The 42,139-nt window shown below is 67.4% G+C and carries 38 protein-coding genes and 1 pseudogene; 21 read left to right on the forward strand and 18 right to left on the reverse strand.

The genetic code is table 11. From position 1 onward, the window contains the following. From IMZ29_RS18100 to rfbC, 4 genes and pseudogenes are all read left to right on the forward strand, one after another. A partial coding sequence (locus IMZ29_RS18100) for an NAD(P)-dependent oxidoreductase (protein ID WP_216186695.1) occupies window positions 1-536 on the forward strand: 536 nt, incomplete at its 5' end. Window positions 537-546: 10 nt separating this feature from the next. Beyond that, a pseudogene (locus tag IMZ29_RS22920) lies at window positions 547-1,316 on the forward strand (SDR family NAD(P)-dependent oxidoreductase). 66 nt (window positions 1,317-1,382) lie between these two features. Continuing rightward, complete coding sequence (gene rsuA / locus IMZ29_RS18115; protein WP_216186701.1) at window positions 1,383-2,099, forward strand: 16S rRNA pseudouridine(516) synthase RsuA; 717 nt, start codon at window positions 1,383-1,385, stop codon at window positions 2,097-2,099. Further along, window positions 2,099-2,635, forward strand: coding sequence for a dTDP-4-dehydrorhamnose 3,5-epimerase (gene rfbC, locus IMZ29_RS18120; protein ID WP_216186703.1), 537 nt, complete (start codon window positions 2,099-2,101; stop codon window positions 2,633-2,635). The genes rsuA and rfbC overlap by 1 nt, the downstream gene beginning before the upstream one ends. Before the next feature lie 74 nt (window positions 2,636-2,709). Here the strand turns inward: rfbC and IMZ29_RS18125 are convergent, their stop codons facing one another. The 6 genes from IMZ29_RS18125 to IMZ29_RS18150 all read right to left on the reverse strand — a co-directional run bounded on the left by IMZ29_RS18125 (window position 2,710) and on the right by IMZ29_RS18150 (window position 9,659). Further along, a complete protein-coding gene (locus tag IMZ29_RS18125) occupies window positions 2,710-3,834 on the reverse strand; it encodes an FUSC family protein (protein WP_216186705.1) in 1,125 nt (374 codons plus the stop codon). A 64-nt stretch (window positions 3,835-3,898) separates the two neighbouring features. Continuing rightward, window positions 3,899-5,380, reverse strand: coding sequence for a PepSY domain-containing protein (locus IMZ29_RS18130; RefSeq protein ID WP_216186707.1), 1,482 nt, complete (start codon window positions 5,378-5,380; stop codon window positions 3,899-3,901). Between the two features lie 15 nt (window positions 5,381-5,395). Then, complete coding sequence (locus IMZ29_RS18135) at window positions 5,396-7,567, reverse strand: TonB-dependent receptor (protein ID WP_216186709.1); 2,172 nt, start codon at window positions 7,565-7,567, stop codon at window positions 5,396-5,398. Between the two features lie 68 nt (window positions 7,568-7,635). Continuing rightward, window positions 7,636-8,061 (reverse strand): DUF2946 family protein, encoded by a 426-nt coding sequence (locus IMZ29_RS18140; protein ID WP_216186711.1) that lies wholly within the window; start codon window positions 8,059-8,061, stop codon window positions 7,636-7,638. A gap of 14 nt (window positions 8,062-8,075) precedes the next feature. After that, window positions 8,076-8,672, reverse strand: coding sequence for a hypothetical protein (locus IMZ29_RS18145; protein WP_216186713.1), 597 nt, complete (start codon window positions 8,670-8,672; stop codon window positions 8,076-8,078). A gap of 327 nt (window positions 8,673-8,999) precedes the next feature. Then, window positions 9,000-9,659, reverse strand: a complete 660-nt coding sequence (locus IMZ29_RS18150; protein ID WP_256445197.1) for an ATPase — start codon at window positions 9,657-9,659, stop codon at window positions 9,000-9,002. Between the two features lie 24 nt (window positions 9,660-9,683). On the opposite strand from IMZ29_RS18150, the gene IMZ29_RS18155 reads away from it, so the two are divergent. Then, window positions 9,684-10,073, forward strand: a complete 390-nt coding sequence (locus IMZ29_RS18155) for a hypothetical protein (protein WP_216186717.1) — start codon at window positions 9,684-9,686, stop codon at window positions 10,071-10,073. 25 nt (window positions 10,074-10,098) lie between these two features. Here the strand turns inward: IMZ29_RS18155 and IMZ29_RS18160 are convergent, their stop codons facing one another. Continuing rightward, complete coding sequence (locus IMZ29_RS18160; RefSeq protein WP_371820345.1) at window positions 10,099-11,631, reverse strand: MFS transporter; 1,533 nt, start codon at window positions 11,629-11,631, stop codon at window positions 10,099-10,101. Window positions 11,632-12,063: 432 nt separating this feature from the next. Between IMZ29_RS18160 and IMZ29_RS18165 the strand changes: the two genes are divergently transcribed. The 5 genes from IMZ29_RS18165 (at window position 12,064) to IMZ29_RS18185 (ending at window position 16,745) form a co-directional block, all read left to right on the forward strand. Next, window positions 12,064-12,657 (forward strand): PRC-barrel domain-containing protein, encoded by a 594-nt coding sequence (locus tag IMZ29_RS18165; RefSeq protein ID WP_216186721.1) that lies wholly within the window; start codon window positions 12,064-12,066, stop codon window positions 12,655-12,657. A 157-nt stretch (window positions 12,658-12,814) separates the two neighbouring features. Beyond that, window positions 12,815-13,918 (forward strand): catalase family protein, encoded by a 1,104-nt coding sequence (locus IMZ29_RS18170; protein WP_216186723.1) that lies wholly within the window; start codon window positions 12,815-12,817, stop codon window positions 13,916-13,918. A 61-nt stretch (window positions 13,919-13,979) separates the two neighbouring features. Next, window positions 13,980-15,125, forward strand: a complete 1,146-nt coding sequence (locus tag IMZ29_RS18175) for a DUF3182 family protein (RefSeq protein WP_216186725.1) — start codon at window positions 13,980-13,982, stop codon at window positions 15,123-15,125. Beyond that, the gene (locus IMZ29_RS18180) at window positions 15,122-15,907 is read left to right on the forward strand and encodes an alpha/beta hydrolase family protein (RefSeq protein ID WP_216186727.1); all 786 of its coding nucleotides are present in this window, start codon (window positions 15,122-15,124) and stop codon (window positions 15,905-15,907) included. Before IMZ29_RS18175 ends, IMZ29_RS18180 begins: the two co-directional genes overlap by 4 nt. A gap of 52 nt (window positions 15,908-15,959) precedes the next feature. Further along, a complete protein-coding gene (locus IMZ29_RS18185; RefSeq protein ID WP_216186729.1) occupies window positions 15,960-16,745 on the forward strand; it encodes a hypothetical protein in 786 nt (261 codons plus the stop codon). A 28-nt stretch (window positions 16,746-16,773) separates the two neighbouring features. On the opposite strand, the gene IMZ29_RS18190 is transcribed toward IMZ29_RS18185, so the two are convergent. After that, window positions 16,774-16,959: a hypothetical protein gene (locus IMZ29_RS18190; protein WP_216186730.1), complete on the reverse strand. Its 186-nt coding sequence runs from the start codon at window positions 16,957-16,959 to the stop codon at window positions 16,774-16,776. Window positions 16,960-17,103: 144 nt separating this feature from the next. Here IMZ29_RS18190 and IMZ29_RS18195 point away from each other — a divergent pair, with 144 nt between their 5' ends. The 4 genes from IMZ29_RS18195 (at window position 17,104) to IMZ29_RS18210 (ending at window position 24,716) form a co-directional block, all read left to right on the forward strand. Next, window positions 17,104-18,273 (forward strand): MFS transporter, encoded by a 1,170-nt coding sequence (locus IMZ29_RS18195; RefSeq protein WP_371820342.1) that lies wholly within the window; start codon window positions 17,104-17,106, stop codon window positions 18,271-18,273. Between the two features lie 145 nt (window positions 18,274-18,418). Then, window positions 18,419-22,966: an EAL domain-containing protein gene (locus tag IMZ29_RS18200; RefSeq protein ID WP_216186734.1), complete on the forward strand. Its 4,548-nt coding sequence runs from the start codon at window positions 18,419-18,421 to the stop codon at window positions 22,964-22,966. A gap of 151 nt (window positions 22,967-23,117) precedes the next feature. After that, on the forward strand, window positions 23,118-23,654 hold the full coding sequence (locus IMZ29_RS18205; protein WP_216186737.1) for a copper chaperone PCu(A)C: 537 nt from the start codon (window positions 23,118-23,120) through the stop codon (window positions 23,652-23,654). A gap of 9 nt (window positions 23,655-23,663) precedes the next feature. Further along, complete coding sequence (locus tag IMZ29_RS18210; RefSeq protein ID WP_216186739.1) at window positions 23,664-24,716, forward strand: NADP(H)-dependent aldo-keto reductase; 1,053 nt, start codon at window positions 23,664-23,666, stop codon at window positions 24,714-24,716. A 99-nt stretch (window positions 24,717-24,815) separates the two neighbouring features. On the opposite strand, the gene IMZ29_RS18215 is transcribed toward IMZ29_RS18210, so the two are convergent. The 3 genes from IMZ29_RS18215 to IMZ29_RS18225 form a co-directional block, all read right to left on the reverse strand. Next, window positions 24,816-26,492: a TRAP transporter large permease gene (locus IMZ29_RS18215; protein WP_216186741.1), complete on the reverse strand. Its 1,677-nt coding sequence runs from the start codon at window positions 26,490-26,492 to the stop codon at window positions 24,816-24,818. Continuing rightward, window positions 26,492-27,145, reverse strand: coding sequence for a TRAP transporter small permease subunit (locus IMZ29_RS18220; RefSeq protein WP_216186743.1), 654 nt, complete (start codon window positions 27,143-27,145; stop codon window positions 26,492-26,494). Before IMZ29_RS18220 ends, IMZ29_RS18215 begins: the two co-directional genes overlap by 1 nt. Window positions 27,146-27,503: 358 nt before the next feature. Next, window positions 27,504-28,601 carry a TRAP transporter substrate-binding protein gene (locus IMZ29_RS18225; protein ID WP_216186745.1) on the reverse strand — a complete coding sequence of 366 codons (1,098 nt, stop codon included), beginning with the start codon at window positions 28,599-28,601 and terminating at the stop codon, window positions 27,504-27,506. Window positions 28,602-28,892: 291 nt separating this feature from the next. Here IMZ29_RS18225 and IMZ29_RS18230 point away from each other — a divergent pair, with 291 nt between their 5' ends. Further along, the gene (locus IMZ29_RS18230) at window positions 28,893-30,494 is read left to right on the forward strand and encodes an argininosuccinate lyase (RefSeq protein WP_216186747.1); all 1,602 of its coding nucleotides are present in this window, start codon (window positions 28,893-28,895) and stop codon (window positions 30,492-30,494) included. 80 nt (window positions 30,495-30,574) lie between these two features. On the opposite strand, the gene IMZ29_RS22925 is transcribed toward IMZ29_RS18230, so the two are convergent. The 6 genes from IMZ29_RS22925 to IMZ29_RS18255 all read right to left on the reverse strand — a co-directional run bounded on the left by IMZ29_RS22925 (window position 30,575) and on the right by IMZ29_RS18255 (window position 35,167). Further along, window positions 30,575-31,132, reverse strand: coding sequence for a ferredoxin reductase domain-containing protein (locus tag IMZ29_RS22925; RefSeq protein ID WP_253207246.1), 558 nt, complete (start codon window positions 31,130-31,132; stop codon window positions 30,575-30,577). Further along, window positions 31,099-31,578, reverse strand: a complete 480-nt coding sequence (locus IMZ29_RS22930; RefSeq protein ID WP_253207247.1) for a 2Fe-2S iron-sulfur cluster-binding protein — start codon at window positions 31,576-31,578, stop codon at window positions 31,099-31,101. Before IMZ29_RS22930 ends, IMZ29_RS22925 begins: the two co-directional genes overlap by 34 nt. After that, window positions 31,575-32,540 carry a PdxA family dehydrogenase gene (locus IMZ29_RS18240; RefSeq protein WP_216186750.1) on the reverse strand — a complete coding sequence of 322 codons (966 nt, stop codon included), beginning with the start codon at window positions 32,538-32,540 and terminating at the stop codon, window positions 31,575-31,577. The genes IMZ29_RS22930 and IMZ29_RS18240 overlap by 4 nt, the downstream gene beginning before the upstream one ends. Window positions 32,541-32,548: 8 nt before the next feature. Next, the gene (locus tag IMZ29_RS18245; RefSeq protein WP_216186752.1) at window positions 32,549-33,013 is read right to left on the reverse strand and encodes an aromatic-ring-hydroxylating dioxygenase subunit beta; all 465 of its coding nucleotides are present in this window, start codon (window positions 33,011-33,013) and stop codon (window positions 32,549-32,551) included. Between the two features lie 18 nt (window positions 33,014-33,031). After that, window positions 33,032-34,276 carry an aromatic ring-hydroxylating dioxygenase subunit alpha gene (locus IMZ29_RS18250; protein ID WP_253207248.1) on the reverse strand — a complete coding sequence of 415 codons (1,245 nt, stop codon included), beginning with the start codon at window positions 34,274-34,276 and terminating at the stop codon, window positions 33,032-33,034. 123 nt (window positions 34,277-34,399) lie between these two features. After that, window positions 34,400-35,167 carry an IclR family transcriptional regulator domain-containing protein gene (locus tag IMZ29_RS18255; RefSeq protein WP_253207250.1) on the reverse strand — a complete coding sequence of 256 codons (768 nt, stop codon included), beginning with the start codon at window positions 35,165-35,167 and terminating at the stop codon, window positions 34,400-34,402. Between the two features lie 207 nt (window positions 35,168-35,374). Between IMZ29_RS18255 and IMZ29_RS18260 the strand changes: the two genes are divergently transcribed. The 6 genes from IMZ29_RS18260 to IMZ29_RS18285 all read left to right on the forward strand — a co-directional run bounded on the left by IMZ29_RS18260 (window position 35,375) and on the right by IMZ29_RS18285 (window position 41,094). Beyond that, window positions 35,375-36,253, forward strand: coding sequence for a Bug family tripartite tricarboxylate transporter substrate binding protein (locus IMZ29_RS18260; RefSeq protein ID WP_216186756.1), 879 nt, complete (start codon window positions 35,375-35,377; stop codon window positions 36,251-36,253). 93 nt (window positions 36,254-36,346) lie between these two features. Further along, on the forward strand, window positions 36,347-36,946 hold the full coding sequence (locus IMZ29_RS18265; RefSeq protein ID WP_216186757.1) for an RBBP9/YdeN family alpha/beta hydrolase: 600 nt from the start codon (window positions 36,347-36,349) through the stop codon (window positions 36,944-36,946). Window positions 36,947-36,990: 44 nt separating this feature from the next. Continuing rightward, entirely contained in the window at window positions 36,991-38,007 is a 1,017-nt protein-coding gene (cysP, locus tag IMZ29_RS18270; RefSeq protein WP_216186759.1) for a thiosulfate ABC transporter substrate-binding protein CysP, read from the forward strand. Window positions 38,008-38,139: 132 nt separating this feature from the next. Continuing rightward, window positions 38,140-39,015: a sulfate ABC transporter permease subunit CysT gene (cysT, locus tag IMZ29_RS18275; protein ID WP_253207251.1), complete on the forward strand. Its 876-nt coding sequence runs from the start codon at window positions 38,140-38,142 to the stop codon at window positions 39,013-39,015. Between the two features lie 4 nt (window positions 39,016-39,019). Further along, a complete protein-coding gene (cysW, locus tag IMZ29_RS18280) occupies window positions 39,020-39,883 on the forward strand; it encodes a sulfate ABC transporter permease subunit CysW (protein ID WP_216186762.1) in 864 nt (287 codons plus the stop codon). Further along, entirely contained in the window at window positions 39,880-41,094 is a 1,215-nt protein-coding gene (locus tag IMZ29_RS18285) for a benzoate/H(+) symporter BenE family transporter (RefSeq protein WP_216186764.1), read from the forward strand. Before cysW ends, IMZ29_RS18285 begins: the two co-directional genes overlap by 4 nt. A gap of 41 nt (window positions 41,095-41,135) precedes the next feature. Here the strand turns inward: IMZ29_RS18285 and ftsY are convergent. Beyond that, a partial coding sequence (gene ftsY, locus IMZ29_RS18290; RefSeq protein ID WP_253207252.1) for a signal recognition particle-docking protein FtsY occupies window positions 41,136-42,139 on the reverse strand: 1,004 nt, incomplete at its 5' end.

The following is a 42,139-nucleotide window of genomic DNA, read 5'->3' on the forward strand; positions in this document are numbered from 1 at the left end:
CTGGGCGAGTGGGTGGACGCGCCGTCGAGCGGCGGCCGCCCGCCGCTGCCGCCGGCACGCTGACGATCCTGGCCGGGGGCACCCCGGAGGCTGTCGCCGCTGCGCAGACGCTGCTGCAGGGCGTGGCGAGCCACGTCACGCACCTGGGCCCGAGCGGCGCAGGCCAGATGACCAAGCTTTGCAACCAGCTCATCGTGGCCGCCAACGTGATGGCGATTGCGGAGGCCACCGCGCTCGCACGCCGCGCCGGGGTCGATGCCGCCCGGCTGGCACCCGCACTGGCAGGCGGCTTCGCGGATTCCCGTCCCCTGCAGCTCTTCGGCCCGCGCATGGCCTCGCACACGTTCACCCCGCGCCTGGGTGCCGTCGAACTCATGGAGAAGGACGTCAACCTCGTCCATGCGCTGGCCCAGTCCGCGGGCGCCAACACACCCCTGCTCGGCCAGGTGGCCGCCCTCTTCGCCCAGGCGCGCGCAGGCACCGTCATCGATCCGCAGGGCGATCTGTCCCAGGTGATCCGACTCTTCGAAGCATGAGACCCCTCGCATGACATCCCCCACGCCCACGGACAAAGTCGTCGTCGTCACCGGCGGCGCCTCCGGCATCGGCGCCGCGTGCGTGCGCCACTTCGCCCAGCAAGGCTGGCGCGTCGTCGTCAATTACTTCCTCGAGAGCGAACGCGACACCGCGCACGAGCTGGCGGCGCTGGGCCGCGGCATGGCGGTGCAAGGCGACGTCAGCCAGGACGCCGACTGCAGGCGCATCGCCGCCGAGGCACAGACGGCCTTCGGCCGCATCGACGCGCTGGTGAGCAGTGCCGGCACGACGCGCCTCGTACCGCACACCAACCTGGATGCGCTCACGCTGGAGGATTTCCTCACCACCACGCCGTGAACACGGCCGGCCCCTTCCAGATCGCCCGCGCGTGCGCCCCGCTGCTGACGGCCTCTGGCGACGGCGCCATCGTGATCGTGTCGTCCTACGGCGCCATGTATGGCACGGGATCGTCGATGGCCTATGCCGCATCCAAGGGCGCGACCAATACGTTGACGATGTCGCTGGCTCGCGTGCTGGCGCCGCACGTACGCGTGAACGCCGTGTGTCCGGCCTTGATCGCCGACGGCTTCGTGCAGCGCCTGGATCCCGTGCTTTTCGATCAGCGCGCCGCGCATCAGGTCTCGCGCGCACCGCTGCGCAAGGTGGGCAAGCCGTCCGATGTCGCAGCCGACATCTATTGGCTCGCCGCCGGCGCCTCGCTCATCACTGGCACGGTGATCTCGCTGGATGCGGGGCTGCATTTGAACGGCGACGGCTGAGGCGCGCCGGGGACGGCGGGACGATGCGCTACCATCTGCGTCTTCGTACCCCCCGCCCTGCCCCGCATGCGCCTCGACAAATTCCTCTGCGAAAGCACCGACTTCACCCGCTCCATGGCCCGCTCCGCGCTCGCGCGCGGCGAGATCACGGTCAATGGCGAGGTCGTCAAACGCGCGACCTACGTGGTGCAGGACACCGATGCCGTCGCCTGGGAGGGTGAGCCGCTCGCCATCATCGGGCTGCGTCACCTGATGCTCAACAAGCCCGCCGGCTACGAGTGCACCAACAAGACCAGCCAGCATCCGTCCGTCATGGATCTGCTGGACGTGGAAAAGCGCGAGCGCCTGCACACGGTGGGCCGGCTGGACGTGGACACAACCGGCCTGCTGCTGATCACGGACGACGGCCAGTGGACGCACCGCGTCATCTCGCCGCGCCACCAGACGGACAAGGTCTACCTGGCGACGCTGGCCGAGCCGTTGCCCGACGACGCAGTGCAGCGCTTTGCCGATGGCATGCTGCTCAAGCACGAGGACGAAGCCGTGCTGCCCGCCCATCTGGAGGTGGTCGACCCCACCACGGCGCGCGTGACGGTGCAGGAAGGCAAGTATCACCAGATCAAGCGCATGTTCGGCGCGCTCGGCAACCGCGTCGTGACGCTGCACCGCGAACGCATCGGCAGCGTCGTGCTGGATCCGGATCTCGCTCCGGGCGAGTCGCGCTACCTCACGGATGCCGAAGTGCAATCGCTGGGCGGCATGGAGCCTGGGGAGACGGCCTGATGCGTGCCACGCCGACGGCGTTGCCCGACGTCATCATCATCGAACCGCAGTTCTTCGGCGACGCGCGCGGCTTCTTCTTCGAGAGCTTCAATGCACGGCGCTTTGCCCAGGCCACAGGCTCGGAGGCGGGCTTCGTGCAGGACACGCATGCCCGCGCGCCCCAGGGCGTGCTGCGTGGCCTGCATGCGGTGGGCGGCCAGGGCTGTCTGATGCGCGCGACGGCAGGCGAAATCTGGGCCGTGGCCGTCGATCTGCGTCGGCCATCCGCCACCTGCGGCCACTGGGTCGGGGTGACCTTGTCGGTCAACAACCGCCGACAGCTCTGGATCCCGCCGGGCTTCGCGCACGGCCACGTCGTGTTATCGGAATTCGCCGAGGTCGTCGAGCAGATGACCGCGGCCGAGGCGCCTCTGGATGTGCGCTGCATTCGCTGGGACGATCCCACGCTCGCCATCGACTGGCCTTTCGACGGGCAGCCGCTGCAATCGGCCGAGGACGCAGCGGGCCTGGACCTGGCGCAGGCCCTGCGCGACTGAGTCCGTCGCGGATGAGGCTTGCTGAAACGGGGCGTCACGCCAGGGGCACGTGCAGTCGTCCGTCGCCTCTCACGTCAGCGGCTGGCCGCCGTGTCCTGCGCCGCATCACCGCCCACGGCGTCCTCACCACCCAGCTCGCGCACCAGCGCCTGCGTCTGCTCGATGATCACTCGCCATGCCCAATGCGCGACCAGGGTCGCATCATGGTCGCGACGCTCGAGATCGCCCTGCGTGAGCGCATCCTGCAGCGCGTCGCCCAATGCCGCGAAGTGCGCGACGCTGTCCAGCGGCTGGGGCTTGTCCATCGCCTTGGCGCGGATCGCCTGCGCCAGCCGCCGGGTATCCTCGCAGTAGGCGTGCGCCAGATCATCGAACAACGGCGCCAGGCGCTGGCAGGCATTGGCCGTCAGGGGCGTGTTCGTCGCGCGGTCCAGCACCGGCACGGCCCGCCACAGCTCATCGACGCGACGCAGGATGTCTTCGCCCAATCGCGCACGCCGCAGGCCGCGCAACGGGCTCGACGACGCCTGCATGAGCAGATCGCGCGCAGCCTCCGAGGCCGGATCCACGGTGCTCCGTGAATCCAGGCGCGGGCTCGCCTCGCAATTGGTGAAGGTGGCGGCGCAATCCTTCAAGACCGTACCGAGCTGCTCGACCGATTCCGCCAGCTTGTGCCGGGCACGCCGCCGCGCCGAGCTGGGCAGCACGATCACCGACGCCAGCACGCCAGAGACGGATCCCGTGATGATCGCCAGCACCTTGTCCCACGCGCCACCCAGCGCATCCGGTTCGGGTGCCACCGTGAGGATGGCCACGGTGACGAGGCCATAGCTGAGGCTCGGCCAGCGGATCACCAGAAGGCTCATGAGCCCGACGCCCAGCGCCATGATGGCCACCTGTGGCCACATCGTGCCGAGCCCGGCGAGCAGCGCAACGCCAAGCAATGCACCCGCGACGGCACCCGTGACCCGACTGGCGGCTTCCCATAGCGTGCCATCGAGGGTGCCCCGGACGACGAACAGGGCGGAGAACGCCGCCCAGCTCAGGTCGGGAAGACGGAGGGCCACCGTCAGGACATAGGCGAGCACCACGGCGACCACAGTCTGCAGCGACAGCCGATAGCTGTCGCGCCATACCCACTGGCGCACGGCCTGCCACCGGCCGCGCCAATCACCCTGAAACCATGAAGAAAGAGCCACGATTGGTCCTGCATCCTGCGCGTGCCATGAAGATGCACGCACCGGATGCAAACACCGGACCTGGCTAGTGCCAGCGGCGGCGCAGGCGGCGCCAGCCAATCACGATACCGGTACTGCTGAGCACGAGCCCGCCCAGGCTGAGCAGGATCAACACGACGTCCCAGGCCGGACGCCGACTCAGCAACGGCAGCCAATCCCAGCTATGCAGCAGGGAGAACAGCCAGCGGCTCGCCCGATTGCTGCGATCGAGCTTGCCGATGACCTGGGCCGTGTCCGGATCGATATGCACCCAGGTGGCATGCGCGTCATCGAAGACGGCCCGCCACACCGGCAAGGGGCGCTCCCGTCCCCCGGTCATGGTGTGCGCATCGCGGCTGTAATAGTAGAAATCCTCCTGCGTCAGCACATCGATGCGTACCGGCACATCCGGAATCAAGCGCGCCGCGGCCTGCCGGACCGTCGCGTCATCCAGCGCCACCGGCGTGGCATCGCGCATGGCCAACAACGTCGGCGCTCCCGTCGCACGCTGGGCTTCGACGACGTCCTCGCCCACGGCACGCCGCCAGCGCAGCTCCCGTACGTCGCCCCTGGCCGCGGCCAGCAGCGTGGCCGGGCTGGCTTCGTCGCCACCGATGAGCAACGGGCCTCCCTGCATGCGTTCCACCTGCAACGCCGGCGCGCCCGAGCTGAAGATGCGCCAGGGATTCATGGACATGAGTCCACTGAAGATCCAGGTGAGTGTGATGCCGGCAAAGAGCAGGCCGGTGATGTGGTGCCAGCGCATCATGCGCCCGAGGTAAGGCGAGCGCGAGCCGCTACGGTAGGGCCGGGCAAAGCGCCAGCGCTGGATGCCGACGTACGTGCCCGTCAGGGTGAGCGCGATCCCGAGGATCGACAGCCCGTTCACAATGTCGGTCCAATAGGCATCGAAAAGGTTGCCGCGGAAGGGGTACAGCCAGTGGATCCAGGCGCCGAGATAGTTCCAGCCTCGCTCGGTGCGCGTGGCCTGGCGCACCACTTCACCCGTCAGGCTGGAGATGTACAGGCGGGTATCTGCGCCGTCATCGGCGTGGATCCGGTGCAACGGCCGGTGGGCGTCGAGCGCACGCGAATGCGTGAAGGCGTCCTCGTCCACCGTGTCACGGTAGGCGAGTGCCACCCCCTCGCCGGCGAAGGCCTGCGCACTCGCCAGCGCCTGCGCGCGATCCACGGTCTCCAGCCGTGCACCGGTGACAGCATCGATCACCCAGGTGCCCTGGGCGTGATTCGCCACATACACCGGCACGCCACCACTGGCTGCGGCCAGGCGCAAGGACGCGAGCGTGCCCGCCAGGCCCGCCGCATCGAGCGCGTCGCGCGGCGCGAGCCAGTCCGGCGCGGCCTGCGCCGACAACACAGGCAGGTGCTGCAGGCGTTGCGTCTCCGTGAGCTTGGGATAGCCCACGTACATCATCACCACGCCGGAGACGAACCACATCGCGAATAGGACGCACAGGCCGATGCCCAGCCACCGATGCGTGAGAAACAGCCATCGCTTCACGGACACGCGTCGGGCCTCCCGTCAGAACGCCACGCGCAGGGCGAGATCCGCCGTGCGGGGCGCGCCCAGATAGACCTGACCGGTACTCGCGTTCGCTGCATACACCGTGTCCGTGACGTTGCGCACCCGGGCCGTGAGCGACACGTCGCGGTTCACCTGCCAGCGCAGGCCCACGTCGAGCAGCGTGTAACTCGGCCAGCGCAGGGTGTTGGCCGCATCTGCATACACCGAGCCCACGTGTCGCACGCCGGCGCTCGCCTGCCACTGCGGCGTGATGTCATAGGCTGCCCACAGATTGGCCACCACGGCGGGCGTGTTGGTGGGCCGGTTGCCCGCGACGGACACGCCGCCCTGCTGGAAGGTCTCGTATTGCGCGTCCACGTAGGCCACGTTGCCCTGCACGCTCCAGCGCGCCGCCGGTTTGACGCCCACGCTCAGCTCGACGCCCTTGGCCGATTGCTCGCCCACGAGCACGGTCAGGGCCGAGTTCACCGGATCCTGCGTGGCGATGTTGCGGCGGGTGATATGGTACGCCGCCACGGTGGCCGTGCCCTTGCCGTCCCAGAAGTCGAGCTTGCTGCCGACTTCCACCTGGCGCCCCGTGGAGAGCTCAGTGTTGTCGCGGATGTTCGCGAACGTGGCCGTGGACAGCACGCCGCCGGGAGGATCGGCCGCGGTGGCGATCTGTGCGTACACGTTGGCTGTCGGTGTCACGTCCCAGATCAGGCCGACACGCCCGGTCGTGGGCCGGTAGGTGCGTGCAAGATGGCTCGGGCTTGCCGCCGAGATCTCCCGATGGTTGGTGGCGTCGAGCCGGATGCGCTCGTGGCGCAGCGCCGTCACGAGATGCACGTTCGGTACCAGCGCGGTTCGGTTCTCCAGATAAACTGCCGTGGTCGTGATGGCATTGGTGCGGTCCGCCCGAAAGCCCGGCGTCATGCCCGGGATGTTAAAGAAATCTTCCACCGCGAAGTCGAAGGGATCGACCGTGCTAACCGTGCCGGACAGGCTGTTGGGATAGCGCGTCTGCAGGTTGCGGCTCACATCCACCCCGAACGCCCAGGTGCTGCGATGGCCTGCCAGCGAGCCGTCGTACACCCCTTCCAGCCGGTTGCCCACAACGCGCTGCCAGTGGCGCTGCAAGAGCGCCGCGCTGCGGATGACGGCTGCGTTGTCGGCCGAGAGCCGGTAGGTCTCGACGTTGCGGTAATCGCGCACGGCGCGATAGCCATAGGCGGTGTTCGTCAACGTGAGCGCATCGCTCGCCTGCCAGCGCGTGACGGAGCGCAGCCACTGCACGCGCTGGCCGTAGACGCCGTCGGCGCTGTTGTAGTTCTTGAAGCGCAAGCCGCGATCGACGCGCAAGGTGCCGTCCGCGGGCTGGTTGACCGGCGTGCCCCAGTAGGGGCGGTCCACGCGCTCATGCTGGTACTCGTAGGCCAGCGTATGTCGCAGCCGTGGTGTCAGGTCCGCGCGCCATGACGCCGCAAGCTGGGTGGCGCGGGCATCCGTGCCATCCGTCCAGCGCCCACCCTTGCGGTGGTTCACATCCAGGCGCAGGTAGTGATCGCCTGAGCCCGTGCCATCGCCCGCCACGCGCCGGTTGAACCCGGCCGACGTCTCGACCAGGCCATGGGTGCCGAGGCGGAGCTGCGCCTCCTCACGATCCCCGGGCTCGGCCAGCTTGCTGATGACGTTGATCGAGCCGCCCACGCCCCCCGCACCGAAGAGAAAGCTCGACGGCCCCCCCACGGCCTCCACGCGCTCGACGATCCAGCTGTCCACAGGGCGCGCGGCAATGCCGTACTTCACGTCGATGCCATTGAAAGCTTGGCTGATGGAAGTGCCGGAGAAGCCCCGATAGGTGACGCCGACGTTGCCCGGTGCATCGTGGGCCGTCACGCCGGGAATGGCGCGCAGGGCTTCCTGCGTGTCCTGGGCGCCGCGCGCCTCGATCACCTCACGCTCGACCACGGTGACGGTGGCGGGCGTCTCACGGGGCGTGAGGCCCAGCCGACTCGCGCCGGCGGTGACCGCGTCCAGCGGCAGGCGGCCATTGGGTTCGACAGGCTCGGGCGCGGCCGTGACTTCAACGGGCTCGAGGGTGGGGACGACAGCAGTCTGGGCGTGCGCCAGCGGCACGCAGGCCTGCGCGGCCACGAGGCCGGCGGGCAGGAGGAAACGGCAAGGCATGAAAAAACCCCGGGAGCGATATCGGAGGAATCCGGTGCGCGCTCAGGCGCGGCACCGGGCGATGATCATCAGCCGAGGTGGGAAGGTGGAGCGCGCGGGCCCAGCGGCGGGCCGTGCGCTGGCAACGGAGGACGAGACGTCGGCGCGGCGAACGCCAGGACGACACGGCTGGCCAGTGGCAGCGACACCGCGGGAGCGACATCCGGCAAGATGGCCTGGGCCGCGAGGATGCCGAATGGGCACTCCGCCATGGCGGCATCTTCGCCCGCGGCCGCGTGGTCCGCGTGGCTGTCGAGCACGGCCAGCGAGAGCGTCTGCATGCCCCCGCCCGCCGTACAGAAGGTGATCTCCAGCTTGCCCGCGCGCATGGCCTCGAATGCCGGCATGTAGCCCGTGGGCACGAAAGCCCGGGCAACCAGTGCCAGCAAGGTGAGGCAGGCCCACAGGTGCCAGGATGACACCCGCAGACGCGGCGAGGGACGGGAGAACGACATGGGCGAGGATTCTATCAGCGGCTCGAGCCCGCGGCCCCCGCGCGTGCGCGCAGGCGTCGCGCCTGGCGCAACAGCAACCGATAGGTGACGAAGCCGCTGAACGGCGTGCTGTTGACCAGGCGCCAGGCGGCGATGGCGCCCATCAACCCGAGGGCCGGTGGGACGACGCTGATCTCGGCCACGCCCAGGCCGACGGCGGCGGCCTGTGCCGCGCAGGCTGCGCCGCCGATCAGGGGCAGCCACTTGGCCAGCCGCAAGCCCAGCGTCAGCCCTTGGGCCACCAGCAATCCCGTCAGTGCGCCGACCAGACCGCTGGCCAGACAGGCCGCCAGCATCCGAAGCGTCTGCGTGTTCCGGGATAGGCCCATGGAACCGGTCGTGAACCCCAGCAGCAGCCCGCCCAGGACCGTACCCAACAGCAGGATGAGCAAGGGCTCGGTCCAGATGGACGGCGTGGCGGCACTGGCCGACGGACGCGAGAACTGGGCGATGAGGGGCGCGGGCATGCTCGCACCGGTGTCAGCACGACATTGGACGTCCACATGACGTCCGCGTGCGATCAGCGTGTCGATGCGCCACGCGCGCCACACGCCATTGTCCCCAGGAGCCATAGCCGCACGCCTCTTTCCGAGTGTCAGGAGCCAGTCAACGCACGCCGATCAAGTCGCTGCGGCACGGTAGGGGCGCGGCGCCATCGGTACGACCGCCCCGAACAGCTCAGTCTCAGCGCGATGGCAGACTGTGCAGTTGAGCAGTCGCAGCAGGCAAAGCGCCACCCAGAGCGGGAGCGTCCGTCCCCTCAATGCGGGTGATGCCCGCGCTCCAGACCACCGAATACTGGCCAAGATGACGCTTTCTCTCCAGTGCGCCAGCGATGGCCCGCTCGAGTGAGGTAAGAATTGCCTGACCAGTGGCTGAGGACGGAACGACGGGAGAGGTCATGTCGGGCTCTGCGATGCCGCGAGCAGGAGTTGGTAGAAGGCCGGCTGCAGGATGTGCCGGTTCTCGCCCTGCTGCTCGAACACCGGCTCGGGGTGTTCGCCACCATTGAAAATGCAATGGCACTGGGTCACAGCATAACTGAAATGCTCGAGAAGATTGACCAGACTTCGGCTGAACCGGCGCTCGATGTCGTGCTGTGGAACATCGTGCCCACCATGGGCCACGCGCTCGGCCACTCGCAACCGCGACATCTCGCGGCTCGGCAGCGCGAGATACACCATCTCCACACGCCAGCCCGCTTCACGAAGGCGCTGGACCAGGCGCAGATAGCCACGTCCGGCGAGCGTGGTTTCAAAGGCGAAATCCTCGCGCCCAGCAACGCACCTCGCGAGCGCATGCAGAAACACCCGGCTGGCGCTGTGCTGAGCGCGTGCGGGAGCGAGTGGAGACAGACCCGCGGCGATGAGATCGGCGTTCAGGTATTGATGGCACTTTGCCACCTCAGGCAGGAAATCCAACGCAAACGTCGTTTTTCCTGCCCCGTTCGGGCCGGCGATGATCCAGCAGGTCGGCATGCGACAGCGTGGGTGGGTCAGAGGAAGATCGAGCCTAGCACACGCCACCCATGGGCATGCCCCTTGCGCGCATGGAGCCATCTGCCACCAGACGATGGAACGCCCATGAAGACGACCACACCTTGGCGCGCGCTGCTTGCCGCCGCCCTGATGACGCTCGGTGCCGCCGCCACGGCCGGTGAGGCGCCGGACGGTAGTGCTGCCACCCCCGGCCCGGGCGAATCGCGTCAGGCCAATCCCGGCGGCACCACGGAAGGCGTGAATCCTGCCGCCGCGCCGGCTGGCAAGGGGATGGGCGGTAGCGCAGGCAGCACCGGCGGCGCAGGCGAGCGCGCCCAGGGCGCCCTCGGCAGCACGCGGGAGTCGCCCAGTGGCGGCAGTACCGGCATCACCCCGCGCGAGGCCGAAGCCATGGCCGAAGGCGCCCAGAAGACGCCCACGCCTCCCCCGGGTGCGACCCAGGGCGCTGGCGCAGACGCCGCCCCCAAGCGCTGAAGCTCAACCCAGACCGCGGGCGGCGTCAGTGCCCGCCACCGCCCACGGGCAGATGACGCAGCAGCACACGCGCGCCGAGGGCGGTGGCAAGGGCAATGGCAGCACCCACCGCTGCGTTGGCGTGCAGGGCCACGGTGAACGCGTGCCGGGCAGAAGCCAACACCGTATCGCCACCCGTGCCCAGCGTGGAAGCCAGCGCGAGGGCTCCACTGAGCGTTTCTGCAGCCTGCGCTGCGGCAGCCGGCGGCAATGACGCCAGGACATCGCCCATCTGCCAGCGATACACAGCCGCCCCCAGGCTGCCGAGAAGCGCGATCCCCAGCGCCATGCCGAGCTCGGCGGCCGTTTCGGAAATAGCCGCCGCGGCGCCGGCGCGTTCGGGCGGCGCACTGCCCACGACGAGGTCGGTGCCCATGATCATCATCGGCATCACGCCCACGCCCATCACCACACTGCCCAGCACCGCAGGCCAGGGTGAGATCTCGCCCGCAATCGCCATGATGCCGAAACCGGCCACCGCCACGAAGAGACCGCGGGAGACCAACACCGCCGGGCGCAGGCGGCGGGCCAGCACCGGCACGACTGCCGCCCCGGCCACCTGAACCAACGCCGCCGGCAGCATGACGACGCCGGCGCGCAAGGGGGTGAGCCCGATCACGCCCTGCAGATACTGATAGATCATGAGCCAGGTGCCCGACAGGGCGACCAGCGTCAGCAGCACGGCGCAGACGGACGCCGTGAAGGCGCGGTTGGCGAACAGATCGAGATCGAGCATCGGATCGGCCAGGCGGCGTTGACGACGCACGAACACCCAGCCCAGCAGCAACGCGGCCACAAGCGCCACCAACGCGGCGAGCGATCCTCCATGGCGGGCCGCATCCTTCAGGGCGTAGATCCCGCTCAACATCACCGCCACGGACAGCAAGGCGCTGCGCACGTCTAGCCGGCCCGCCTGCGTATCGCGGAACTCGGGCAGCACGATCGGGCCTGCGATCAGCAGCAGCACCATGACCGGCACGCCCAGCAAGAACACGGCGCCCCACGAGAACACGGCCAGAATGGCCCCACCCACCAGCGGCCCGATGGCACTGCCCACGATGAAGCCCGTCATCCACACCGTGATGGCGAGCGTACGTTCGTCATCGCGCCGGAACATGTTGCGGATGAGCGATAACGTGGATGGCATCAACGTGGCCCCTGCCACGCCGAGCAACGCACGCGCGACGATCAGGGCCGTTGCGCTGTGGGCATACGCGGCAAGGATCGAGGCAAGGCCGAATGCCACGGCCCCGGTCAACAGCAGACGCCGACGACCGATGCGGTCGCCCAGCGTCCCCATGGTGACCAGGAACCCGGCAATCATGAACCCGTAGATGTCGAGGATCCACAGCAGCTGCGCGCTGGTGGGTTTGAGATCGGCCGCCAGCAGCGGTACGGCCAGATGCAGGACGGTCATGTCCAGTGCCAACAGGATCGTGGGCAACACGAGGACAGCCAGACCCCACCACTCACGACGTGTTGCTCGAGGGATCGGGGTTTCAGACATGACAGACTCCAGACAGCGCATTCGGGCAGTGCCCGCGGGAGGGCGATTGTAGGGCCAAGTGCCGACCGGTCCGTGACAGCGGGGCGTCCCGGGTCGAGAGCGCCTCATTCTCGCCAGGCCTGCAATTCCTGCCATCGGGTGTTCCCGCCAGCCGGCCCGTTGCGTCACCTGCGGAACACGAAACGCCCCCCGACAACATTCGTAGCGTCTCTTACCTCTCGGTACGCCACCGTGGAGCAAACGCTGCGCAAAACCCCCACACGCTTCAAGGCGGTTACAACATCCCGTTGCATGAACCTTTCATTTCGCTTGCAATGGCTGCGAATGACGGAAGATGCGAACACATTCACCGGAGATCACGGCGAACGTGGAACACCCTTTGCGGAAGCTCTCCCCGACGGATGCCACTTCAGGTTCCCGCACTGCTGACAGGAGATCTGCCCTATGCAACGTACCGCCCTCGCCTTCGTGCTCTCCGCCGCTTTCGCCGCTCCGGTGGCCCTCGCGCAGACCGCAGACCCGGCCATGAATGCCCCCGCCGGCCAAGCCGCACCGGCCGCCACCACCAATGCCGCGGGCACGCCCGCCGCCAATCAGGCTGCTAATCAAGCCGGTGAGTGGAGCGCCGAAGAGCGCCAGCAAGCCACGACCCGTCTGGGCGTTGGCAGCGATGCCCCGGACCGTGATGCCGCGCAAAAGCGCCAGGTGGCCGTGAGCGACCTGAACGGCATGGACGTCTACAACACCCAAGGTGAAGAGATCGGCTCGGTGAGCGACGTTGTCGCTGACGCCAGCGATTCGCACTTCATCGTGATCGGTCAAGGCGGGTTCTTCGGCATCGGTGAAGACCGCGCCGCCCTGCCGCTGGACCGCTTCTGGATTCAGGATGACCGCCTCGTCGTGGCTGGTGTGACCGAAGACGACATCGGCAACCTGGGCGACGTGCGCACGGGCGACGATGAAGCCTACTCGTCGGTCGACAACGACACACAAGCCGAAGTGGCCGTCTGGGAAGGCGAACTGCCCGACGCGGCCTGAAACGCAGATCGCGAGCGTCCTGACGCTCGCGAGCTATGAGCAGATCGGCGTAGCCTGGGGGGCGCCGTCTGCATCATCGGAAAGGCCGGACAATGTCCGGCCTTTTTTGCATGACGGCATGGCGATTGCTCAACGGTGGCACCTCACGGAGCCCGCCATGCCCACCCTATCCATCCAGCCCCTGGCCTTTCGTCCCGAGTTCGAACAGATCCCAGAGGACGAGGGCAAGACCACCGAAGAATTGATCGCTGCCCTGCGCCGCATCCTCGAGACCACGGCCTCTGACGAAGGGCGTGGCCTGCGCGCCGTGCATGCCAAGAGCCATGGCGTGGTGACAGGCGAACTCGAACCCTTGCCCGGGCTGCCCGAGGCTTTGGCCCAAGGAATCTTTGCCCAGCCCGGTCCGCATCCGGTCATCCTGCGCTTTTCCACCAACCCCGGCGATCTGCTGCCGGATACGGTGTCCACCCCACGCGGGCTGGCGATCAAGATTCTCGGCGTCGCGGGTGAGCGTCTGCCCGGCAGCGAGGGCGACACCACGCAGGATTTCGTGCTCGTCAACGCGCCAGCCTTCGCGGCACCGACACCGAAGAAGTTCCTGGGCAACCTCAAGCTCCTGGCGGGCACCACGGATAAGGCGCCGCGCGCCAAGGCGGTGCTGTCGGCCGTCCTGCGTGGCGTCGAATCTGCCGTGGAAGCGGTGGGCGGCGAAAGCGCCACCCTGAAGAACCTCGGCGGCCATCCGCCCACGCACATCCTCGGCGAGACCTTCTACTCCGCCGTGCCGATGCGTCACGGCCCTTACTACGCCAAGCTCAGCATCGCCCCCGTGGATCCGGCGTTGGTGGCACTGACCGACCAGAAGATCGACCTGGCCGGACGGCCCGATGCGTTGCGTGAAGAGGTCGATGCGCACATGGCCCGCCACGGCGGGGTATGGGAAGTGCGCGTGCAGCTTGCGACCGACATCGAACGCATGCCCATCGAGGATGCCTCCGTGGTCTGGCCCGAGGACGTGAGTCCGTACGTGGCAGTGGCGCGCATCACGGTGCCGTCCCAGCCGAGCTGGACGCCGGCCCGTGCCAAGGCACTGGACGAAGGCCTGGCGTTCAGCCCGTGGCATGGCGTGGCCGAGCATCGCCCCCTGGGCGGCATCATGCGCACGCGCAAGCCTGCCTACGCGATGTCCTCGGCCTTCCGTGGCCAACGCAACGGCTGTCCGATGCACGAGCCGCGCGATCAGGTGCCTCTGTCGGAATGAGCGGCCTGGGACCGAATCTCGCTGAGGCCTTTCGCTCGCCCGTTCACGCCTGAGGCCCGCCATGATGACGCCGCCCGTGTCCATCGGCAGTACCGTCCTGCATTCCCTGCGGCCCCGAGAGTCTGCCCACGAACGGGCCACGCATGCGAGCGTGGCCCAGCGTCTGGGCGCCTTGCTCGGCCTCGCGTGGGCCGGTGATTTCACGCCTGGGGCCATCTACGCCGCCCCTCGTTACCTCGTGCCGAGCGACACTCTCGTCGGTGCAGAACAGGCGCACGCACTGGGCGTGCGCAGCGAATCGGACTTCTTCGGCGGGCTCGTGCCCCATCCCTTTGTCGCGACCAAAGCCATCACGCATCCCCTCCTGCATGCCGAGGCCCAGGCGCCGGAGGGATGGAATCCCGCTTTTGCCGAAGCGGTACAGGAGAGCGTTCTGCGCGGATTCACGGCCTTCAGCCTGGCGGATGCTCGACAGGCTGGACAGCGTCTGCTGGCACTGGGTCCGGTGCGCCTCAAACCTGTCCGTGCCACGGCCGGCCGCGGTCAGGTGCGGATCGAGAACGCGCAGGGACTCGACGCCGCCCTCGCGCAGCTCGATGCCGCCGAGCTCGCCGTGTTTGGGGTCGTGCTGGAAGAGAACCTCGAGGCGGTGGCTACCTATAGCGTCGGCCAGGTGCGCGTTGGCGGTCAGATCGCGAGCTACTACGGCACGCAGCGCCTCACGCGCGACAACCGTGGCGAGGAAGTCTATGGCGGCTCCACGCTCACCGTGGCGCGAGGCGGATTTGCCGAACTGTGCCGCCTGATGCTGCCAGTCCATGCCCGAGAAGCCATTGCCCAGGCCCAACGGTACGACGCCGCGGCGGACGCCGCCTATCCTGGTCTTCTCGCCTCGCGGCGCAACTACGACACGGTGGTCGGCCAGGACGCCGCAGGCCGGCGCCGCAGCGGCGTGCTCGAGCAGTCCTGGCGGATCGGCGGGGCGAGCGGCGCGGAGGCCCTGGCTTTGCAGACGCTGGCCCAGCATCCGGACGTGCGCAGCGTGCGCGCCGCCACGGTCGAGGTCTACGGCACCGACGCACGGCCTCCTGAGGGTGCCAGTGTCCACTATCACGGCGACGACGACGAGGTGGGCCCCATCCTCAAGTACGCCTGCCTCGATCCCTCCGGCCCCGGGGACAGCCCCCTTTCCGACGCACGCCCATGACGACCCGCAGCGAATCTGTCCGCATCGCCGTCGACGACGAAGTCATCGCCGGCACCTTTCTCGAACCCAGCGCCCGCGTACCGGGCATCCTCTTCGTCCACGGCTGGGGAGGCAGTCAGCGCAACGACGTGGCCCGGGCAAAGGGCATCGCGGCACTCGGCTGCGTCTGCCTCACGTTCGATCTGCGCGGCCACGAGCGCACGGTCGAGCAGCAGCAGGCCATCACGCGCGAACACAGCCTGCAGGATCTGCTCGCTGCCTACGACCAGCTCGTGGCCCATCCCGGCACTGACCCCAACGCGATTGCGGTGGTGGGCAGCAGCTACGGCGGCTATCTGGCCGCCATTCTCACCACGCTGCGCCCCGTGCGCTGGCTCGGCCTGCACGTGCCTGCGCTCTACCGCGACGAGGATTGGCATACGCCCAAGCGCCAGCTGGGCCGGGCCGATCTGAACGCGTATCGCCGCATGCGTCTGAACCCGGACGAGAACCGCGCGCTCGCGGCCTGCGCGGCCTTCCATGGCGACGTGCTCATCGTCGAATCCGAACACGATGACTTCGTGCCGCACACCACCATCATGAGCTACCGCACGGCCTTTCTGAATTCGCACTCCATGACCCATCGCATCATGGATGGCGCAGATCACGCGCTCAGCACCCCGGCCATGCAGCAGCTGTATGCCGATATCCTCGTGAACTGGATCACCGAGATGATCGTGGGCGTGCGCGTGAACCAGAGTGCGATGCGCGAACTCTTCGAGCGCGACGCGAGCCGCAGCTAGGGCGGCGTGGGACGGTAGAATGCGCCGTCGACTTGCCCCCGGGAATCTCACCATGTTCGCTGCGCGTCCCCTTCTCTGCGCTTCGCTTCTGGCTGCTCTGACCGCTTGCGGTGGCGGTGACGTGGACGTCCTGCCGGATCCGCCACCCGCACCGCGGCCGCAAGGCCTGTGGAATGGCTCGACCGGGGCCGGCTCCGATCTGCGGCTCCTCGTCACGGACGAGCACGTGGTATGGGGCATCTATCAGCCGGTGGGCAGCACCCAAGTTGGCTTCGTGCATGCGCCTCGCCTTACCCTGCAGGACCAGCGCATGATCGTGCCGATCCGCGACTTCGCCCCCGGCAACACGGTGGGCAACGGCGAACTGTCGGCGGTGGTGGCCAATCGCGCGACGTTGCGCGGACAAACGTACGACACGGGGCGCATCGTCCCGTTCCAGGCAGACTACGACGCGAGCTTCGAGACCCAGGCAAGCGACGCGGCCCTGGCGGGTAACTGGGCCGGCACGGATCGGGACGGCAATCCGGTGACCCTCACGGTCACGAGCACAGGCGCCTTCGCTGGCTCGACAACGCCCCGGGGCGGCACGGCCGCCTGCACGTTCCGTGGCAACGCACGGCACCGCGACGGGCGGGGATATTACGTCGTCAGCGTGAGCTTCGACAACACGAATGCCTGCCTGCTGCCGGGCCAGATCGTCACGGGGATCGGCCTGCGGTGGCAGACGGGAGCCGATGCCTTCCTCGGGACGGCCCTGCTGACTGGCGGGGGGGATCAGGGCGTGGCAAGTATTCTCACGCGGCAGCCGACGCCGCCTGCACCGGCGCCGGCTTCCTGATGCGTCAGAACGCGTTCGCGGGTGTTGCTCAGCCTCGGCGCTGACCCGCGCCGCGTTGCCGCTGGCTCGTCTGGTCCTGGCCCGTGCCGAGCTGATCGGCGTGCCCATCCTTCTTGCTGCGGTTCTGCGTACTGCCGTGACTTTGCTGTTCCTCGCGCGTCGTATCGTCGTCCTGGCGACTCGTGCCTTCCTGCGGCTGCGTCTTCGTGCTCATGGCTGGCTCCTTGTGAAGTAGGCTAGCCAGCCTGGCGGCGCAACGTGCATGCCTGCACCCCCAGGACTCGCCCGGCGTAGAATCGCCTTCGCCTCGTCTTTCCTTGTTGCGATGTCCTCGCCAGCCGGCTCTTTCTCGTCCCGCGTGCCTTGCATCCTGGTTCTGGTGGCCGGCGTCGTCGCCGCATTGCATGCCGGCAAGATCCCGCCCGCCGTGCCAGCCCTGCGCACGGCGCTGGGCCTGTCGCTGGTCGAGGCCGGCTTTCTGATCTCACTCATGCAGATCGCCGGCGCCACGGTGGGGCTCGCAATCGGACTGGCCACCGGCAGTGTCGGGTTGCGACGCAGCCTCATCGCCGGTCTGTTGCTTCTGGCACTCGCGGGCTTCGCGGGCGGCTTTGCCGACGGCGCCCTGGCCCTGCTGGCGCTGCGTGCGCTCGAGGGCGCCGGGTTCCTGCTGGTCGCCATGCCGGCGCCCGCGCTGCTTCGCCAACTCGTTGCACCCGATCGGCTCAGTGCCGTGCTGGGCCTCTGGGGCGCGTACATGCCGGTGGGGACAGCGCTCGCGCTGCTGACGGGCCCTGCCGTGCTGGCGAGCACAGGCTGGCGCGGATGGTGGTGGTGGCTCGCCGCATTGGCGCTGGTGACGGCATTCTTTGCCTGGCGGCTGATTCCTGCCGATACGAGCCTGCCCAGCCGCACATCAGGCCGCCCTTGGCAGCAGCGCCTGCGCGACACCTTGCAGCACCGCGGGCCATGGCTCGTCGCCCTGAGCTTTGCCTGCTATTCCAGCCAATGGCTCGCGGTCGTGGGCTTTCTTCCCGAGATCTACGCTGCCGCCCGGGTGTCGGCGACGTGGATCGCCCCGCTCACCGCCCTTGCCGCGGCCGTCAACATGATCGGCAACATCGCTGCCGGCCGCTGTCTGGCGCGCGGCATGGCCGCACATCACCTGCTCTGGATGGGCTTCGGCGCCATGGGCCTGGGGGCCGTGCTCGCCTTCGTCCCGGCGACTCCCCTGGGGCCCGAAGCCCGGTATCTGGCGATTCTGGTGTTCTCTGCCGTGGGCGGACTGGTACCCGGCACCTTGTTCACGCTGGCGGTGCGCCTCGCCCCCAGCACGGACACGATCGCCACGACCGTCGGGTGGACGCAGCAACTGTCAGCCCTCGGCCAGCTGATCGGGCCGCCGCTGGTGGCCTGGATTGCCGCGCAGGCCGGCGGCTGGCAGTGGACGGGCGTGCTGGCTGCGTTGGCCAGCGCAGCAGGCGTAGTGATCGCCATTCGCCTGGCGCAAGTCCGCCCCATTCGATGATGGTTTGCGTGCAAGGAAAGCGTCGCCCCGAATGACGCCCCATGCACTGCGCACAATCGATACAATTGGTCGGATATGTGATGCGCTGTGAGGGTCCGCCTTCGCGATCTTCAGCGTGGTGCAACAGGAAGACTTCCGGTCACTCATGAATACCCGCCACGTGGCGCTCCAGTCGTTCGTCCACGTCGTCGGCCTCGCCCTCTTGATCCTGGGTTCGACGCTACTGGTCACGCATCTGCTGCCGAGCGGCCCCGGACGCTCGCCGTTGGCGATGTCGGCAGGCGATGCCGCATTGCTGGTAGGCGTAGGTATCACGCTGCTTGCCGGCATTCGCGGTAATCGAGCGGTCCAGAGCGCCATGGGCGCCATTCTCCTGGCCGTGGCGGCGCAGCAGGGGTTAGGGCGTGGCTGGCCACCGCCAGCGGGTGCCCTGACGGCCCTGCCATTCGGCATGGCCGGCCTGGCTGCCGTCATTGGCGTACAACATCGCGTAGCGCGCCGGCTCACAGCCCTTCTGGGACTGGCCATCGTGCTGACAGGTGCGGTGTCGCTGTGCGGACTCTGGCACGTGGCGCTCGGCGAATGGCGACTGAGTCACGCGCTGCCCTCGGGCACGATCGACCTCGCCCTGCTCCTTGCCGGGGCAGCCATCCTGTCCCTGGCGGCCGCACCTGCGGGCCGCCGCGACATTCTCCCGCGCCGATTGCTCGCTGCCGCGACACTTGGCGCAACGGTGTGCTGCGCCGGCTGGTTGGGCCTTTGGCTTCAAGAGCATCGACTCACCACCGAGAAGAGCGACGCCCTGCTCCAGGAAATCGGCTCGCGGCTGGTGAACACGATGGACCATCACGTGTCCTTGCTGCGCCGCATGGCCGATCGCTGGAACGCCGCCGGTGCGTTGCCTGACGACGCGCTATGGGCAGCCGAAGCCGGCAGCTATCTGCGCGACTTCCCCAGCATCGAAGTCGTCGCCATCCTGAGTCCCGAAGGCCAGATCCATGCCCTGCGCGAGAAGGGCTCAGTGTCCTCCGCCTGGCTGGCTGGCGTGCTCGACGGCGAGGAGGTGCAGCGCTGGCTCGACAAGCTGCCACCGCAGAGTCCGCGACTGAGTCCCATCGGCCGTCCGGACGACAAGGCCCACAGCCTGATCGCCGCGCCTCTGAACGCGCCGGCGCTGCAGCAGTGGAAGCTGCTCGCCGTGCTGGATGCCACCACGTTGCTGCGCAACAACCTGGGCGACATGCCCGATGGCTTTGCCATCCATGTGCAACGCGACGGCACCACCCTCTACGCCGGCACGCGCGCCGAGCGTCCCGAGCCGGCCCACCACATCGGCAGCACCGATGTCTTCGTGCACCGCAACGTGGTGTGGGAGATCGCCACCTACCGCGAACCCTACCGCGGTTTACCGCGAGGGCTGCTGGCCGATGCGGCCTTTCTCACGGGGCTCGCCTTCGTGGTGGTGCTGTTGGTGAGCCTGCGCCTGGGCATGCTCGCGCGGCGCGACGCCGAACACGTGGCCGTCCAGCGCGACACCATGACGCTCATCGCGCAGAGCGACGATCTCGGCACCGTCCTGCGCGCGATCTGCGCCATGGCCGAGCAACGCGAGCCGCAAGCGGTGTGCGCCGTGCATGCCCTGTCACCTGACGGCGCATGGCTGGACCTGGTGAGCGCGCCATCGCTGGATGTTCAATCGACGGCTGCGCTGCGCCGTCTGCCGGCCCCCGAGCACAGCAGCGAGGCGGCGCACGCCGGGGTCGGGGCCGACGTGCTGCCCGGGCTGGACGCAGGCTGGCGGGCCTGGGGCAAGGAAGCGATCACGGCGCGCGATGGCAAGCCGTTCGGCGCGGTGACGCTGTACGTGCGCGGCCAGGACGCCTTCGGCCTGGAACAACGTCAGCTGTTGGCGAGTGTCGCCCAGTTCGCCGCACTGGCCTTCGAGCGCGTGCGCAATCGCACGCAGCTGCGGGCGAGCGAACAACGGTATCGCTCGCTCTTCACCTTCAATCCGGATGCCGCCTTCTCGCTGGATTTGCAAGGACGCTTCACCACGGCGAACCCGGCAGGGCAACGTCTGCTGGAAACCCCCGAGACAGCGCTGGTCGGCCGGCACTTTGGCGATTACGTACCCGCGCAGGACATGCCCGACGTGCAGGCGCTCTTTGCGCGCACGAGCGAGGGCGATCCACAGCACTTCGCCGTGCGGGGGCCGAACCGGGCGGGCGAGCAGATCGAAGTCGACGTCACGACCGTGCCCATCGCCGTGGACAACGCGTTCGTGGGCGTCTTCGCCATCGTGAAGGACATGACAGAGCGCCGCTCGATCGAGCGCGCGCTGCAGGAGCGCAATCAGTTCTTCCTGCTGTCGCCCGAGATGTTCAGCACGCTGGACGCCGATGGCCGTCTGCTCCAGGTCAACCCGGCCTTCACCCGTGTCACCGGCTACCCCTCTGCCGACCTGGTGGGACGCCCCTTCTCCGAACTGATCCACGAAGACGACCAGGCCACCGTGCAGGCAGCTGGCCGCCGGCTGCGCAACGGCACGCCCATCTATGACCTGGACATCCGTGGCCGGCACCGGGACGGCCACGTCATCTGGTTGCGCTTTCGCGCCGCCATCGGCAGCGATCGCGCGATCTACCTGGCATCGCGCGAGATCACCGAAGAAGTGCGAGTGAGCCGCGACCTTGCACGCAAGGAGCGCTCGTTCCGGCAATTGCTCGACGACAACCGGGACGCATTGCTCGTCGTGAGTCCGGAAGGCGAAGCCACCTATGCCAATCCCGCGGCTCGCGAACTGCTTGGCGCCTCGCTCGCCGGCCCGGCAGCGACGCTGGCCAGCATGGTCGAGCGACGAGGCACGAGCGGTGGTCTCTTCGAATGGACGTTGCAGAGCGCCGATGGCACCCCGCTCGAAGTCGAGGTGCTCAGCGCCAAGACGGATTGGGATGGCCGCACCATGCATCTGCTGTCCTTGCGTGACGTGCGCCTGCGCAAGGCCTCGGAGAAGGAACTGCGTCTGCTCAAGCGGGCCCTGCAAGCCAGCCACAACGCGGTGATGATCATCGACGCACGCGATCCGGCAGGCCCCCTCACCTATGTCAACGCGGCCTTCGAACGCATCACGGGCTACCCCGCCAGCGAAAGCCTGGGACGCGGCATCGAATTCCTCTATGGCCCGCTCACCGAGCAGGAGGCCGTGCTCGACATCCGCCAGAAGCTGCGCGCGCACCGCGAGGTACACGTCGTGATGCGCAACTACCGCAAGGACGGCTCGATCTTCTGGTCCGACCTGTACGTGGCGCCCGTGCGCGACAGCCATGGGCGCGTGACGCACTACATCGGTATCCAGCGCGACGTCTCCGATGCCAAGGAAGCCGAGGCCCGGCTTGCCCACACGGCCAATCACGACATGCTCACCGGCCTGCCGAACCGGCGCCTGCTCGAGCAACGCCTTGCCGAAGGCGTGAGGAGCCCCACCCAGATCGGGGTGGGCCTGGCCCTGGTGTTCTTCGACCTGGACGGCTTCAAGCCCATCAACGACTCCATGGGTCATGCCGTGGGCGACATGATCCTGATCGAGGTGGCCAAGCGCATGCGCGATCACGTGCGCCCGCACGACATGGTGGCTCGCCTGAGCGGTGATGAATTCGTGATGGTGCTCTTCGATCTCACGGCCGAGCATGCCGAGCGCATCACGCAGCGGGTGATCACGTCCATCTCGCAGCCCTTCGAGCTCCAGGAGGGCTGGCAGCACATCACGACCAGCGCCGGGATCACCTTCACCGAGCGCCCGGTGGAGGATCCGATGTCGCTCGTGCAGCAGGCCGACCTGGCCATGTACAAGGCCAAGGACGAAGGCCGCAACAACTTCCAGTGGCACACCGAGGACATGAGCCTGAAGGTGCGCGAGCGCGTGCGCATGCGTAACGACCTGCAGACGGCGCTGGAGACGAGTGGGCTGCGGCTGCACTACCAGCCCAAGTTCGACCGCATCAGCGGTCAGGTGGTGGGCATCGAAGCGCTTGCCCGCTGGCACCACCCGGTTCGCGGTGAAGTGCCGCCCGGGGAATTCATCTCCGTGGCCGAGGAGACCGGGCAGATCATCGCGCTCGGGGCCTGGGCCCTGGAGACGGCTTGCGCCCACAACCAGTGGTTGCGCGACCAGAACCTGTCGGACTTTCGCGTGGCGGTGAACATCTCGCCGATGCAGTTCCACCGTCGGCACTTCGTGCGCGACCTGCAGGCCACGCTGGCGCGCACGGGGCTGCCCGCCGAATGCCTCGAGCTGGAGATCACCGAAGGCGTCCTGCTCGGCACCGCCGAGCAGGCCATCGCCACCCTGCACCAACTGAAGAGCCTGGGCGTGGGCGTGTCGATCGACGACTTCGGCACCGGCTTCTCCAGCCTGTCCTACCTGAAGAGCCTGCCTATCGACAGCGTGAAGATCGACCGCTCGTTCGTGCGCGACGTCAACGACGACACCAACGATGCGGCCATCGCCAAGGCCATCATCTCGATGGCGCACAACCTGGGTTTGCGCGTGGTGGCCGAGGGCGTGGAGACGGCCGAGCAGATGGAATTCCTGAGCCGCAACCGCTGCGATGAATTCCAGGGCTTCCTGCTCGCTCGCCCCATGCCGCTGGAAGCGCTCGTGCGCTTCCTGGAACGCATGGGCAGCCTGAACTGAGACGTTTGCGCGGGGCGCACTGCGTGGCGCCCGTGCAGGTGCGGGGCAGACCGTGGTTTAGAATCGACCGGGTCTTTCCCTCGATCGGCCCCCATCCCGATGCGCTGCGGCGACGGGCTGGATGGCGCCGACGCTTTCGTTGAGCCTGCCCATGACGATTCGCTTTCTTGCCGGCCTGGCCCTGGCCGCCGGCCTTCCACTCGCCCAAGCCCACCATGCTCCCGGTCACGAGACCACGGGTGGTGACGCCGCCGCGGGGGCTCACGCCCATCACGGCGCGCCTACTACGGTGACCGACAAGCCTGCCACCGGCGTGCACGTGAAGGGTTGCTGGATTCGCGCCATGCCCGAGAATCTCCCGTCGGCCGGCTACTTCACCATCCACAACGGCAGCCAGGCCCCGGTGGCCCTGACCGGCATCGCCAGCGAGGACTTCGGCAGCACCATGCTGCATCGCACGGAAACGCGCGACGGCACGGCGCGCATGCTGCACGTGGACAAGGTAGAGATCCCCGTGGATGGCGAGCAGGAATTCGCCCCGTCTGGCTACCACGCGATGCTCGAGAAGCCCCGCGCCAAGCTGACCGTGGGCGAGACGCGCATCCTCACGTTGCAGTTCGGCGAGGCCGGCACCGTGGCTGCCCGTTGCGACATCCAGCCGCCCTCGGCGCTCGGCCCCAAATCCTGAGGATCTCCCATGCAATATCGCAAGCTCGGCACGAGCGACATCGACGTCAGCGTGATCGGCCTGGGCACCATGACCTGGGGCGAGCAGAACACCGAGGCCGATGCGCACGCGCAACTCGACCTGGCGCTGGACCTGGGCGTGACGCTTGTGGATACGGCCGAGATGTACCCGGTGCCGCCCAAGCCCGAAACACAGGGTCGCACCGAAGCCTACATCGGCACCTGGCTCGCGAGCCGCAAGTCGCGTGATCGCATCGTGCTGGCCACGAAGATGGCCGGCCCGGCGCGCCAGCCGCACAATCCGAAGCACATCCGGGGCGAGGGCAATCAGTTCGACCGGGCCAACCTCACTCAGGCCCTGCATGACAGCCTGCGCCGCCTGCAGACGGATCATGTGGACCTCTACCAGCTGCACTGGCCCGACCGCAACACCGCCACCTTCGGCCGCCTGTCCTATCCCTGGATCGACGATGCGGGCGTGACCGTGCCGATCGAGGAGACCCTGCAGGTGCTGAGCGACTTCGTGCGCGAGGGCAAGGTCCGTCACATCGGCATCTCCAACGAGACGCCCTGGGGCCTGTCGCGCTTTCTGCGTGCGGCCGAGACGCTGGGTCTGCCCAAGGTGGTCACGGTGCAGAACCCGTACAGCCTGCTCAACCGCACGTTCGAGACGGGCCTCTCGGAGTTCAGCCACCGGGATGGCGTGGGCCTCCTGGCCTATTCGCCACTGGCCTTCGGCTGGCTCTCCGGCAAGTACGAGGGCGGCGCTCGCCCGCCCGGGGCCCGCATCACCGAGTTCGCGCGTTTTGCGCGCTACACGAAGCCCGCGGCCATCGAGGCCACGACGGCCTACGTGAGCCTCGCGCGCGCGCATGGACTGTCGCCTGCGCAGATGGCGCTCGCCTTCGTGAACAGCCGTCCCTTCACCAGCAGCAACCTGATTGGCGCGACGAACCTGGATCAGCTGCGCGAGAACATCGGCAGCGTGGACGTGGTGCTGTCGGCCGAGGTGCTCGAGGCCATCGAGAAGATCCACGACGCACACCCCAACCCGGCGCCCTGAGCTCGGACAGCGCGGGCCGTCAGGCCAGCGCTGGCACCGGAAACGACATCGGCCGGCCCCTTGCGGGAGCCGGCCGATGTCATTGGGGCTAGCAGGAGATCAGCGGAAGCTGTTCATCAGATCGCCGCCACCATTGTTGCCGCCATAACCGTAGTCGTTGCCGTAGGTCGTGCCGATGTCGATCTGCACGGTGTCCGGGTCCACCGTCGACATGTCGTCCTTGTAGTGCGTGACCATGCGAGGGAACAGCATGACGAGCGCGACCATGCACAGCTGGATGCAGATGAACGGCACCGAACCCCAGTAGATCTGACCGGTCGTGACCTTGGCCACGCGCTTGCCCGTAACACGATCGGTGTAATCCGCCTTGGGCGCCACCGAGCGCAGGTAGAAGAGCGCGAAGCCGAAGGGCGGGTGCATGAAGGAGGTCTGCATGTTGACCGCCAGCAGCACGCCGAACCAGATCAGATCGATGCCCATCTTGTCCGCCACCGGGCCCAGCAACGGCACGATGATGAAGGCGAGCTCGAAGAAATCCAGGAAGAACGCCAGCAGGAAGGTCATGATGCTGACGACGATGAGAAAGCCCCATTCGCCGCCGGGCAGGTCGATCAGCAGGTGTTCAACCCACAGATCGCCATCCACCGCGCGGAAGGTAAGACCGAACACCGTCGAGCCGACCAGGATGAACACCACGAAGCAGGTGAGCTTGGTGGTCGTGTCCATAGCCTGGATCAAGAGCCGCAGCGTCATGCGCCGACGCACCATCGCCATCAGCAGCGCGCCCACGGCACCCATGGCCCCGCCTTCCGTGGGCGTCGCGACGCCCACGAAGATGGTCCCCAGCACGAGAAAAATCAGGAACAGCGGCGGGATCATCACGAAGGTGACCCGCTCGGCGATCTGCGAGAGCAAGCCCAGCTTGAAGATGCGGTTGATGATGGCGACGAAGAATGCCGTCAAGCCCCAGGCGAGCAGGCCGAACACGATCTTCTCGTCGACGGCCGCATCCGGACTCATGACCGCGAGGTCCACGCCCCAGGCCACCACCGCCGCGAACAGCATCAGCACGACCAACGAACGATTGCCGCTCGCGCCGTTGGGCTCGCGAAAGGCGCGCGCCTCGGGCGGCATGGCCGGCGCGGTGTTCGGCTTCAGGTAGGACAGGATGATGACGTAGGCGATGTAAGAGCCCGCCAGCAGGAAGCCCGGAATGATGGCGCCGCGGTACATGTCGCCGATCGAGCGGCCGAGCTGGTCGGCCAGGATGATCAGCACGAGCGAGGGCGGAATGATTTGGGACAACGTGCCGGAGGCCGCGATCACCCCAGTCGCGAGCTTTCGGTCATAGCCGTAGCGCAACATGATGGGCAGCGAGATCAGACCCATTGAGATGACCGAGGCGCTGACCACGCCGGTCGTGGCCGCGAGCATCGCGCCCACCAGCACGACGGCGATCGCCAGGCCGCCACGCAGTGGACCGAAGAGTTGGCCGATCGTCTCGAGCAAATCCTCGGCCATGCCGGATCGCTCGAGTATCAGCCCCATCAGGGTGAAGAAGGGCACCGCGAGCAGCGTGTCGTTAGTGATGATGCCGAACACGCGTTGCGGCAAGGCCTGAAAGAGCGCTGGCGTGAGCAGGCCGAGCTCGATCCCGACCAAGCCGAAGAGAATGCCGTTGGCCGCGAGGGCGAACGCTACCGGGAAGCCCAGCAACAGGAAACAGATGAGCACCCCGAACATCACCGGGGCGAGATTTGCGGCGAGGAATTCCATCAGCGAGTGCCTTGGCGGGTGGAGTCTTGAACGGGGGCGGGGCCACCGGCGGCACGAAGGGCTGCCTCACGGGCTATGGCTTCCTGGGCGATCTCTTCGGCCAGACGCTCTTCGGCAGATTTCTCTTCCGGCTTGTCGCGCGGATCCGGGCCTTTGCCCATGAGGAACGCGACGCACTTGATGAGGTGGGAGACGCCCGCCAGCACCAGCAACAGGAAGCCGGCCGGAATCAGGAGCTTGACCGGCCAGCGCACGAGGCCGCCCGAATTGGACGACTGCTCGTTGGTGACGTACGAATCCATGAACATCGGCCAGGACAGCCACAGGATCACCACGGCCATAGGCAGCAGGAAGAACAGGGTCCCGAAGAGCTCGAGGTAGATCTGGCGGCGCTGCGTGAAACGCGAGGCGAGGATGTCCACACGGACGTGCTCGTTGCGCAGCAGGGTATAGCCCGCGGTAAGCAGGAACATGGCGCCGAACATGTACCACTGGACTTCCAGCCATGCGTTCGAACTGGTGTGGAACACCTTGCGAACGACGGCGTTGCCGGCACTGATGAAGACGACGATGAGCGTGATCCACATGACCACCTGGCCGACACGCTGGTTGATGGCGTCGATCAGGCGCGATAAAGCGAGCAGGATACGCATCGAGACTCCTGGGATGGGGCCATCATGCGAAGCGGCGGTCGGATCGCGACCACAGCCCGGCGAGCACGAGGGCCAGGGATAGCACAATAGGTTACTGATTTCGTCGAGCAGGCGCGCCTAGGGTATGCCCGCATGTGGCAGAAATGCACGCAAAGACTGGACATCGGCCGCGCCTGGGGCAGACGAGGCCGGAATTATATCGTCACACACCGGGGCTCACGGGCGACCCATCAAGCCAGACGGCCCGAGGACTCACACGCGGCACGGGCCGGCGGGGCGAACGGATTCGCCCCGCCGGCCCGGCCCGCCGCTGTCGAGCGACAGCCTTCAGCCGGCAGGCAGACCAAGCTCGCAGCCTTCAGCTGCGACGACCCAGAGCCGCGGACATGAACTGGTCGAAGTTGTTCTCCGCCACCCGGAACCACGGCACCTGGCTATCCCGAAAGGCCATGTAGTCGTCGTGCACCTTCTTGAACCGCGGATTGCTCGCAGACAATTCCTTGTAGAGATCGTTGGAGGCTGCAAAGCAGGCTTCCATGACCTCACGGGGGAAGGAGCGCAACTGCGCGCCGTTGGCGATCAGCCGGCGCAGGGCGTTCGGGTTCTCGGCGTCGTACTTGCCGATCATGTCGTTGGTGGCCGCTGCCGACGCATTCGACAGCGCCGCCTGGTAGTGCTTGGGCAGCGATTCGAACGACTTGTCGTTCACGTAAAGCGACACCTGCAGCGTGCCTTCCCACCAGCCCGGCGCGTAGTAGAAGCGCGCCACCTTGTTGAAGCCGAGCTTCTCGTCGTCATACGGGCCGATCCATTCGGCGGCATCGATGGTGCCCTTCTCCAGCGCGGGGTAGATGTCACCCCCGGCGATCTGCTGGGGCACCACGCCCAGGCGCGACAGCACCGCGCCTGCGAAGGCGCTCACGCGGAACTTCAGCCCCTTCAGGTCTTCGACGCTCTTGATCTCGTTGCGGAACCAGCCCCCCATCTGGGTGCCGGTGTAGCCGCACGGGAAATTCACGATGTTGTAGGTCTTGAAGAATTCACGCATCAACGACATGCCGTTGCCGTGCGTCATCCACGCATTCATCTGCCGTGTGTTGAGCCCGAAGGGCACGGCGGCGTCGAAGCTGAACGTGGGATCCTTGCCGTAGTAGTAGTAGGACGCGGAGTGGCCGCATTCGACCGTGCCGTTCTGCACGGCATCGAGCACCTGCAGGGCAGGGACGATCTCGCCTGCCGGGAAGGCACGGATGTTGAACTTGCCGCCCGTGGCTTCGTTCAGGTATTTGGCGACCATCTCGCCACCGCTGAAGATGGCGTCTGCACTGCGGGGAAAGCTCGACGCCAGGCGCCACGTGATCGTGGGCATGTCCTGAGCGAATACGGGTGCGGCCAGCGTGGCCCCCGCAGCAGCGCCACCCAGTGCGGCGTGCTTCATGAAGGAACGGCGTTGCATCAATGACTCCTCGAAACCCTGTCTGTCGGTGATTCTTCTTGGCATGGGAACGCCGTTGTCGACTCTTGTGGAGTCTCGCCGACGCTGTTTCATCATGCCACAAAGCTTGCAAAACGCGTGTTGCGTATGGAGCAAACCCGTGGGGTCTTCGCCACGCAGACCCGGGTAAACCCTGGCTCTGAGCGTTGCAACCCGACACCGCGGTGCCAGCCGCAACCTGTAAGCTTCGAGAGCATTCCAACCATGATCCTGATCAGCGACTTGCGCCCTGCATCAGGCACCGGAGACAACATGACCCTCACCCTGCCCGCCTGGCAGCGTCTGGCATTCGCCTGCCTGCTTGCCGCTCCGCTCACGGCCCACGCCGCCAGTACGGCCGACAAGCCCTGCAAGACCACGGAAGAATGTGCCGCCCAGGCGCGGCAGGTCGGTGCGACAGGTGAGCCTGCGCGCACCCGGACAGGCGAGGACGACCAGTTCGCCTGGATGAACCGGATCAACCAGGCGTCGATCGTCATGCTGGTCGAGGAAGGCATCGTCACCCCGGAGATGGGCCGCAAGATCGCCGGCGGCGTCGCCTTCGCCATGCGCCAGGGCGACGCCCCCGGGGGCAAGCGGCCATCAGACGTCATGCAGGTCGAGCGCATCATGACCGACGAGATCGGCCCCGAGGCCTCGCTCATCCATGCCGGGCGCAGCCGGCAGGACATGTATGCCACCTATCGCAATGCGCGGCTGCGCGCTGCCGTGCTCGACTACACCGAGGCGATGAACGCCTCGCGCGAACGCGTGCTCGCGCTTGCCGAGAAGAACGTCGACACGCTCGTGCCGGCCTACACCAATGGCGTGCAGGCCATGCCGGTGAGCTATGCGCATTACCTGCTGGCGTACGAAGCTTCGTTCGCGCGCGACGCGCAGCGTGTGCGTGATCTCTATGCGCGCCTGAACCTAAGCGCCATGGGCACGGCCGTGCTGGCCAATTCCGCGTGGCCGCTGAACCGCGAGCGGCTCGCCACGCTGCTCGGCTTTGACGGCGTGGTGGAGAACTCGATGGATGCCGGCCAGGTCATCACGTTCGACGTGCCTCTGGAGGCCACCGGCATCGCGTCCTCGGCCGCCATCCGCATCGGCGCACTGATGGGCGATCTGCACACCCAGTATCACCAGATCCGCCCCTGGATCCTGCTCGAGGAAGGTGCGACCTACGCGAGCAGCGCCATGCCGCAAAAGCGCAATCCCGGCCTCATCATGCGGGTGCGCGAGTCGGCCTCCGACGTGGTCGGCCTGGCCCAAGCCACCACGATCCGGGCCCACAACGTCACCACCGGCATGACCGACTACAAGGCGGCATGGGACTCGCTCGGGGTCTACCCCGCAGCGCAGTCCATGTGGGAAGGCCTGGACAAGGTGCTGGCCGCGCTGGTGGTGGATCCCAAGCGTGCCCGCGAGGAACTGGACAGCGAGTGGACGACCTCCATGGAGCTTGCCGATACCCTGCAACGTCAGCATGACGTGCCCTTCCGAGTGGGTCACGGCTTTGCCTCGCTCGTCGTGACCTACGCTCGTGAACACGGCCTCGCCCCGCGCGATTTCCCGTATGCCGAGGCACAACGCCTCTATGGTGAGGCAGCCACCAAGTACCGCTGGAGCAACACCACCCTGCCGCTGGACGAGGCCGCGTTCCAGGCCACGCTGTCGGCCGAAGACATGGTCAGGACGCGGGTGGGCACGGGCGGGCCGCAGCCCACCGAGGTGCAGCGCATGCTCACCCAGGCCAAGGAAACGTTGGCGCGCGACCGCACGTGGTTGCGTGAACGGCGCGACCGGATGGCGGAATCGCAGCGCACGCTCGATGCGGCGTTCCAGAAGCTCGTGGACAAGCTGGCGGGTTGAGGACGCATCGAGCGTTCGCGCCCTGACTGCCGCACCCTCTCGGGCATCGCGGCAGTGAGCCGCGAGGGGCCCTCTGTTCGTCAGGCTGCGCCGCCGGGCACGAAGGCGTCGGCGTGGAAATCCTCCGCGGCCAGGCCATGGGCAAGCGCTGTCGCGCGCGTGGCCTGCACAAGTCCAGGCGCCCCGCAACAGTAGAGCACGTGCCCGCGCAGGTCCGGCACGGCAGCGGCCAGCGCGTCTGGCAATCGTCCCGCAAAGGCGTCGGGTAACGCACTCGTCTCCTCGCTCACGGCCGGCACGAACCGGAAGGCAGTCAGTCGCGTCTGCCAGGGCTGCACCGCGGGCAGCAGGTACAGCCCGGCGTCGGTACGTGCCCCCCACAGCAGGGTCACGGTGCGCGGGTCGCCCCGGCGTGCCAGGTCGTCCAGTATGGATTTGATCGGGGCGAAGCCCGTGCCACCGGCCACACAGACCAGCGGGCGGATGTCGTCAGCGGCCAGACCCACACTGCCAAAGGGCAGGACGATCTCGACGGGGTCTCCTGGCACGAGATCCGGCACCATCGCCGTGAAACGTCCCCCCGCCACGTGACGGATGTGCAGCGTCACGCCATCGCTCTCCTGCGGCGGATTGGCCATGGAGTAGGAGCGCTCGACCCATCGGGCAACACGATCTGCAGGTACTGCCCCGCGCGAAACTTCGCCCGCTTGCCCGCCGGCAGACGCAGCTGGAGGATGGACACATCGGGGGCAGCACGCGTGTTGCGAAACACCTTGGCCGTGAGGCGCCGCCTCGCGCTCGCGTCCACGCGCTGCCAGTGCCGTGGCGCGAGCGTGACCTCGCCGCTCGGCGCGGCCCGGCAAAACAGGACCTCGCCCGGCGCGCAGGCCGGATGCTCAAGCGTCGTCCCGGGCAACGGATGGACCTGCCCGGCGGCGATGCTTCCGGCACAGTTGCCGCACACGCCCTTGCGGCAGGAGTACGGCAGGTCGATACCTGCCTGCAGGGCCGCACTGAGGACGTCCTGGCCGGGCGCAGCCTCGAAGGCGACGTCGGTGTCGGCGATGCGAAGGATGGTGTTCATGGTGTCGAAGGCAGGTTGCAGAGCCCGCCAAGAAGATCGATCGTTCTCAGGATGCCGTCGGCGCGGGCCACGCCCTGCCCTGCGATATCCATGGCGCAACCATGACCCACGCTGCTCAGCAGGGCGTCGGCGCCGATGGAGAGCGCGCTGGCAGCCTGGGGCGCCAGCAGCTTCACGGGAATGTGGCCCTGGTCATGGAACATGGCGACGTACAGGTCCTGCTGTCGCTGGGAGAGGAGTACGTCGGCCCCGGCGGGCGGATCGACGGCCATGCCTTCCTCGCGCAGCGCTGCGGCGGCGGGCAGGGTGACACGCGCATCGTCAGGACCGAAGAGACCCGATTCGGAGGCATGCGGATTGATGCCGAAGATGCCGACGCGCGGCTCGCGCACGCCCATCGCGGCGCAGGCCCGGACGCCGGCCCGGGCGGCCGCCTGTACCAACGCACTGTCGAGCCGGCCCAAGGCGTGGCGCACGCTCTCGTGCAGCGTCGCATGGACGATGCGCAGCCCTGCGCCCACCAGCATCAGGAACACCGCGTCCTCGGGCACGTTGCATACCCGTGCCACCAGCGAGGGATAGCCGTTGAACGCGATACCCGCCCGGTGGATCGCCATCTCGTGGTGCGGACCCGCCACCACGGCGTCGACCTCGCCCGCCCGACAGGCCTGCAGCGCCACGGTGGCGGCTGCCACCGCGGCAGCACCCGCCTCGGCGCAGACGACGCCAGGGCGCATGGCGGATGCGGGCAGGTCGCCCGTGGCCTGCACACGCGCGCGCGTCAGCACGTGCGTCAGACCCAGGCGCGCCGCGGTGGTTGTCCATACATTTTCCGGCCCCACCAGCGTCAGCGCGAGGCCGGACGCCTCCTGCCTCGCGGCGAGCGCCTTGAGCGCAATCTCCGGTCCGATGCCGTTCGGGTCGCCGCAGGCGATCGCCAGCCGTCGCACGTTCGTTGACATCGCCGCGCCTACAGTGGCAGAGCCAGCAACGTGTCGGTGATCGTGCTGTCACAGACGACGACGCGCTCGGCCAGGCGCAGCCGGCCGTCCTCGCGCACGAAGCGGTCTTCGTAGGCGCCCGTCGCGAAGACGTCGGTCTGCCCCGTGGCCATGATGCGCGCCACGAGGAACGGCGTGCGCGCCTGCGGTGCCTCGGCAGACGCGTTCAGCACGTGCGGCATGCCCAGGATGTGCCGGTAGCGTTGGCGCTCGTAGATGTTCGCTTCGCGCAGCGCGCAGACGCGGTCCTCGAGCATCGCGCGGGAGTCGGCATAGACGATCCCGGCCGGCAGGCCGTCGCGCTGATTCTCCCAGTGCGTGATGCGGTAGTGGCAGTGTTCGGTGAAGTACTCGGGCCAGGCCTCGAGCGCATCGCTGTCGATGGTCTCGGCATAGGCGGCATTGAATGCACAAATGTCCAGCAAAGTGGTCATGATCGAAGCTCGTCCAGGTCAGGGGGCCATGTAGTAGCGGTACGCCTTCCAGAAGCCGCGCACGGAAGCCTCCGTCGCGCGCCCTTCGCTGGAGGCCGCGTCCTCCCCGCCCATCTCGACGATGGCCTGCGCGTCGTGGGCGCCGGCGATACCGCGCTGCACGAAGCCGCCCACGGCGCCATCCTCCATGGAGATGAAGCCGGCCGGACCGATGAGATTGGACTGCTTGAGCCGCACCTGGCGCTGTTCGGGCGTGTCGGAGACGTAGCCGAGATACGTCCAGTTCAGTTCCGTGCGCGCCACGCCCTTGGGCAGCACCTGCCGTACGGCCAGACAATTCTGAATCTGCTGAAGCACGAAGCCCGGGAACACCGACAGGATCTGCAGCGTCACGCCATCGTCGTACTCGGTGAAGCCGGCGAGCAGACTCGGGTCCTTGAGCCGGTAGTCGTCCGTGTCCGAGCGCAGCTTCTGGGCTTTGTACGAATCGTCCTTGGCACGCTCCGGCTCGATCATCGAGTAGCTCACGTGGTGGGCGCCGCTCGGGTCGACGATGACGCCGCCGCGCTGGGACAGACGGTTGAGCTCGAAGGTCGTGAAAAAGAGGTGCAGCAGGCTCGCGTGATAGCTGTCCTTCACATTCTCCACGTAGAGCTTCCAGTTGTTGGGCAGTGCCTGCGTGAACCGGCCGATCACCTGCACCGGCTCGCGCAGCACGCGCCGGATGCGCTGGCTGATCTCCTCTCCCAGGTATTCCTCGATCGGCAACACGTCGTCGCTAAAGCTGCCGAAGACGAGCCCACAGAAGACAGCGATGCGCAACGGCCGGGGGCCATGCGCCTCCTTGCAGAAGCTCGCCGGCATCCCACCCTGGCCCTTGACGCCGTGCTCGAAGGCAACGCCGGTGAGCTCGCCCTGCCGGTTGTAGCTCCAGGCGTGATACACGCACTGGAAGCTGTCCGCGCGCCCCGCGCGTTCCAGGGCAATCAGCGCGCCCCGGTGAGCACAGCGGTTCTCGAAGCCGTAGATCTCGCCATCGTCATCGCGCACGACGACCACGGGGGTCTCGCCGGCAAACGTCGTGCGGTAGTCCCCCGGCTCGGCCACCTCGGCGTCCAGGCACAGATAGTTCCAGGTGGGCCCTTGAAAGATTCGCGTCTGTTCGGCCGCATGCTGCTCGGCATGGGCATAGACGGCGAAGGGCACCCGGGTGAGTTCGGGTGGCATGAACACCAGGGGGCGGACAGCGGATGATTCGAGCATGGCGGACTCCAGGCACCCGGAAGATCCAGGCGTGTGTCGCCACCTTAGGGAGGGCTCAAACGCGCGTCAACGAAAAACGAACTTTTGTTCGCTTAACGAACTTCGGTGCTGATGGGCATACGGTCACAGCACTGAACCCAGCATGCGGCGGGCGCTTTCGAGGTGGGGCAGCAACGAGTGCACCATGTCCTCGAGGCTCACCCGCTGGGTGCCCACCACGAGACTCATGGCGGCGACCGTGCGTCCCGCATGGTCGCGCAGCGGCACGGCGATCGAGCGCACGCCGAGCTCGAGCTCCTCGTTGCACACCGCATAACCTTGGAGTCGCGCCGCCTGTACCGCGGCCATGAGGGCGTCCACATCCACCAAGGTATGCGGCGTGAGGCGGCGCAGCGGCACCTGGCGCAATCGACGCTCCAGAACGTCGTCAGGCAGTTCCGCGAGCAGGATCCGACCCGTCGCGGCGCTCTGGGCCGGCAGACGCGAGCCCATGCCAAGGCCATTGGACAAGCTGCGGCGCGCGGTGGCCCGTGCCACGAACACGGCCTCCATGCCGTCCAGTACGGCGACGGAACTGGACTCGTGCGTTCGCTCCGTCGTGGCCTCGAGCACCGGTTGCACCAGACGGCCCAACGGATTAGAAGCGACATAGGCATGCCCCAGGCGCAGGGTGCGTGGTGCTAGGCGGAAGTACTTGCCATCGCTCTCCACGTAACCCAGCCGCTGCAGCGTGAGCAGGGAGCGCCGAGCCGATGCCCGGGTGTGCCCCGTGATCTCGGCGGCTTCGCTCAGGGTGAGGGCACCGCCCCGCATCCCGAACGCTTCCACGATGGCAAGCCCCTTTTCCAGACCGGCCACGTATTCCTTGTCTTCCTTGCTGCGCTCGTCCATCGCGGCCATCCGTTCGAATTGCGAACATTCTAACCATGGCGTTGACCCCGGCATAAAACACGAACTAGTGTTCGCTATGCGATCACCTGTTCGATAACTATAACGGAGCGTACGATGAGACATTGCCTCGCCGGGGCCGCCGCCGCGCTGATGCTGACCTGTAGCCCAGCCATCGCGGCATCCCCCCCTTCCTTTCCTGACAGGCCGGTGCGGATCATCGTCCCGTACCCGGCAGGTGGCACGGCCGACGTGCTGCCACGCTTGCTGGGCCAGCACCTGGGCCGAATCTGGGGTCAACCCGTCGTGGTCGAGAATCGTGCCGGCGCGGGCGGCAACATCGGGGCCGACGCTGCTGCCAAGGCCACCCCGGACGGCTACACCCTGCTCGCGACGCCACCGGCCCCGTTGGTCATCAATCAGAACCTGTATCGGGATCTGCCCTACGATCCCGCACGTTTCACCCCCATCACCACCCTGGCATCCGCACCGAACGTTCTTGCCGTGCGCAAGGACTTCCCGGCGCGCGACATCACGGCGTTCATAGCCTATGCGAAGGCCCATCCTGGCCAGATCACCGTGGCCACCCAGGGCAACGGAACCACATCCCACCTGACGGGGGCCATGTTCGCGCGCGCGGCCGGAACCCCTTTCGTGTTCGTGCCCTACCGCGGCACGGCGCCGGCGATGGCTGATCTCATGGGCGGTCAGGTCGACGTCTTCTTCGACAACATCGGATCGATGGCAGCGCAGCACGCAAGCGGCATGACGCGCATTCTGGCGGTCACGAGCGCGCAGCGCAGTCCCTTGCTGCCCGAGGTGCCGACGCTCGCCGAATCCGGCTTGCCGGGTTTCGAATCCTCGACCTGGTTCGGTCTGGTGGCCCCCCCCGACACCCCGCCGGCCGTGGCAGCACAGGTGCATGCCGCGGTGATCGAGGCACTGCGGGCGCCCGAGATCGTGGCCAAATTCAAGGAGCAGGGCGTGCTGCCCGTCGGGGAATCGCGCGACGAGGCCGAGGCGTTCATGCAACGCGAGCGCCAGCGCTGGAAGGGCGTCATCGAGACGTCGGACGTGACCCTCAACTGAAGACACCCGCATCGCTACTTTTATTACTTTTTAATATAAGCTAAACAATTATCGGTCGTTCTCGTTAGAAGGCGCGGAGGGCATCATCCCCTCATGCGCCTTCAACCTCTCATCGTGCCCGGCTGGAACGGGTCGGGTCCTGAACACTGGCAAAGCCGGTGGGAAGCGACGCTGCCGCGCGCCCAGCGGGTCGAGCAGACGGACTGGCGCGCGCCGGAGCGGGCTGACTGGACGTTGCGGCTCGCCCAAGCCATCGACGCCTCGTCACGTCCCCCTCTGTTGATCGCCCACAGCCTGGGTTGCATCACGGTGGCGCATCTGCCCTTTCCGGTTCGCCAGAAAGTCGCCGCCGCGCTGTTGGTGGCTCCGGCCGATGTCGAGCGTGACGGCGCACCCCAACATCTTTCGAGCTTTGCCCCCGTACCACGCGTGGGACTGGGCTTTCCCACCATCGTCGTCGCCAGCACGAATGACCCGTATTGCGCGCTGGCCCGGGCACAGGCGTTCGCAGCCGACTGGGGCGGTGACCTCGTCGTGCTGGAGCACGCCGGCCACATCAACGCCGATTCCGGGCTCGATGATTGGCCGCAGGGCCAGCGCTTGCTGGCGTCGCTGCGACGACGATGTCGATGGCGCATCCCGATGGCGCCCGCCGACCGCATCGCTGCCATGCCCACGCCCATACACGATTGAACCCTCTTATTTCTATCCGAACTGCCTCACCAGGATTGCATTCCATGTTGAAGAAACTGCTTGTCTCGGCCGTCGCCACCGCGACGCTCCTCACCGCCCCGGGCGCGTTCGCCCAGAGCAAGGAGTTGCTGAATTCGTCCTACGACATCGCCCGCGAGCTCTTCGGTGCCGTCAATCCGAAGTTCCAGGAATACTGGAAGAAGAACCACAACGAAGACGTCAGCGTGACGCAGTCCCATGGCGGCTCCTCGCGCCAAGCGCAGGCCATTCTGCAGGGTCTGAAGGCTGATGTCGTCACCTTCAATCAGGTCACCGACGTCGACTTCCTGGCCCAACGCAACTTCGTGGCCAAGGACTGGCAGCAAGCCTTCCCGAACAACGCCTCGCCCTACTACAGCACCATTGGCTTCCTGGTGCGTGATGGCAATCCGAAGAACATCAAGAACTGGGACGACCTGGTCCGCGACGATGTGCGCCTGGTCTTCCCGAACCCGAAGACCTCGGGCAATGCGCGCTACACCTACCTCGCGGCCTGGCTGTACGCCAACCAGGCCTTCAACGGCGACGAGGCCAAGGTCAAGCAGTTCGTCGGCAAGCTGCTCTCCAATGTGGAGAACTTTCCCACGGGCGGCCGTGGCGCTACGGTGGCCTTTGCCCAGAACAATCAGGGCGACGTGCTGCTGACCTTCGAATCCGAAGTGCAGAACATTGCCGCGGGCGACGAATTCAAGGCGCTCAAGCTGCAGCCGGTGATCCCGCCCGTCAGCATCCTGGCTGAGTTCCCGGTGGCCGTGGTGGATCGCGTGGCCAAGGAGAAGGGCACCGAGGCGCTGGCCAAGGGCTACCTGGATTATCTGTACACGCCCGAAGCCCAGGAACTGCTGGCGAGCTTCTACTACCGCGTGCATGACGAAGCCGTCATCAAGGCCAATGCCGAGCGCTTCCCGAAGGTCGAGCTCCTGAAGGTCGAAGACGGCATCGGCCCGTGGGAAAAGGTCCAACAGGCGCATTTCGGTTCGGGTGGCATCCTGGACGAGCTGCTGGCGGCAGGCCGCCGGTAAACGAGGACTGGTCCGGTGCGCGCCTTGATGGGGCGCACACCGGATCGTCTATAGTTCTGCGTGCCGCCGCCAGCGGCGCCTCGAACGCCGGACAAGCGCCCTTTTGCGCGGCCCTTCGGGCCGCGCTTTGCCATGGGCCGGCGCAATTCGCTCACCGGGATGTACGGCTTGGCCTTCTCTTTCTTCACGCAGCGGCCCACGCTGCCGGGCTTTGCGCCCACCTTTGGCATCAGCGTGCTGTTTCTCAGCCTGGTGATCCTGCTGCCGCTGTCGGCTCTGTTTCTCTACACCAGCGACATGAGCTGGGCCCAGTACTGGCGCGCCATCAGCGAGCCGCGCGTGCTGGCAAGCTATGGCACGACGATCATGGGCGCCGTCTATGCGACCGTCGCCGCGACGCTGATCGGCCTGCTCTTTGCCTGGATTCTCACGCGCTACGACTTTCCCGGTCGTCGCCTGCTCGATGCCATGGTCGATCTGCCCTTCGCCCTGCCCACGGCCGTCGCGGGCCTCACGCTTTCCGTGCTGCTCGCGCCAGGCGGCTGGGTGGGCCAATGGCTCGCCCCTTTCGGCATCCAGGTCGCCTACGCATTCCCCGGCATCGTGATTGCGATGACGTTCACGAGCCTGCCCTTTGTCGTGCGGGCAGTACAACCCGTGCTCGAGGACCTGGGCCCCGAGTATGAAGAAGCAGCCAACACGCTGGGTGCCACGCGCACGCAGGTCTTTGCCCGCGTGATCTTCCCGACGCTCGTGCCCGCGCTGGTGGCGGGCGCCTCGCAATCGTTCATCCGCAGCCTGGGCGAATTCGGCGCGGTGATCATGATTGCGGGCAACAAGCCCTTCGAGACCGAAGTCACTTCCCTCATGATCTTCGTGCGCCTGGCCGAATACGACTATCCCGCCGCTGCCGCCATCGCCTCGGTGGTGCTGGCCGTCTCGCTGCTGTTGCTCTTCGGCCTGCAGATCGTGCAGAGCCGCTTCTCTGTCTGGCAAGGCCGGGGCTGACACCATGAAGAAGAAACCCCAATCCTGGCAGCAATGGTCCCTCATCATCCTGGGCCTGACCATCGCCACGTTCCTCCTCGTGCTGCCGCTCGTGCTGATCTTCAGCCGTGCGCTCTCGGGCGGGTGGGACATGCTGGTGCAGAACCTGGCCGATGGAGACATGCGCCACGCCATCATGCTCACCTTGCTCGCCACGGGTCTCACGGTGCCCATCAACCTGGTCTTCGGCGTCTGCCTGGCCTGGTGCGTGACGCGCTATGAATTCCGCGGGCGCAAGCTGCTGCTCACGCTCATCGACATTCCCTATGCCACCTCGCCCGTGGTCGCGGGCCTGTGCTATCTGACCACCTACGGTCTGGAGAGCACCCTCGGCGGCTGGCTCTCGGGCCACAACGTGCAACTCATGTTCGCCTGGCCTGGCATCGTCATGGTCACCGTGTTCGTGACCTCGCCCTACGTGGCCCGCGTGCTGATCCCGCTCATGCAGACCCAGGGACGCGAAGAGGAACACGCGGCGCTCACGCTGGGCGCGAGCGGCTGGCAGATCTTTCGCAAGGTCACCCTGCCCAACATCCGCTGGGCGCTGCTCTACGGCACGGTCATCACCAACGCGCGCGCGGTGGGCGAATTCGGCGCCGTGCTGGTGGTGTCAGGGGCGATCCGCGGGCAGACGGTGACGCTGCCGCTGCTCGTGGAGCAGCTCAACGACGACTACAAGACCGTGGCCGCCTTCACCGCCGCCGCCCTGCTCGCCTGCATGGCCATGCTCACGCTCCTGCTCAAGACCGTGATGGAGTGGCGCCAGGCCCACAAAGGCACTGCCATGCCCTCGGCCGAGCGCCCGGCAGGCGCGCCAGCGACGACATGACCACGGGCGTGAGTCCGCAGGCTACGCCGCCCACCGCCGGCGTCAGGCCGCCCGGTCACCGCAGCGACGATCTGCGCGCCGTGCTCGCCGGCCTGCTCGCCTCGCTGGTGGGATTTGGCAGCACCTTTGCCGTGGTCATCCAGGGGCTGGGTGCCGCCGGTGCCGACACGGCCCAGATCACGTCCGGTCTTTTCATGCTGTGCCTGTCCGTGGGCGCCGTGGCCATCGCCGTGGCGTTGCGCTATCGCACCCCCGTGGGGATCGCGTGGTCCACGCCGGCCGCCGCCCTGCTCGTGAGCACTGGCACCCTGCCCGGCGGCTTCGCCGTCGCGGTCGGTGCCTTCCTGGTGGCAGGTCTGCTCATCGTGATCTCGGGGCTGTGGCGGCCGTTGGGTACGCTCATCACCCGCATTCCGGCACCTATCGCCAATGCCATGCTCGCCGGCGTGCTGCTCAAGCTGTGTCTCGCGCCCTTCGGGGCCATCGACAGTGTCGGCTGGCCCGCGCTCGTGCTGCTCGGGGTGTACGTGGTGGCGTTCCGCTTCGCGCGTCTCTTCGCCGTTCCTGCCACGGTGGTGGCCGCGTTCGCGCTGCTCGCGCTGGACCCTGCCGGCCACGCCATGACGCTCGCGCTGCCCTCGCTCACCTGGGTCACGCCGGTGTTCACGTGGGATGGTGTCGTGGGCCTTGCCCTGCCCCTGTTCCTGGTCACGATGGCATCGCAGAACATTCCGGGCATTGCCGTGTTGTCGGTGTATGGTTACCACCCGCCTGCGGGACCGCTCTTTCGCACGACGGGCGGTGCATCCATGCTCACCGCGCCTTTCGGTGTGCCCACGATCAGCCTGGCCGCGATCACGGCAGCGCTCATCGCCAGCCCCGATGCCCATCCGCGCCCGGACCGTCGCTATCTCGCCGCCGTGATGGCGGGTGTGGGCTACGTGGCGCTGGCGCTGCTCGCCGCAGTGGCGGCCAGTGCGGTGACGGCATCGCCGCCGGTGCTGATCCAGGCCGTCGCCGGGCTCGCCCTGCTGGGTGCGCTGGGCAGCTCGCTGGTCAATGGCCTGAAGGACGAACCCCACCGGCCCGCGGCGCTCTTCACCTTCCTCGTGACGGCCAGCGGCATCAGCCCGCTTGGCATCGGCGCGGCATTCTGGGGGCTGGTAGCGGGCCTCGCCGTACACGCCCTGCAGCACAGCGTGCGCAGCTAAGGCCCGCCGTGCCCGACGTCACGTAACGCCGGGCACTGTGCTCAGCTGCCGCCCAGCATCGCGGCGGCGAACTCATCCGCCACGAAGGGTTGCAAGTCCTCGACCCCTTCGCCCACGCCGATCCAGTAGACCGGCACCGGGCGCACGCCCTGCGAGCCTGCGGCGACTGCCGCCAGAATCCCGCCCTTGGCCGTGCCGTCGAGCTTGGTGACGACCAGGCCCGTCAAGCCCAGCGCCTCGTCGAATGCCTTGATCTGCGCGAGCGCATTCTGACCCGTGTTGCCATCGACGACGAGCAGGGTTTCGTGCGGCGCGGCCGCGTCGGCCTTGCCGATGACGCGCCGGACCTTCTGCAACTCGGCCATCAGGTGCAGTTGCGTCGGCAGCCGTCCGGCCGTGTCCACCATGACCACGCCCACGTCCCGGGCGCGGCCGGCCTGCACAGCGTCGAACGCCACGGCCGCCGGATCGCCGCCCTCACGCTGGGCGATCACCGCCACGTTGTTGGCTTCGCCCCACTGGATGAGCTGCTCGCGCGCGGCGGCACGGAAGGTGTCGCCCGCGGCCAGCAGCACGCTGCTGCCCTGCGCCTGGAAGGCGCGGGCGAGCTTGCCGATGGAGGTCGTCTTGCCGGCGCCGTTCACGCCCGCGATCATCACCACCAGCGGCTGCGCGCGGGTGAGATCGAAAGGCCGTTCCAGCGGTTTCAGTTGCTCGGCCAGCAGCTCGCGCATCACCTCCTTCACGCGCGCGCCATCTTCGATGCGTTCCTTGCGCACACGCGCTCGCAGCGCGGTCAGCAGGCGATCTGTGGCCTCGACGCCCGCATCGGACATGATGAGCGCGGTCTCGAGCTCTTCGAAGAGGTCTTCGTCGACTTTGACGTTGACGAAGAGGCCGGTGAAGCTCTGGCCCGTGCGCGCAAGACCGGCACGCAGCCGACCCAGCCAGGACGTCTTGGCAGGCGCATCTGACACGGCGGCTGCCGTGGCCGCCGGCGTGTACGCCGCGCGGCGCGGTGCGGCGCCCGGCCGTTGGGCGGGCT

Source organism: Verticiella alkaliphila (assembly GCF_018904615.1).
Lineage (GTDB): Bacteria > Pseudomonadota > Gammaproteobacteria > Burkholderiales > Burkholderiaceae_B > Verticiella > Verticiella alkaliphila.

Bases quoted from the DNA above. Each gene is read 5' to 3' on its own strand.
- rsuA (WP_216186701.1), top strand. From the start codon at position 1,383: ATGCGCCTCGACAAATTCCTCTGCGAAAGCACCGACTTCACCCGCTCC.
- rfbC (WP_216186703.1), top strand. From the start codon at position 2,099: ATGCGTGCCACGCCGACGGCGTTGCCCGACGTCATCATCATCGAACCG.
- IMZ29_RS18135 (WP_216186709.1), bottom strand. From the start codon at position 7,567: ATGCCTTGCCGTTTCCTCCTGCCCGCCGGCCTCGTGGCCGCGCAGGCC.
- IMZ29_RS18140 (WP_216186711.1), bottom strand. From the start codon at position 8,061: ATGTCGTTCTCCCGTCCCTCGCCGCGTCTGCGGGTGTCATCCTGGCAC.
- IMZ29_RS18145 (WP_216186713.1), bottom strand. From the start codon at position 8,672: ATGGCTCCTGGGGACAATGGCGTGTGGCGCGCGTGGCGCATCGACACG.
- IMZ29_RS18150 (WP_256445197.1), bottom strand. From the start codon at position 9,659: ATGGCTCCATGCGCGCAAGGGGCATGCCCATGGGTGGCGTGTGCTAGG.
- IMZ29_RS18155 (WP_216186717.1), top strand. From the start codon at position 9,684: ATGAAGACGACCACACCTTGGCGCGCGCTGCTTGCCGCCGCCCTGATG.
- IMZ29_RS18165 (WP_216186721.1), top strand. From the start codon at position 12,064: ATGCAACGTACCGCCCTCGCCTTCGTGCTCTCCGCCGCTTTCGCCGCT.
- IMZ29_RS18170 (WP_216186723.1), top strand. From the start codon at position 12,815: ATGCCCACCCTATCCATCCAGCCCCTGGCCTTTCGTCCCGAGTTCGAA.
- IMZ29_RS18175 (WP_216186725.1), top strand. From the start codon at position 13,980: ATGATGACGCCGCCCGTGTCCATCGGCAGTACCGTCCTGCATTCCCTG.
- IMZ29_RS18180 (WP_216186727.1), top strand. From the start codon at position 15,122: ATGACGACCCGCAGCGAATCTGTCCGCATCGCCGTCGACGACGAAGTC.
- IMZ29_RS18185 (WP_216186729.1), top strand. From the start codon at position 15,960: ATGTTCGCTGCGCGTCCCCTTCTCTGCGCTTCGCTTCTGGCTGCTCTG.
- IMZ29_RS18190 (WP_216186730.1), bottom strand. From the start codon at position 16,959: ATGAGCACGAAGACGCAGCCGCAGGAAGGCACGAGTCGCCAGGACGAC.
- IMZ29_RS18200 (WP_216186734.1), top strand. From the start codon at position 18,419: ATGAATACCCGCCACGTGGCGCTCCAGTCGTTCGTCCACGTCGTCGGC.
- IMZ29_RS18205 (WP_216186737.1), top strand. From the start codon at position 23,118: ATGACGATTCGCTTTCTTGCCGGCCTGGCCCTGGCCGCCGGCCTTCCA.
- IMZ29_RS18210 (WP_216186739.1), top strand. From the start codon at position 23,664: ATGCAATATCGCAAGCTCGGCACGAGCGACATCGACGTCAGCGTGATC.
- IMZ29_RS18215 (WP_216186741.1), bottom strand. From the start codon at position 26,492: ATGGAATTCCTCGCCGCAAATCTCGCCCCGGTGATGTTCGGGGTGCTC.
- IMZ29_RS18220 (WP_216186743.1), bottom strand. From the start codon at position 27,145: ATGCGTATCCTGCTCGCTTTATCGCGCCTGATCGACGCCATCAACCAG.
- IMZ29_RS18225 (WP_216186745.1), bottom strand. From the start codon at position 28,601: ATGCAACGCCGTTCCTTCATGAAGCACGCCGCACTGGGTGGCGCTGCT.
- IMZ29_RS18230 (WP_216186747.1), top strand. From the start codon at position 28,893: ATGACCCTCACCCTGCCCGCCTGGCAGCGTCTGGCATTCGCCTGCCTG.
- IMZ29_RS22925 (WP_253207246.1), bottom strand. From the start codon at position 31,132: ATGGCCAATCCGCCGCAGGAGAGCGATGGCGTGACGCTGCACATCCGT.
- IMZ29_RS22930 (WP_253207247.1), bottom strand. From the start codon at position 31,578: ATGAACACCATCCTTCGCATCGCCGACACCGACGTCGCCTTCGAGGCT.
- IMZ29_RS18240 (WP_216186750.1), bottom strand. From the start codon at position 32,540: ATGTCAACGAACGTGCGACGGCTGGCGATCGCCTGCGGCGACCCGAAC.
- IMZ29_RS18245 (WP_216186752.1), bottom strand. From the start codon at position 33,013: ATGACCACTTTGCTGGACATTTGTGCATTCAATGCCGCCTATGCCGAG.
- IMZ29_RS18250 (WP_253207248.1), bottom strand. From the start codon at position 34,276: ATGCTCGAATCATCCGCTGTCCGCCCCCTGGTGTTCATGCCACCCGAA.
- IMZ29_RS18255 (WP_253207250.1), bottom strand. From the start codon at position 35,167: ATGGACGAGCGCAGCAAGGAAGACAAGGAATACGTGGCCGGTCTGGAA.
- IMZ29_RS18265 (WP_216186757.1), top strand. From the start codon at position 36,347: ATGCGCCTTCAACCTCTCATCGTGCCCGGCTGGAACGGGTCGGGTCCT.
- cysP (WP_216186759.1), top strand. From the start codon at position 36,991: ATGTTGAAGAAACTGCTTGTCTCGGCCGTCGCCACCGCGACGCTCCTC.
- cysT (WP_253207251.1), top strand. From the start codon at position 38,140: ATGGGCCGGCGCAATTCGCTCACCGGGATGTACGGCTTGGCCTTCTCT.
- cysW (WP_216186762.1), top strand. From the start codon at position 39,020: ATGAAGAAGAAACCCCAATCCTGGCAGCAATGGTCCCTCATCATCCTG.
- IMZ29_RS18285 (WP_216186764.1), top strand. From the start codon at position 39,880: ATGACCACGGGCGTGAGTCCGCAGGCTACGCCGCCCACCGCCGGCGTC.